The 55,242-nt window shown below is 67.7% G+C and carries 51 protein-coding genes and 1 riboswitch (2 of these 52 running past the window's edge); of the genes, 18 read left to right on the forward strand and 33 right to left on the reverse strand.

What is annotated here, in order from left to right:
* From GRX31_RS01225 to GRX31_RS01270, 10 genes are all read right to left on the reverse strand, one after another.
* Positions 1 to 199, reverse strand: the 5' end (the start) of a protein-coding gene (locus GRX31_RS01225) for an amidase (protein WP_016450257.1). Its footprint begins 1,193 nt before the window's first position; 199 of the gene's 1,392 nt are visible here — the first part of the coding sequence; it begins with the start codon at positions 197 to 199; its stop codon lies off the left edge, out of view.
* Complete coding sequence (locus tag GRX31_RS01230) at positions 183 to 443, reverse strand: hypothetical protein (RefSeq protein WP_016450256.1); 261 nt, start codon at positions 441 to 443, stop codon at positions 183 to 185. Before GRX31_RS01230 ends, GRX31_RS01225 begins: the two co-directional genes overlap by 17 nt.
* Entirely contained in the window at positions 421 to 1,392 is a 972-nt protein-coding gene (locus tag GRX31_RS01235; protein WP_160851143.1) for a tripartite tricarboxylate transporter substrate binding protein, read from the reverse strand. Before GRX31_RS01235 ends, GRX31_RS01230 begins: the two co-directional genes overlap by 23 nt.
* Positions 1,393 to 1,730: 338 nt before the next feature.
* A complete protein-coding gene (locus tag GRX31_RS01240; protein WP_160851145.1) occupies positions 1,731 to 3,239 on the reverse strand; it encodes a class I adenylate-forming enzyme family protein in 1,509 nt (502 codons plus the stop codon).
* Positions 3,240 to 3,253: 14 nt separating this feature from the next.
* Positions 3,254 to 4,261, reverse strand: coding sequence for a Bug family tripartite tricarboxylate transporter substrate binding protein (locus GRX31_RS01245; protein WP_074921258.1), 1,008 nt, complete (start codon positions 4,259 to 4,261; stop codon positions 3,254 to 3,256).
* Positions 4,262 to 4,454: 193 nt separating this feature from the next.
* Positions 4,455 to 5,663, reverse strand: a complete 1,209-nt coding sequence (locus tag GRX31_RS01250) for an acetyl-CoA C-acetyltransferase (RefSeq protein ID WP_160851147.1) — start codon at positions 5,661 to 5,663, stop codon at positions 4,455 to 4,457.
* A 35-nt stretch (positions 5,664 to 5,698) separates the two neighbouring features.
* Positions 5,699 to 7,000: an acetyl-CoA hydrolase/transferase family protein gene (locus GRX31_RS01255; RefSeq protein ID WP_016450247.1), complete on the reverse strand. Its 1,302-nt coding sequence runs from the start codon at positions 6,998 to 7,000 to the stop codon at positions 5,699 to 5,701.
* On the reverse strand, positions 6,997 to 7,794 hold the full coding sequence (locus GRX31_RS01260; protein ID WP_016450246.1) for an enoyl-CoA hydratase/isomerase family protein: 798 nt from the start codon (positions 7,792 to 7,794) through the stop codon (positions 6,997 to 6,999). The genes GRX31_RS01255 and GRX31_RS01260 overlap by 4 nt, the downstream gene beginning before the upstream one ends.
* Before the next feature lie 51 nt (positions 7,795 to 7,845).
* Positions 7,846 to 8,739: a MaoC family dehydratase gene (locus tag GRX31_RS01265; protein ID WP_160851149.1), complete on the reverse strand. Its 894-nt coding sequence runs from the start codon at positions 8,737 to 8,739 to the stop codon at positions 7,846 to 7,848.
* A 169-nt stretch (positions 8,740 to 8,908) separates the two neighbouring features.
* Positions 8,909 to 9,826 (reverse strand): SDR family NAD(P)-dependent oxidoreductase, encoded by a 918-nt coding sequence (locus tag GRX31_RS01270; RefSeq protein ID WP_160851151.1) that lies wholly within the window; start codon positions 9,824 to 9,826, stop codon positions 8,909 to 8,911.
* Between the two features lie 207 nt (positions 9,827 to 10,033).
* On the opposite strand from GRX31_RS01270, the gene GRX31_RS01275 reads away from it, so the two are divergent.
* The 8 genes from GRX31_RS01275 to GRX31_RS01310 all read left to right on the forward strand — a co-directional run bounded on the left by GRX31_RS01275 (position 10,034) and on the right by GRX31_RS01310 (position 18,990).
* Positions 10,034 to 10,942 (forward strand): FAS1-like dehydratase domain-containing protein, encoded by a 909-nt coding sequence (locus GRX31_RS01275; protein ID WP_160851153.1) that lies wholly within the window; start codon positions 10,034 to 10,036, stop codon positions 10,940 to 10,942.
* Between the two features lie 190 nt (positions 10,943 to 11,132).
* Positions 11,133 to 12,299, forward strand: a complete 1,167-nt coding sequence (locus GRX31_RS01280) for an acyl-CoA dehydrogenase family protein (protein WP_160851155.1) — start codon at positions 11,133 to 11,135, stop codon at positions 12,297 to 12,299.
* A 150-nt stretch (positions 12,300 to 12,449) separates the two neighbouring features.
* Positions 12,450 to 13,652: a CaiB/BaiF CoA transferase family protein gene (locus GRX31_RS01285; RefSeq protein WP_160851157.1), complete on the forward strand. Its 1,203-nt coding sequence runs from the start codon at positions 12,450 to 12,452 to the stop codon at positions 13,650 to 13,652.
* A gap of 39 nt (positions 13,653 to 13,691) precedes the next feature.
* Positions 13,692 to 15,056 (forward strand): MmgE/PrpD family protein, encoded by a 1,365-nt coding sequence (locus GRX31_RS01290; protein WP_160851160.1) that lies wholly within the window; start codon positions 13,692 to 13,694, stop codon positions 15,054 to 15,056.
* 103 nt (positions 15,057 to 15,159) lie between these two features.
* Positions 15,160 to 16,167 carry a tripartite tricarboxylate transporter substrate binding protein BugD gene (locus GRX31_RS01295; RefSeq protein ID WP_154833075.1) on the forward strand — a complete coding sequence of 336 codons (1,008 nt, stop codon included), beginning with the start codon at positions 15,160 to 15,162 and terminating at the stop codon, positions 16,165 to 16,167.
* A 23-nt stretch (positions 16,168 to 16,190) separates the two neighbouring features.
* The gene (locus GRX31_RS01300) at positions 16,191 to 17,063 is read left to right on the forward strand and encodes an HpcH/HpaI aldolase/citrate lyase family protein (protein ID WP_160851162.1); all 873 of its coding nucleotides are present in this window, start codon (positions 16,191 to 16,193) and stop codon (positions 17,061 to 17,063) included.
* A gap of 187 nt (positions 17,064 to 17,250) precedes the next feature.
* A complete protein-coding gene (locus GRX31_RS01305) occupies positions 17,251 to 18,306 on the forward strand; it encodes a Bug family tripartite tricarboxylate transporter substrate binding protein (protein WP_160851165.1) in 1,056 nt (351 codons plus the stop codon).
* Positions 18,307 to 18,444: 138 nt separating this feature from the next.
* The gene (locus GRX31_RS01310; protein WP_012202143.1) at positions 18,445 to 18,990 is read left to right on the forward strand and encodes a hypothetical protein; all 546 of its coding nucleotides are present in this window, start codon (positions 18,445 to 18,447) and stop codon (positions 18,988 to 18,990) included.
* 77 nt (positions 18,991 to 19,067) lie between these two features.
* Here the strand turns inward: GRX31_RS01310 and GRX31_RS31010 are convergent, their stop codons facing one another.
* The 8 genes from GRX31_RS31010 to GRX31_RS01345 form a co-directional block, all read right to left on the reverse strand.
* Positions 19,068 to 19,193 (reverse strand): hypothetical protein, encoded by a 126-nt coding sequence (locus GRX31_RS31010; protein WP_265334601.1) that lies wholly within the window; start codon positions 19,191 to 19,193, stop codon positions 19,068 to 19,070.
* Positions 19,194 to 19,263: 70 nt separating this feature from the next.
* The gene (locus GRX31_RS01315; RefSeq protein ID WP_160851167.1) at positions 19,264 to 19,752 is read right to left on the reverse strand and encodes a T6SS effector amidase Tae4 family protein; all 489 of its coding nucleotides are present in this window, start codon (positions 19,750 to 19,752) and stop codon (positions 19,264 to 19,266) included.
* Positions 19,749 to 20,225, reverse strand: a complete 477-nt coding sequence (locus GRX31_RS01320; RefSeq protein ID WP_160851169.1) for a Rap1a/Tai family immunity protein — start codon at positions 20,223 to 20,225, stop codon at positions 19,749 to 19,751. Before GRX31_RS01320 ends, GRX31_RS01315 begins: the two co-directional genes overlap by 4 nt.
* 348 nt (positions 20,226 to 20,573) lie before the next feature.
* Complete coding sequence (locus GRX31_RS01325; protein ID WP_043783107.1) at positions 20,574 to 21,026, reverse strand: PaaI family thioesterase; 453 nt, start codon at positions 21,024 to 21,026, stop codon at positions 20,574 to 20,576.
* 26 nt (positions 21,027 to 21,052) lie between these two features.
* Entirely contained in the window at positions 21,053 to 22,051 is a 999-nt protein-coding gene (locus GRX31_RS01330; RefSeq protein WP_155524846.1) for a tripartite tricarboxylate transporter substrate binding protein, read from the reverse strand.
* A 20-nt stretch (positions 22,052 to 22,071) separates the two neighbouring features.
* Complete coding sequence (locus GRX31_RS01335) at positions 22,072 to 23,652, reverse strand: class I adenylate-forming enzyme family protein (RefSeq protein ID WP_160851171.1); 1,581 nt, start codon at positions 23,650 to 23,652, stop codon at positions 22,072 to 22,074.
* A gap of 24 nt (positions 23,653 to 23,676) precedes the next feature.
* Entirely contained in the window at positions 23,677 to 24,645 is a 969-nt protein-coding gene (locus GRX31_RS01340) for a Bug family tripartite tricarboxylate transporter substrate binding protein (protein ID WP_141832882.1), read from the reverse strand.
* 324 nt (positions 24,646 to 24,969) lie between these two features.
* Positions 24,970 to 26,274, reverse strand: a complete 1,305-nt coding sequence (locus GRX31_RS01345; protein WP_016450234.1) for a Glu/Leu/Phe/Val family dehydrogenase — start codon at positions 26,272 to 26,274, stop codon at positions 24,970 to 24,972.
* 176 nt (positions 26,275 to 26,450) lie between these two features.
* Here GRX31_RS01345 and GRX31_RS01350 point away from each other — a divergent pair, with 176 nt between their 5' ends.
* Entirely contained in the window at positions 26,451 to 27,269 is an 819-nt protein-coding gene (locus GRX31_RS01350) for a fumarylacetoacetate hydrolase family protein (protein ID WP_160851173.1), read from the forward strand.
* A 24-nt stretch (positions 27,270 to 27,293) separates the two neighbouring features.
* On the opposite strand, the gene GRX31_RS01355 is transcribed toward GRX31_RS01350, so the two are convergent.
* The 4 genes from GRX31_RS01355 to GRX31_RS01370 form a co-directional block, all read right to left on the reverse strand.
* Positions 27,294 to 28,172, reverse strand: coding sequence for a PPK2 family polyphosphate kinase (locus GRX31_RS01355; RefSeq protein WP_017404944.1), 879 nt, complete (start codon positions 28,170 to 28,172; stop codon positions 27,294 to 27,296).
* A gap of 27 nt (positions 28,173 to 28,199) precedes the next feature.
* Entirely contained in the window at positions 28,200 to 28,601 is a 402-nt protein-coding gene (locus GRX31_RS01360; RefSeq protein ID WP_160851176.1) for a hypothetical protein, read from the reverse strand.
* 5 nt (positions 28,602 to 28,606) lie between these two features.
* The gene (locus tag GRX31_RS01365; protein ID WP_074921225.1) at positions 28,607 to 30,253 is read right to left on the reverse strand and encodes a M30 family zinc metallopeptidase; all 1,647 of its coding nucleotides are present in this window, start codon (positions 30,251 to 30,253) and stop codon (positions 28,607 to 28,609) included.
* 68 nt (positions 30,254 to 30,321) lie between these two features.
* Complete coding sequence (locus GRX31_RS01370; RefSeq protein WP_160851178.1) at positions 30,322 to 31,254, reverse strand: LysR family transcriptional regulator; 933 nt, start codon at positions 31,252 to 31,254, stop codon at positions 30,322 to 30,324.
* Between the two features lie 74 nt (positions 31,255 to 31,328).
* On the opposite strand from GRX31_RS01370, the gene GRX31_RS01375 reads away from it, so the two are divergent.
* Positions 31,329 to 31,823 (forward strand): PACE efflux transporter, encoded by a 495-nt coding sequence (locus tag GRX31_RS01375; RefSeq protein ID WP_016452173.1) that lies wholly within the window; start codon positions 31,329 to 31,331, stop codon positions 31,821 to 31,823.
* Here GRX31_RS01375 and GRX31_RS01380 read toward each other — a convergent pair.
* Together GRX31_RS01380 and GRX31_RS01385 are read right to left on the reverse strand one after the other, a co-directional pair.
* On the reverse strand, positions 31,796 to 32,743 hold the full coding sequence (locus GRX31_RS01380) for a response regulator transcription factor (RefSeq protein ID WP_017404948.1): 948 nt from the start codon (positions 32,741 to 32,743) through the stop codon (positions 31,796 to 31,798). The genes GRX31_RS01375 and GRX31_RS01380 overlap by 28 nt on opposite strands.
* A gap of 19 nt (positions 32,744 to 32,762) precedes the next feature.
* Positions 32,763 to 36,266, reverse strand: coding sequence for a hybrid sensor histidine kinase/response regulator (locus GRX31_RS01385; protein WP_160851180.1), 3,504 nt, complete (start codon positions 36,264 to 36,266; stop codon positions 32,763 to 32,765).
* 214 nt (positions 36,267 to 36,480) lie between these two features.
* On the opposite strand from GRX31_RS01385, the gene urtA reads away from it, so the two are divergent.
* The 7 genes from urtA to GRX31_RS01420 all read left to right on the forward strand — a co-directional run bounded on the left by urtA (position 36,481) and on the right by GRX31_RS01420 (position 43,191).
* Entirely contained in the window at positions 36,481 to 37,746 is a 1,266-nt protein-coding gene (gene urtA, locus GRX31_RS01390) for an urea ABC transporter substrate-binding protein (protein WP_016450225.1), read from the forward strand.
* Positions 37,747 to 37,856: 110 nt separating this feature from the next.
* Complete coding sequence (gene urtB, locus GRX31_RS01395; RefSeq protein WP_043789397.1) at positions 37,857 to 38,771, forward strand: urea ABC transporter permease subunit UrtB; 915 nt, start codon at positions 37,857 to 37,859, stop codon at positions 38,769 to 38,771.
* A 72-nt stretch (positions 38,772 to 38,843) separates the two neighbouring features.
* Positions 38,844 to 40,046 carry an urea ABC transporter permease subunit UrtC gene (urtC, locus tag GRX31_RS01400; protein WP_160851183.1) on the forward strand — a complete coding sequence of 401 codons (1,203 nt, stop codon included), beginning with the start codon at positions 38,844 to 38,846 and terminating at the stop codon, positions 40,044 to 40,046.
* A gap of 19 nt (positions 40,047 to 40,065) precedes the next feature.
* Positions 40,066 to 40,809, forward strand: a complete 744-nt coding sequence (gene urtD / locus GRX31_RS01405; RefSeq protein ID WP_016450222.1) for an urea ABC transporter ATP-binding protein UrtD — start codon at positions 40,066 to 40,068, stop codon at positions 40,807 to 40,809.
* 20 nt (positions 40,810 to 40,829) lie between these two features.
* Positions 40,830 to 41,519, forward strand: coding sequence for an urea ABC transporter ATP-binding subunit UrtE (urtE, locus tag GRX31_RS01410; RefSeq protein ID WP_012202163.1), 690 nt, complete (start codon positions 40,830 to 40,832; stop codon positions 41,517 to 41,519).
* Positions 41,520 to 41,555: 36 nt separating this feature from the next.
* Positions 41,556 to 42,785: a formamidase gene (gene fmdA / locus GRX31_RS01415; RefSeq protein ID WP_012202164.1), complete on the forward strand. Its 1,230-nt coding sequence runs from the start codon at positions 41,556 to 41,558 to the stop codon at positions 42,783 to 42,785.
* A gap of 46 nt (positions 42,786 to 42,831) precedes the next feature.
* Positions 42,832 to 43,191: an FmdB family zinc ribbon protein gene (locus GRX31_RS01420; protein WP_016452169.1), complete on the forward strand. Its 360-nt coding sequence runs from the start codon at positions 42,832 to 42,834 to the stop codon at positions 43,189 to 43,191.
* Positions 43,192 to 43,263: 72 nt separating this feature from the next.
* Here GRX31_RS01420 and GRX31_RS01425 read toward each other — a convergent pair whose 3' ends face one another.
* The 5 genes from GRX31_RS01425 to GRX31_RS01445 are packed head-to-tail and all read right to left on the reverse strand — an operon-like array spanning position 43,264 to position 47,031.
* Entirely contained in the window at positions 43,264 to 44,010 is a 747-nt protein-coding gene (locus tag GRX31_RS01425) for an amino acid ABC transporter ATP-binding protein (protein WP_016448706.1), read from the reverse strand.
* A complete protein-coding gene (locus tag GRX31_RS01430) occupies positions 43,997 to 44,650 on the reverse strand; it encodes an amino acid ABC transporter permease (RefSeq protein WP_016448705.1) in 654 nt (217 codons plus the stop codon). The genes GRX31_RS01425 and GRX31_RS01430 overlap by 14 nt, the downstream gene beginning before the upstream one ends.
* Complete coding sequence (locus GRX31_RS01435) at positions 44,647 to 45,375, reverse strand: amino acid ABC transporter permease (protein ID WP_016448704.1); 729 nt, start codon at positions 45,373 to 45,375, stop codon at positions 44,647 to 44,649. Before GRX31_RS01435 ends, GRX31_RS01430 begins: the two co-directional genes overlap by 4 nt.
* 31 nt (positions 45,376 to 45,406) lie before the next feature.
* Positions 45,407 to 46,213 (reverse strand): transporter substrate-binding domain-containing protein, encoded by an 807-nt coding sequence (locus tag GRX31_RS01440; protein ID WP_016452167.1) that lies wholly within the window; start codon positions 46,211 to 46,213, stop codon positions 45,407 to 45,409.
* Positions 46,210 to 47,031: a FadR/GntR family transcriptional regulator gene (locus GRX31_RS01445; protein ID WP_160851185.1), complete on the reverse strand. Its 822-nt coding sequence runs from the start codon at positions 47,029 to 47,031 to the stop codon at positions 46,210 to 46,212. The genes GRX31_RS01440 and GRX31_RS01445 overlap by 4 nt, the downstream gene beginning before the upstream one ends.
* A gap of 277 nt (positions 47,032 to 47,308) precedes the next feature.
* Positions 47,309 to 47,435, forward strand: a riboswitch (S-adenosyl-L-homocysteine riboswitch).
* Between the two features lie 27 nt (positions 47,436 to 47,462).
* On the opposite strand from GRX31_RS01445, the gene metH reads away from it, so the two are divergent.
* Entirely contained in the window at positions 47,463 to 50,219 is a 2,757-nt protein-coding gene (gene metH / locus GRX31_RS01450) for a methionine synthase (protein ID WP_237426597.1), read from the forward strand.
* Between the two features lie 102 nt (positions 50,220 to 50,321).
* Here metH and GRX31_RS01455 read toward each other — a convergent pair whose 3' ends face one another.
* The 4 genes from GRX31_RS01455 to GRX31_RS01470 all read right to left on the reverse strand — a co-directional run.
* Entirely contained in the window at positions 50,322 to 51,665 is a 1,344-nt protein-coding gene (locus tag GRX31_RS01455; protein WP_160851187.1) for a glycerophosphodiester phosphodiesterase family protein, read from the reverse strand.
* A 171-nt stretch (positions 51,666 to 51,836) separates the two neighbouring features.
* Positions 51,837 to 52,523: a GntR family transcriptional regulator gene (locus tag GRX31_RS01460; protein ID WP_016448699.1), complete on the reverse strand. Its 687-nt coding sequence runs from the start codon at positions 52,521 to 52,523 to the stop codon at positions 51,837 to 51,839.
* Positions 52,520 to 53,863, reverse strand: a complete 1,344-nt coding sequence (locus tag GRX31_RS01465) for a C4-dicarboxylate transporter DctA (RefSeq protein ID WP_160851270.1) — start codon at positions 53,861 to 53,863, stop codon at positions 52,520 to 52,522. The genes GRX31_RS01460 and GRX31_RS01465 overlap by 4 nt, the downstream gene beginning before the upstream one ends.
* A 300-nt stretch (positions 53,864 to 54,163) precedes the next feature.
* On the reverse strand, positions 54,164 to 55,242 hold the 3' portion of the coding sequence (locus GRX31_RS01470; RefSeq protein ID WP_016448697.1) for an MFS transporter. 235 nt of this gene lie beyond the right edge of the window; the window shows 1,079 of its 1,314 coding nt (coding positions 236–1,314); its start codon lies off the right edge, out of view; it ends in the stop codon at positions 54,164 to 54,166.

Raw genomic sequence — 55,242 nt, forward strand, 5'->3', positions numbered from 1 at the left:
CGCTTTCTCCGCGCGCCATGTCTGCGTTGCGCGCAGCCTCCATGGCACCGCTGGCATCGAGATTGGTGAAGGCATGGATGTCGATGTCCATGGCGCGGATGCGTCCCAGCGCCGCCCGGGTCAGCATCTCCGAAGTGGTCTTGCCGGCGCGCAGCGCGCTGGCCATCTGTCGTATCGAAAGTTCAGGACTGCCGCTCATGCTTGCTCTGACGGGAGATGGTGGTGTGGATCTGCGAGGGTCCCGCCTCATGCGCCAGTTCGTTGACGAGGCCGCGGTGCTCCATCAGCAACTGGTGCTCCGCCAGGATGGGTCCCAGCCGCTCGAAGGGGATGTCGATGCCGTGCTTTTTCAGCGCATTGAGCAATTCGTGCAGCGCATTGACATCGGGCCCTGCCAGTTTCTGCGGCGAAGGGGGTATTTCAGATTTTCGCGATGCCGGCATCACTGACCACCTTTCTCCATTTTATGGCGTCGTCGGATACGAATGCCTTGGTGCTGTCCACGGATTTCCAAAGGGGAATGCTGCCAAGCTCCATGAATTTCTTCTGCACCTTTTCGTCGGTCAGGATATTTTTCATCTGTGCATTGATGGCGTTCACTATCGCGGCCGGCGTGCCCTTGGGTGCCATGAGCACATTCCATGAGGTCTCGTTGAAATTGCCGAGCCGGGCCGGGCTTTGCTCGCTGAGCGTCTGCCAGTCGGGCATGAGGGGTGAGCGCTCGCGCGTGGCCACGCCCACGCGATTGACCTTGCCCTGGTGCACATACTGCTTGGCCGTGATCAGCAGGTCGAAGGCGATATCGACCTGGCCGCTCACCAGGTCGCTCATCATGGGCGCGGCGCCCTGGTAGGGGATGTGCAGCATGCGTATGTCGGCGGCCAGGCTCAGGGCCTCGGCCGCCATGTGGCCCGCGCTGCCGTAGCCCGGCGTGGCATAGGTCAGCTTGCCGGGGCTGCGCCGCGCCAGCTCGATCAGGTCCTGCACCGACGCCAGCTTCAGGCCCGGGCGTGTGATGAGCACCAGAGGACCGTCGTTGATGGTGGAGATGGCTTCGAGGTCGTTGACCACGTCATAGCCGGCCTGCGTGTACAGCGCGCCCGAGATGGTCTGGGCCGTGGAGCAGATCAGCAGCGTATATCCATCGGGACGGGCCTTGGAGACCTGGCGCGCACCGATGTTGCCCGAGGCGCCAGGGCGGTTTTCCACCACCACGTTGACGCGCAGGCGTTGTGCAAGCTCCTTGGCGATGATGCGCCCCACGATATCGGTGCCACCGCCTGCCGGGAAAGGTACAACCAGCGTGATCTGCCGGTCTGGCCAGGCCGCATGAACCAAGCTGGCAGCGATCAGGAAAATACCTCCGAAAATCAGATTGAGGATTTTTTTCATTCGCTTGATTCAAATGGTTGCGGAAATGGGGCTTGTCTTTTTGCAGACGTGAGCAGGCACATGGGATGTGCACCACTGCGGCTGCCTGCAGCCCGGGCCTGGCAAGCGTTCAGTTAATGAATCTTTTTAAACTATCGAGATATTAAGTTCCATAGTTTTACATCATGAAAGAAGGGGTGCAAGGCCTGCGCCACGCTTGGCGTAGGGGTGTTGCATCGATGCCGCAGATAAGGGTTTCCGACGGCGATGGCCTTGGCGCGCGTCGGGATTCAGGGCAGGGAGGGTGAAAGGTTGCACCGGCAGTGGCACCGGCGCAACGATTCAGCGGGCGTGTTGGCTCAAACGCGCAGCGCCTGTTCCTGCAGCAGGCGCTTGAGCACCTTGCCGTTGGGGCTGGTGGGCAGCTCGGACAGGGGCACGATGCGGGCGGGCAGCTTGTAGGGCGCCAGCCGTTCTCGCAGGTGGGCACGCGCGGCAGCGTTGTCCAGCGTGGCGCCGGGCTGCAGTTCGACGAAGGCGATGACCTCCTCGTTGCCATCGTTTTCGGGGCGGCCGACCACGGCGCTGCGCTGCACGCCGGGCAGCTCGTTGAGCGCCAGTTCCACCTCGGCCGGATACACGTTGAAGCCCGAGCGGATGATCATTTCCTTGAGCCGCCCCACCACGAAGAGCGCGCCGTCGGCATGCAGCTCGCCCAGGTCGCCGCTGGCGTACCAGCCGCCCTCGCGCATCACGGCGGCCGTGGCCTGGTCATCGCGGAAGTAGCCGTGCATCAGGCCGCGCCCGCGTATCCACAGCTCGCCGCGCTCGCCCACCGGCAGGGGCCGGCCCGTGGCCGGGTCCACGGCGCGCACCTCGGCGCCTTCCACCACGTAGCCGGCGCTGGTGTCGGGCCGCTGCTCGCCCTGTCGCGTGAGGTGGACCGACCCTGCGTATTCCGACAGGCCGTAGCCATGGTGCAGCGCCTGGCCGAAGGCGGCCTCCACGCGTTTCTTGAGCGTCAGGTCCAGCGGGCCTGCGCCTGTGTAGACATAGCGCAGCGCCGGCGCCTGAGGGTGTGCAATGCCCTGCTCCTGCAGATGGGCCAGCAGGCGCGCGTACAGCGCAGGCGGCCCCTGCAGTTGCGAGATGCCGTGGCGCGCCAGCGCATCCAGCAGGTCGGCCGGGTCGAACTGCGGGCGCATCACCATCTGCGCGCCCGCATGCAGCGAGGCCAGCAGCACCGTGCCCAGCCCGAAGATATGGGTCATGGGCACGAAGGCGTAGCTGCGGTCCTGCGGACCCAGGCCGCGGGATGTGGCCGAGACGCGCGCGAACAGCGTCAGCGCGTCATGTCCCACCATCACGCCCTTGGGCGTGCCCGTGGTGCCCGAGGTGAAGATCAGCGCCGCCACCTCGTCCTGCAGCGCGCCGGATTCGGCCACCGCCTCAGCGCGCACGGGGCTGTGATGCATGCCGGCCAGGGCCGAGTCGCCTGCGCCAAAGCGCCGCGCGTGGCCGCTGGCGCTGTCCGATGCGGCCGAGGTGAAATACACCACGCGCGCATCGGCCTTGGCCGCAAAGGCATCGATCTCGCCGGGCGCCATGCGTGCGTTCACGCCGCAGGACCAGGCGCCCACGCGGCTGCAGGCCAGGATCAGCGCCGCATGCTCGGGGCAGTTCTCGGCCACGACCAGCACGCGGTCGCCGGGCCGCACCTGCAGCGCGCGCAGCTCGGTCTCGGCCGTGTCCGCCAGCGCGCCCAGATCGGCAAAGCTCAGACTGCTGCCGTCGGGCAGGTGGATGAAGGGACGCTGCGGCGCTTCGGCCAGCCAGCGGTCCAGCAGATGGTGTATTCGTTGATTCATGCTCCGCGTATCCCTCAGTCCACCACAATGCCTTGCGTGACGGTGGCCCACATCGCGCGTTCTTTTGCACCGCGCTCGGCCAGTTTCTGGGGTGCGCCGGTCCACTCTTCGTAGCCCAGTTCCTTGAGGCGCTTGCGCAGCTCCGGCTGGGCCAGGGCGGCGTTGATGGACTTGTTCAGGCGGGCCACGAGTTCGGGCGACATGCCCTTGGGCCCATAGACGCCATACCAGCCGCCCACGTCAAAGCTCTTGAGGCCTTCGATGCCGGACTCGGCAAAGGTGGGCACATCGGGCAGGGACGCATTGCGCTGCGGCGAGGTGACGGCGATGGCCCGCACCTTGCCGCCCTGGATGTAGCTGCTGGCGGTGCTGATGATGTCCAGCATCATGCTCAGCTGGCCGCCGATCACGTCGGTCATGGCCGGTGCGTTGCCCTTGTAGGGGATGTGGTTCATCTCGATGCCGCTGCGCCGCGCGAACAGCAGCGCGCCCAGGTGGTTGGAGCCGCCCACGCCGGCCGAGCCGTAGTTGAGCTTTTGCGGATGGGCCTTGGCATAGGCCACAAGCTCGGCCGTGGTCCTGTAGGGCTCGTTGTTGTTGACCACCAGCACGTTGTAGTAACTGAGCACGGGCGCCACGGGCGTGAGGTCACGGGCCGGGTCGAAGGACATCTTGCTCATCACGTTGGGGCTGATGGTGATGGTGGGGCTGGCCGCGAACCACAGCGTCAGCCCATCGGGCCTGGCGCGCACCACCTCGCTGCCGGCCATGGTGGCGTTGGCGCCGGGCTTGTTCTCCACCACCACCGAGGCGCCCAGCTCCTTGGTCAGCGCCACGCTGAGCAGGCGAGCGCCCTGGTCCACGGGGCCACCGGCCGAGTAGCCCACGATGAGGCGCACGGGCTGCGCGTCCTGCGCGGCGGCGGGGAGGGCGGTCAGGGTGGCTAGGGCGGTCACCAGGGACGCCAGAAGCGGGGCATGGGCCAGGGTGGCCAGGGCCTTGCGGCGATGTTGGGCGGGCATGTGCATGTCTCCTGCAAAAGATGAATGAAGCGCTGCCGTGGCCTGCACGGCGGCGCGCCCGGTCTGCGCCGGACATGCAGGCAATGGTGCGCAGGCAGGCGCGTCTTGGGAATCTGCTTTTGCCAAAGCCAGGGTTTGCCGGCTGTTAGGGCAATCCTGGCGTCGGGCGCGCGGGCGGATTGAGGCAGGAAGCTCACACCCGCTCGAACACCGCCGCAATCCCCTGGCCGCCGCCGATGCACATGGTCTCCAGCCCATAGCGGCCCTTGCGGCGCTCCAGCTCGTGCAGCAGGGTGGCCAGGATGCGCACGCCGGTGGCGCCTATGGGGTGGCCCAGGGAGATGCCGGAGCCGTTGACGTTGAGCTTGTGGTCTATGGCGCCCTGGTCGTTCCACTCCCAGCCCTTGAGCACGGACAGCACCTGGCAGGCAAAGGCTTCGTTGAGTTCGACCAGGTCCATCTGGTCCAGCGTGAGGTTCAGGCGCGCCAGCAGTTTCTTGACGGCGGGCACGGGGCCTATGCCCATGTGCGAGGGCTCGCAGCCTGCGGCGGCCCAGCCCACCAGGGTGGCCATGGGGGTGAGGCCCAGTTCGGCCAGCCTGTCCTCGGCCACGATCAGGCAGGCGGCGCTGGCGTCGTTCTGCTGGCTGGCGTTGCCGGCCGTGACCGTTCCATTGGGCATGAGCACGCGCAGCTTGCCCATGCTGTCGGTGGTGGCGTCGGCGCGAAAGCCTTCGTCGCGCGTGAACAGCACGGAGTCGCCCTTGCGCTGGGGCACCTTGACGGGGACGATCTCGTCGGCGAAGCGGCCCGCCTCCCAGGCGGCGGCGGCGCGCTGGTGGCTGCGCACGGCATAGGCGTCGGCTGCCTCGCGGCTGATGCCGTAGTCGCGCGCCAGGTTCTCGGCGGTCTCGATCATTCCCGAGATCTTGCCGAAGCGCTCCACGGGCTGGGAGCGCTCGCGGCCGCGGTCCAGCCGGTCGTAGAAGCGCACATTGCCCGAGCGCGCACCCCAGCGCATGTCGGTGCTGTAGTACTCGATGTTGCTCATGCTCTCCACGCCGCCTGCGATCACCACGTCGGCGGCGCCGCTTTGCACCATCATGGCCGCCGTGGCCACGGCCTGCAGGCCGCCGCCGCAGCGCCGGTCCAGCTGCATGCCCGGCACCGTCACCGGCAGGCCGGCCTGCAGCGCGGCCCAGCGGCCCACGCAGGGCGTTTCGCTGCTGGCGTAGGACTGGGCGAAGACCACGTCGTCGATGCGTGCGGGGTCGATGCCGCTTTTCTCGACCACGGCGCGCACCGTGGTGGCGGCCAGCTCCTCGACCGATACCGGCCGCAGGCTGCCGCCGAAGGTGCCCACGGGCGTGCGAAGGGGGGTGACGATGGCGGCTCTGCGCATGGTGTTGTCTCCTTGGGAATCAGTGGATCAGTGGATCAGGAAAAGGCTGCGCCGCATTGGCGCAGCAGGGTATGTGCCTGTTGTTCCAGGTCGGCGCGGTGCTCCGGCGCCGCGATGTCGATCAGCCGTTTCACGCGGCGCGACAGCGTCTGGCCGCGCAGGTCGGCCACGCCGTGTTCGGTGACGATGAGGCCGGCGTCGCTGCGCGGCGTGCTGACGGGGCCGGACAGCCGCGCAACGATGCGCGTGGCCCCCCTGGCCGTGGCGGGCAGGGCGATGATGGGCAGGCCGCCGCGGCTGCGTGCCGCGCCGCGCAGAAAGTCCACGGCGCCGCCCACGGCGCCCACGTAGACGCCGCCTGCCACTTCGGAATTGATCTGGCCCGTGAGGTCCACTTCCACCGCCGAATTGATGGCGGCCAGCCTGTGGCTGGCGGCCAGCACCTCGGGGTCGTGCGTGTAGCGCGTCTCGCGCAGCTGCAGGGCGGGGTTGCGGTGGGCCCAGCGCCTGAGCGATTCGCCGCCCATGAGGATGCCGCCGATGCCCACGCCGCAGTCCTGGCTCTTGCGCGCGTGGGTCAGCACGCCGGCTTCGGCCAGGGCTGCAATGCCGTCGCCCACGGCGCCGCTGTGCAGGCCCAGGTCGCGGTGGCCGTGCAGGGCGGCGAGCACGGCCTCGGGCAGGTTGCCCACGCCCACCTGCAGCGTGGCACCGTCTTCGATGAGGGCGGCCACATGGCCGGCAATGGCCTGCTCGGCAGGGCCGGGCGCGCTGCGCGCCTGGTCCAGCGGAGGGTGTTCGGCATCGACCAGCAGGGCGAAGTCGCCGGCCTGCAGGTGCAGGCTGCCGTGCGTCCACGGAATGGCGGGGTTGACTTCGCCGATCAGCACGCGCGCCTTGCGTATGGCGGCCGGCAGGTATTCATGGACCAGGCCCAGGCTGTAGCGGCCTTGTGCATCGGGTGGCGAGACCTGGAGCAGCACCACGTCGGCAGGCAGCAGGCCCTCGTCGATCAGGCCGGGCAGGTGGGAGTAGTGGCTGGGCAGGATGTCCAGCACGCCGGCCTGCGCCAGCGCGCGGTGGGGGCCGCCGGCCGCGTAGCCGAAGAAGTCGATGGCGTCGGCATGCGCCGGCTGCAGCGTGTCTGATGCGCCCATGCCCACGAAGACGCGCAGCCGGCCCTGGCCACCGTGCCGGGCCAGTGCATGGCGCTGCGCGACCACGGCACGCGTGAGCGTCAGCGGCTCGGCCGTGGCCTGGCCCCACCACAGGGTGTCGCCGGGGCGGATCAGGGCCTGCAGCCTTTCTTGCAGGGCGTCCGGCGACAGCACGCTCATGGCGCGCGGTCCCAGTCGAAGCGCGTGGGCTGCTTGTCCTTGAAGCGCTGCACCGCCTCCTGGTGGTAGTCCGAGCCACGGCACATCGTCTGGGCATAGGCTTCCAGCTCGGCCATGGCGCGTGCGTCCAGCTCGAAGGCCTGGTTCATGGCCGTCTTGGCCATGCCGATGGCGGCCGTGGATGCCTCGCCGAAGCGCCGCGCCAGTGCCAAGGCGGCGGCCTGCAGGGCCTCGCCGTCTTCCACGATCTCGTAGACCATGCCCAGCGACCTGGCTTCCTCGGCCTGCACGGTGCGCGCGGTGAAGACCAGCTCCTTGGCCTTTTGCAGGCCCACGATGCGCGGCAGCATGTGCATGGCGCCCAGGTCGGGCACCAGGCCGATGCGGCCGAACACGGCGCAGAACTTCGCGCGCCGCGTGCACAGCACGAAGTCGGCGGCCAGCGCCAGGCTCAGGCCCGCGCCGAAGGCCGGGCCGTCCACGGCGGCGATCACGGGTTTTTCGAGGTTGACCAGCTCGGGAAACCACTGGTGCAGGCTGCGCATGCGCTGGCGCCAGGGCAGGCCGGCCTGGCTGGCATCCATCATCTGGCTGATGTCGCCGCCCGAGCAGAATGCGCCGCCCGCGCCCGTGAGGATGACGGTGTGCACCTGCGCGTCATCGCGCATCTGCGCCACGGCGGCGGCCAGGGCCGGGCGCATGGCCTGGTTGAGCGCGTTGCGGGCCTCGGGCCGGTTCAGCGTGATCGTGCCTATGCCGTCCTGGACGGAGGTCAATACGGGGGAGGTGTTCATGGGAACTCCAGGGCAGGGGGAAGGAGCGGCCTCTTGCGAGGCCGCCGTGCATCAGGCGAGTTCGGCGTAGCCGTGGCTGAGCACGATCTTGTCGCGTTCCAGCACGCGGGCGCGCAGTTGCAGCTGGCAGGGCTGGTCGGGCGTGCGCCAGATCTCGGTGACCAGGGTTTCGCCGGGATAGACGGGCGAGGTGAAGCGCACATCCAGCGCCTTCAGGCGCGCGGGATTGCGGTCGCCGCATTGGCGCAGCACGGCATGGGCCACCAGGCCGTAGCTGGCCAGGCCATGCAGGATGGGCCGCTCGAAGCCGGCCTTGCGCGCCACGGCCGGGTCGGCATGCAGCGGGTTGTAGTCGCCCATCAGGCGGTACAGCAGCGCGGCCTCGGGGCGTATGGCCTGGGTGTCGGTGAAGTCGGGCGCGCGGTCCTCCGGCGTGGGGCGCAGCGGCGCCAGGGGCGCGTCGCTGGGCTGGCCGCCGTCCAGCAGGCTGTAGCCGCCATCGCCGCGCAGAAAGCTGACCTGCTGCACGGTGGCCAGCAGCTCGCCGCCAGTGGTCTCCAGGCGCCGCTCGGTGACCATGATGGCGCCCTTGCCCTCACCCTTGTCCGTCAGGTGCGTGATGCGGTTGTGGCCCACCACGTCGGCGCTGGCCGGCAGCGGGCGGTGCAGCCGCATGCGCTGCTCGCCATGCAGCAGCTTCACCCAGTCGATGCCCGTATCGGCCTCGCGCGCCCAGAAGCCCGGGTAGCCCAGCACCACGGCCTGCGAGGGCAGGGCGCGCAGCCCGCCCGGCGCCCCTTCGTAGAAAAAGGGCAGGGCGTCGGCGCACAGCGGATCGCTGCCCAGGCCCAGGCTCAATGCATAGAGCATGGTGTCGCGCTCGCCATAGTGCTGGCGCACGGGCTCGAAGGGGCGCTGTTTCAGGTGCTGATAGCTGATGGCCATCACGGTTCCTCTCAGTGTTTGATTGCGCTGGCGCGCTTCAACCCTCGCAACTGGCGCGGCCCGACTCAGGGACACCGAGGAAGGACCGCCCCGCACCGAGGGTGTCGTCCCCCTCCCTCGCGAAGCGAGTAGAGAGGGGGAAGGCGCGTAGCGCCTCAGGGGGTGTCGTTCAAACAGGATCCCAGCTGAAGACATCTGCCGAGCGGTCCAGGGGGACGAACGATGCCTTGAGCGCAGGCATGCCGTGCTCGGCAATGAACTGGGGCGACCAGCCCTCGCTGCGGTGCACCGAGCGCAGCGGGCGCGGCTGGCTCATGACGAAGATCTCGTTGTTGCGCACGGCGAAGACCTGGGCGTTCACGTCGCGGGCCGCGTCGGACAGCAGGTAGACGGCCAGCGGGGCGATCTTGTTGGGCGTCATCTGCTGGATCTTGGCCACGCGCGCCTGCTGCTCGGGCGTGTCGGTGGGGATGGAGCCGATCATGCGGCTCCAGGCGAACGGCGCGATGCAGTTGGAGCGCACGTTGAACTTCTGCATGTCCAGCGCAATGGACTTGGACAGGGCCGTCAGCCCCAGCTTGGCGGCGCTGTAGTTGGCCTGGCCCAGGTTGCCGATCAGGCCCGAGGTCGAGGTCATGTGCACGAAGGCGCCGCTTTCCTGCTCCTTGAAATGGTTGGCGGCCGTGCGGCTCATGTAGTAGCTGCCGTACAGGTGGACCTTGATGACGGCGTCCCACTCGTCCAGGCTCATCTTGTGGAAGAACCGGTCGCGCAGGATGCCGGCGTTGTTGACCACGCCGTCGATGCGGCCGAAGCTGTCCACGGCGCACTGCACGATGCGGCCCGCGCTGGCGGCCTCGGCCACGCTGTCGGTGTTGGCCACGGCCTGGCCGCCTGCGGCCTTGATCTCATCGACCACCTTCTGCGCCGGGCCGGCGTCCGTGCCCTCGCCCGTGGTGGAGGTGCCTATGTCGTTGACCACCACCTTGGCGCCCTCGGCCGCCATGGCCAGCGCCATGTCGCGCCCGATGCCGCCGCCGGCACCCGTCACCACCACTACCTTGTCCTGCATCATTTTCTGCGCCATGGCCTGTCGTCCCCGTTCAGTGTTCGTTGGAAAGAAGTCGGGACCAAGGATGCCGGCAAACGCCGGGCCGCGCCATTCGCCAATCACAAGGGCGGACTTCGCGGGAATGAAAGCAGCGGCGGACAGGCCGCGCCGGCCCAGCCTTCAGCGCGGCCAAAGGCTTGCTTAAGAAAACGCGGATTGCGGGCCGCCGCGCTTGCACCGACCATGGCGGCCATGACAGACAAGCAAGCTACCGACACCCTCGACGCCGCCGCGCTGGCGCATCTTCAGTCCTGGCAGGGCCGCAGCGAAACCCTGGCAGACAGCATCACGGCCGCGCCCGTGGCCGCGCTGTCGGCCACGCTGGACCGGGAAGACCCTGAGCCCGCCGACGGCACGGCGCTGCCGCCGCTGTGGCACTGGATGTACTTCCTGCCCCATGCACGCCAAAGCGAGCTGGGCCCCGACGGCCACCCGCGCCGTGGCGGCTTTCTGCCGCCCGTGCCGCTGCCGCGCCGCATGTGGGCCGGCGGGCGCCTGCGCTGGGAGGCAGGCAACGCGCTGAAGGTGGGCCAGAAGGTGCAGCGCCGCTCCACCATCGGCTCGGTCAGCCACAAGAGCGGCCGCTCGGGCGAGCTGCTGTTCGTGCTGGTCGAGCATGCCTACAGCAACGACCAGGGCCTGGCGCTGACCGAGGAGCACGACATCGTCTACCGCGCCGCTGCCCAGCCCGGCGATCCCGCGCCCACGCCCCAGAAGCCGCCGCTGGACGGCCAGCAAACCTGGTCGCGCACCATCGTTCCCGACGACGTGCTGCTGTTCCGCTACTCGGCCCTGACCTTCAACGGCCACCGCATCCACTACGACCGCCGCTACGTCACGGGCGTGGAGGGCTATCCGGGCCTGATCGTGCACGGCCCGCTGATCGCCACCCTGCTGCTGGACCTGCTGCGCCGCGAGCTGCCCCAGGCGCGCGTGCTGTCCTTCGAGTTCAAGGCCGTGCGCCCCACCTTCGACCTGCATGCCTTCAGCGTGCACGGCAAGCCTTCTGCGGACGGCAAGACCGTGCAGCTGTGGGCACAGGACCACGAGGGCTGGCTGACCATGACCGGCACGGCAAGTGTCTCCCCCTGAGTCGCTTCGCGCCTTCCCCCTCTCTACCCGCTTCGCGGGGGAGGGGGACGACACCCTCGGTGCGGGGCGGCCCTTCCTCGGTGTCCCTTGCTTTGGGCGGCGCCGGCTTTGGCTCCCGCTGCGATAACTGAATTGGTATTCAACACATTCCGCGCTGTGAAGGCGCTGACCATAAAGCCTTGAGACCACCATGATCGAACACACGCTTTCCAACAATTTCCCCGAGATCCGCGACGCCATCCGTGCGCTGTGCGCCGAGTTCCCCGACGAGTATTTCCGCAAGATCGACGAGCAGCGCGCCTATCCCGAGACCTTCGTGGACGCGCTGACCAAGGCCGGCTGGCTGGCCGCGCTGATCCCGCAGGAGTACGGCGGCTCGGGCCTGGGCCTGACCGAGGCCAGCGTGATCATGGAGGAGATCAACCGCTGCGGCGGCAACTCCGGCGCCTGCCATGGCCAGATGTACAACATGGGCACGCTGCTGCGCCACGGCTCGCTGGCGCAAAAGGAGAAGTACCTGCCGCGCATCGCCTCGGGCGAATGGCGCCTGCAGTCCATGGGCGTGACCGAGCCCACCACGGGCACGGACACCACCAAGATCAAGACCAGCGCCGTCAAGAAGGATGGCCGCTACGTGGTCAACGGCCAGAAGGTCTGGATCAGCCGCGTGCAGCACAGCGACTGGATGATCCTGCTGGCGCGCACCACGCCGCTGGCCGAGGTGAAGAAAAAGAGCGAGGGCATGTCCATCTTCATGGTGGACCTGGCCGAGGCGCAAAAGAGCGGCCTGACCGTGCGCCCCATCCCCAACATGGTCAACCACGAGACCAACGAGCTGTTCTTCGAGAACCTGGAAATCCCCGAGGAGAACCTGATCGGCGAGGAAGGCAAGGGCTTCAAGTACATCCTCGACGGCCTCAATGCCGAGCGCACGCTGATTGCGGCCGAATGCATTGGCGACGGCTACTGGTTCCTGGACCGCGTGACCAACTACGTGCGCGACCGCAACGTGTTCGGCCGCCCCATCGGGCAGAACCAGGGCGTGCAGTTCCCCATTGCCGATGCCTTCATCGAGGTCGAGGCCGCCAACCTCATGCGCTGGAAGGCCTGCGAGATGTTCGACGCCAACCAGGCCATGGGCGCCCAGGCCAACATGGCCAAGTACCTGGCGGCCAAGGCCAGCTGGGAGGCGGCCAATGCCTGCATCCAGTTCCACGGCGGCTTCGGCTTTGCCTGCGAATACGACGTGGAGCGCAAGTTCCGCGAGACGCGCCTGTACCAGGTGGCGCCGATCTCGACGAACCTGATCTATTCCTACGTGGCCGAGCACATCCTCGGTCTCCCGCGTTCTTTCTGAAATGGAAAACCCCCTGAGTCGCTTCGCGCCTTCCCCCTGGAAGGGGGACGACAGCCTCGCTGCGGGGGCGGCCCTTGCTTGCTGTCCCTGGCTTGGAGCGCGCCAGTTGGTCGGGTCGTGGGTTTCGCCAATGTGCAATGGATTTCCAAGATGAAAAAGCAAAGTCTTCGGCCGCTTGACGGCACCACCGTCGTCTCGCTGGAACATGCGGTGGCCGCACCGTTTTGCACGCGCCAGCTGGCCGACCTGGGCGCGCGCGTGATCAAGGTCGAGCGGCCCGGCAGCGGCGACTTTGCGCGCGGCTATGACCAGCGCGTGCAGGGCCAGTCCTCGCACTTCACCTGGATCAACCGCAGCAAGCAGAGCCTGGCGCTGGACCTCAAGCAGGACGAGGCCATGCAGGCGCTGCTGCAGCTGCTGGAGGGTGCCGACGTGCTGGTGCAGAACCTGGCGCCCGGCGCGGCCGCGCGCATGGGCCTGTCCTATGCGGCGCTGCGAGAGCGCTTTCCGCGCCTCATCGTCTGCGACATCAGCGGCTACGGCGCTGACGGCCCCTACCGCGACAAGAAGGCCTACGACCTGCTGATCCAGAGCGAGGCGGGCTTTCTCTCGGTCACGGGCACACCCGAGGTGCCGTCCAAGGCCGGCATCTCGGTGGCCGACATCGCGGCCGGCATGTATGCGTACACCAACATCCTGTCGGCCCTGCTGCTGCGCGGGCGCACGGGCGAGGGCAGCCACATCGACGTGTCCATGCTGGAGGCGCTGGGCGAGTGGATGGGTTACCCCATGTACTACGCCTTCGACGGCGCGCCGCCACCGCCGCGCACCGGCGCCTCGCACGCCAGCATCTATCCCTACGGGCCGTTCGAGGCCGGTGACGGCGGGACGGTGATGCTGGGCCTGCAAAACGAACGCGAGTGGAAGCTCTTTTGCGAACAGGTGCTGCTGCAGCCCGCGCTGGCTGCAGACGCGCGCTTCGACAGCAATGCGCGCCGCAACGCCAACCGCGAGGAGCTGCGTGCGCTGATCCTGGGCGTGTTCAACGCGCTGGATGCCGCCCAGGTGGTGCAGCGGCTGGATGCGGCCGGCATTGCCAATGCGCGCGTCAACGACATGGCCGGCCTGTGGGCCCATCCGCAGCTGGCCGCACGCCAGCGCTGGTGCAGCGTGGACACGCCGGCCGGTCCGGTGCAGGCGCTGCTGCCGCCCGGCGCCAACAGCGCCTTCGACTACCGCATGGAGGCCGTGCCCGCCGTGGGCGAGCACAGCGCCGCCATCCTGGCCGAGCTGGGCTGGAGCGCAGAGCGCATCCAGGCTTTGTGCACGCAGTCTGGAAAACCCACTCCCTGAAACCTGGGCGCATGCGCAGAATGCGCCGGAGACCCCCTCATGAAACATGATCCGCAAGTGAGCATCCATCCGCTGGCCCAGTTCGCCGCCACGCTGCGCTGGGACGACGTTCCCGCCGCCGTGCAGCAGCGCGCCGAAGACCTCTGGGTGGACTGGTTCGGCTCCGTGCTCGCAGGCCAGGGCGCGCGCCCCGTGCAGAGCATCACGCGCTTCGCGCTGTCCCAGGGACTGGCCGGCGGCCCCAGCGAGGTGCTGGGCCAGGACGCCGCCACTTCGCCCATGATGGCTGCCCTGGCCAATGCCGCCGCCTCGCATGTGGCCGAGCAGGACGATGTGCACAACGGCTCGGTCTTCCACCCCGCGGCCGTGGTCTTCCCGCCCGCGCTGGCGGTGGCGCAGAGCATCGGCGCCAGCGGCGCCGAACTCATGGCCGCCTGCGTGGCCGGCTACGAGGTCGGCATCCGCGTGGGCGAGTTCCTGGGCCGCAGCCACTACCGCATCTTCCACACCACGGCCACGGCCGGCACCCTGGCTGCAGCCGCTGCCGTGGGCCGGCTGCTGGGGCTCACGCCCGCGCAGATGCAGCATGCCTTCGGCTCGGCCGGCACGCAGTCGGCGGGGCTGTGGGAGTTCCTGCGCACGGGCGCCGACAGCAAGCAGCTGCACACGGCGCATGCGGCCGCTGCGGGCCTGATGTCGGCCTATCTGGCCCGGGACGGATTCACCGGTGCGCAGGACATCTTCACCGGGCCGCAGGGCCTGGCGGCAGGCATGTCCACGGACGCCGATCCCACGCGCCTCACGGACGGCCTGGGCACGCGCTGGGCCACGGCCGAGACCTCGTTCAAATGGCATGCCTCCTGCCGCCACACGCACCCGGCCGCCGACGCGCTGCTGCAGGTCATGCAGGACCACGGTCTGGCCCCCGCCGACCTGGCGCAGGTTACCTGCCACGTGCACCAGGGCGCCATCGACGTGCTGGGCCCCGTGGTCGATCCGGCCAGCGTGCACCAGAGCAAGTTCTCCATGGGCACGGTGCTGGCGCTGGCCGCACGCCACGGCCATGCGGGCCTGGACGAGTTCGACAACGACTACCTGGCAGCCACCACGGTGGCCCTGCGCGAGAAGGTGGGCATGGTGCTGGACCCCGAGGTCGATGCCGCCTACCCGCAGCGCTGGATCGGCAAGGTCACCGTGCTCACCACCGATGGCCGCACGCTGCATGGCCGTGTCGAGGAGCCCAAGGGCGATCCGGGCAACACGCTGTCGCGCGAGGAGATCACGGCCAAGGCGCTGCGACTGATCGCCTATGGCGGTGCCCTGCAGGACGACCCCGCCCAGGCCGCCGTAGCGCGGCTGTGGCAGGTCGCGCACTGGCCGCGCGTGCAGCGCCTGCTTGACTGAGTTCTTGACTGAGTTTTCGCGCCGGCCCCGGCCGGCGAATCCATGGGAAAGGCGCCACCACAGAGCGCCTCCCGCTTCCACCCAAGTGCACAGGAGACAAACCATGCAACGCACCACTTCTTTCCGCCGCCGCCTCGTTTACGCAGCGGCCGCCGCCTGCGCCCTTGCCGCCGGCGGGACGACCACCGGCGCCCTGGCCGCGGCCTGGCCCGACAAGCCCGTCGTCCTCGTCGTGCCCTACAGCGCTGGCGGCCCCACCGACGTGGTGGCGCGCCTGCTGGCCGTGCCCATGGGCCAGGTGCTGGGCCAGAGCGTGCTGGTCGAGAACACCGTGGGAGCGGGCGGCACCATTGCGCCCAACCGCGTGGCCAAGGCCAAGGCCGACGGCTACACCATCCTCATCCACCACATGGGCATGGCCACGGCGCCTGCGCTGTACAAGAAGCTGCCCTATGACCCGCTCAAGGACTTCGAGTACATCGGCCAGGTGCTGGACGTGCCCATGACCCTGCTGTCGCGCAAGGACTTCCCGGCCAACAACTTCGCCGAGCTGCTGGACTACGTGAAGAAGAACCAGGACAAGGTCTCGCTGGCCAATGCCGGCATCGGCGCCGTCTCCCAGCTGTGCGGCATGCTGTTCATGCACCAGGCGGGCGTCAAGCTCACCACCGTGCCCTACAAGGGCGCAGGCCCGGCCATGAACGACCTCATGGGCGGCCAGGTGGACCTGCTGTGCGACCAGACCACGCAGACCGTGCCCGTGATCAAGGACGGCCAGCGCGCCAAGGTCTTCGGCGTGACCACGCCCAAGCGCCTGTCCTCGCTGCCCGACATCCCCACGCTGGACGAGCAGGGCCTCAAGGGCTTCGACGTCAAGGTCTGGCACGGCATGTACGCGCCCAAGGGCACGCCCAAGGAGGTGGTCATGGCCATCAACAAGGCGCTGAACGTGGCCATCAAGGACGAGAACGTCAAAAAGCGCATCGCCGAACTCAGCTCCGACCTGGTCACGCCCGACAAGGCGACGCCGGAAGGCCTGCGCACCCACCTGCAGGCCGAGGTGGCGCGCTGGGACAAGGTCATCAAGGCCGCAGGCGTCTCGGCCGAATAAACCGCTCTCCCAAGGACATCCGCATGCACGATCTGGCGCGACAGGCCACTTCCTTTCTCTTCGTCCCCGCCACGCGGCCCGAGCGCCTGGGCAAGGCCCTGGACAGCGGCGCCGACATGGTCATCGCCGACTGGGAGGACGCCGTGGCCCCGGCCGACAAGGACGGCGCCCGCCAGGCGCTGGCCCAGGCCGTGGGTGCGCTGGAAGGCCCGGCCCGTGCCCGCCTGCTGGTGCGCATCAACGCCGAAGGCACGCCCTGGCATGCGGATGACCTGCGCGCGCTGGCGCAGCTGGTGGAGCAGGGCGTGGCCGGCGCCATGGTCTCCAAGGCCGAGCGCGCCCAGACCCTGCATGCGGTGGCCCAGGCTGCCGGCGCACGGGCGGCCGTGCTGCCCCTCATCGAAAGCGTGGCCGGCCTGGATGCGGCCGACGCCCTGGCTGCCGCGCCCCAGGTGGTGCGCCTGGCCTTCGGCCACCTGGACTTCCAGGTCGATGCGGGCATGGCCTGCGAGCAGGGCGAGGAAGAGCTGCTGCCCATGCGCATGGCCCTGGTCCTGGCCTCGCGCCGCGCCGGCATTGGCGCGGCCGTGGACGGCGTGACGGTGGACACGCGCAACCCCGAGCGGCTGGCCCAGGACGCGGCACGCGCGCGGCGCATGGGCTTTGGCGGCAAGCTGTGCATCCACCCGGCCCAGGTTCAGCCCCTGCACGCCGTCTTCGACCCCGATGCAGCGGCCGTGGCCCAAGCGCAGCGCCTGCGCCAGGCCCTGGCCGAGGCCGGAGGCGGCGTCTGCGTGCTGGACGGCCGCATGGTCGATGCGCCCGTGCTCAAGCAGGCCGAACAGGTGCTGCTGCGCCATGCCTGGGCGCAACAGAGATCTGCAGCACGATCTTGATGAAAATGAGACTGAAAGGCCGTTTTGCACTCAGAGTTTTCTGATTCTGGTGCAAGCAGTCCAATGATTTCCCTGATGGTGAATCCACCTGCCTCGAATACGCTTGGCCAACTCGATTGATTTCGAGACGGCGGTTTCTTGATCCGGTGTCTCCGCCCATGGGGGCACCCAGGCAAAGGAGCGTGTGATGGCAGTGATCTCGGGGACGGAATCGAACAGCGGATTCAACGGCCAATTGAATGACCGACTGAACAACCGATTGAATCGGCGCCAGGCGCTGGCCCTGGCGGCCGGCGCCGTGGCGGCAGGGCCCGCCAGCGTGCTGGCGCAGGCCGGCTTTGCCACACGGCCCGTGCGCATCGTCGTGCCCTTTGCGGCGGGCGGCGCCACCGACGTGATTGCGCGCATCCTGGGCGAGCGCATGGCCCAGCAGCTGGGCCAGACCGTGGTGGTGGACAACAAGCCCGGCGCGGCCGGACTGATCGGCGGCGAAATGGTGGTCCGCTCCGCGCCTGACGGGCTCACCCTGCTGCTGGGCACCACCTCCACCATGCTCACCAACAAATACCTCTACAAGAAGACCGCCTACGACCCGCTGACCGACCTTACGCCCCTGTCGCGCGTGTGCATGGCGCCCATCGCCCTGGTGGTCACGGCCGACGTGCCCGCCTCCAACCTGCGCGAATTCATGGCCTGGGCCCAGGCCAACGCGGGCAAGCTCTCGTATGGCTCCTACGGCATAGGCTCGCACGGCCACCTGGCCTGCGCCGTGCTCAGCGACATGGCCGGTGCCGGCATGGCGCATGCCGCCTACCGGGGCGAGGCGCTGATGGTGCAGGACATGCTGGGCGGGCGCATCCCCATCGGCATGGGCAGCCTGCTCACGCTCAAGCCCCACATCGATGCAGGCAAGCTGCGCGCCCTGGCCGTCACCGGCACGCGCCGCGTGCCCCTGCTGCCCGAGGTGCCTACCTTTGCCGAGGCCGGCTACCGCCACGAGGCCATGGAACTGTCCGGCTGGCTGGCCATCGCCGGCCCCAGGGGCCTGCCGGCCGACCTCACGCGGCAATGGGGCGAGATCTCCAACCGCGCCGTGGCCAGCCGCGAAGGCACGGCCCGCATCATCGCGGCCGGTTTCGTCCCTGTCGATGACGACAGCCCTCAGCGCTTCGGCAAGGCCTGGGCGCAGGAGGCTCCGGTCTGGGGGCGGCTGCTGCAGTCGGCGGGGGTGCAACCCGGTTGATGGCGCACAGCGGCCCTGGTTGCCCAAGGCTGCACTCATGCCCTGTGCTGTAATCGCCCCTCCTCAGGCGGCCCCGGTGGTGCAATGCCATGACGGGACAGCCCGTGGTTTCTCAAACATTCAAGAGAGGGTATTACCGTGAGTGCATTGGTCATCAAGGCCTGGAAAGCCAGCGAGCAACCCATAGACGACAAGGGCAACCACATTGCCATCACAGGCCGCGAAGGCGGCCTGGTCGCCTGGATCCTGTCCAAGGTCAACATCGATCCCACCACCACCATCCGCGTGGGCAGCGAGCGCCTGGAGTTCAGCAGCGCCTCGCTGTCGGGCACCCAGTCGCGCCTGATCCCGCTGCAGGGCATCTGCTCCACCTACTACGGCTATCACAAGCCCTGGAAGACGGCGCTGGGCATCGGTGCCCTGTCGCTGTTCATGGGCGGGTCCATGATGGCCCAGAGCTTCTTTGCAGGTCTGGTGGTTATGCTGATCGGCTGGGGCATCGCCGCCGTCATCTACTTCCTGAACCGCACCCTGACGCTGGGCTTCATCGAGAACAGCGGCGCAGTCAACGGCATCCAGTTCAAGCGCTCGGTGATCGAGAACATCGACATCACCCAGGAGCAGGCCAGGCAGGTCTGCGAACTGATGCAAAAGCTGATCGAGGCCAAGGAAAAGCGGCTCTGACCGCTTGAGTGAAAAGGAAAGCGCGGCATGCGCTTTCCTTGTGCGCGCCGCGATCTGGGGGCAAGACCCGGCGCGCGCTATTGGGCAGATGGGGAGCAGTCGGGCTCCACGTCCATGCCCAGCGGCAGGTAGTGGTGCTGCGCGGGTGTCTGGCTGGCTTCAGGCGCCAGACGAAAGTAGTGCTGCTGGCCTGTGGCTGCCATGGAGTCGCCCGATGCCGAGATGGCGGCTAGCGGTTTGCGGGCGTCGAGAAGGGTGATGGTGTGCTCCGGATCAGTCCAAAGGCCAGAACCATATTTCTTTTGAATCGAAATAGCATGCGGAGTTACACACCTGAGTGCTATTTTGGGATTCAATCACATCAATATGGCCTCCGTTGTAGCCTGCAATCTTCCAGAAGAAGATTACCCCTTTCTTGCCGGACAATTTGGTATGTGCATCGGTAGCGCTGAATATCTGAGGCTTGCCAAGTATATGGGGCTTGGCAAGCTGATCAGCGAGTAGTTTTGCGCCGGGCTCGAACGTCCGGCCTTTGTATTTCCCGGTTTTTATCTTCAATCGCCCGTTGATGATGACGCCTGACTTGATCAGGGCCAGGCTCAATCTGGTTGCGCAGGTGTTCTGATAACCGGCGTTTTGTCGGATCAATGCTGCATCGTCGTATCCAAGCTCCTCATAGAGTGCTGTGCGAGACACATGGCTGGAGTTCAGCTCGTTGGCCGAATAGTGATGAGATTTGAGCGTTGCGTAGGACGGTTTCATTTTTTCCCGCCTTTGCAAGGAAACTCTTTTCCAAGAATGTCGCTGATGACATGGGCAGCCCGTGACTCACGCTGTTTGAGATCCAATTTGCTCAATCCGCTGTGAAGTACTTCTGCCAGAGTGATGGTCTTGAAATGCTGGTAATCGCACCAGACCCGTCCTTCCGTGGCATCCAGAACACCGAGCAGATACATCTCCGCATATCTTCTTTCCATGAGGTTTTTGCTCATATATGCAGTAAAGAACGTATCCGCCGATAAATTGTTGTTCTCGATGATCAGCCGCTGGGAATCTGGAACTGGTCGGGCAAGCCGAGTCTCAGCGTTGGCATGGGGAAAGACATCCAGTATCAAAGTAAAAATAATGAGGATAGGGCTGGAAAGATACTTCCAAAAACAGAACGGCATCGAATTGCCAAAGACTGGTGATTTTCTGCTGTCTGTGTGAACCCTCAAGAATCCGTACATTGCCATCTCTGCCTTTCATGGTGAATCGATGATTTGAGTGCGAGAGTTCTTGGCTCAATCAACATGCACTGGCAGTTGTATTCTGGCTGGAAGCTCCGGGTCGAAGGGCAATTATTGACTGGCCAGGCATGTCTGGGCAATAGCCATCATTCCTGTTTGAGTGAATTGCCAGTCATTTGGGCATGTACGAGCCTGCCGGAATGCAGTCATACGGCAAGATTGCTCTTGGGAGAATGGTGGAATCTTTCGCGTCCTTGTTAGGGAGGTAACAATAAGTGTCTTCAAAAAAATACCGCTTCAGATGAGGCGGTATTTCCTGGGGGCGTGCCGTGCGCCAGCGAAAGAGGTGATCACTCAGGCCTGAGCCCCGCCACGCGCCATCAGCTTGAAGGTGCCGGTGGCCAGGGCCACCAGGGTGCCATCCTCGGAACGCACTTCCCCGCGCGCGAAGCTGATGGAGCGGCCGCGCCGCTCGCAGTGGGCGGTGGCGATGAGATCGCCGCTGCCGGCGGAGACGTAGTGCAGCGTGAGATCGATGGTGGCCACGCCGAAGGCCGTGGGGTCATGCGAGCGGCAGGCCGAGGCCAGGGCGCAGTCCAGCAGCGAGGCGATGGCGCCGCCGTGCACGTCGCCGCGGCTGTTGGCCTGGTCCGGTTGAAAGCCCATGCGGATCTGGGCGCGGTCCTCGCCGATGCGTTCACCGCTGAGCTTCATGGCGCGGGCCATGGGCATGGGCAGGCCGAAGAGGATGCCGGGCGCCTCGCCTTCGAAGGGGTTGGCCGGGTGGTCTTTGATGGGTGTGTTCATGCGGGCAATCATCGCATCGGCATGACTCAATCCACCCGTGCACCTGTCGATTTGACGACAGTGGCCCAGCGCGTGATTTCCTTGTCGATATGCGCCTGCAGCGCCTCGGGCGTGGAGCCCACGGGCTCGTAGCCGCCGGCGGCCAGCTGGGCCTGCAGCGCGGGCTGGCGCAGGGCGGAGGCGATCTCGCGGCTCAGGCGCTGGGTGGCTTCGGCGGGCGTGCCGGCCGGCGCGATGACGGCGTACCAGCCGGTCACGTCGAAGCCTGCGATGCCCTGCTCCTGGATGGTGGCCACCTCGGGCGCCAGCGCCGAGCGCTGCGGGCTGGTGACGGCCAGCGCGTGCATGCGCCCGCTGCGGATGTGGGGCATGGAGGTGGAGATGCTGTCGAAGGTCAGGTCGATGTCGCCGGCCAGCATGGCGTTGACCACGCCCGCGCTGCCCTTGTAGGGCACATGGGTCATGCGCACGCCTGCCATGGAACCGAAGTACTCGGCCGCAAGATGCCCCGTGTTGCCGTTGCCCGCCGAGCCGAAGGTGAGCTTGCCGGGGTTGGCCTTGGCGGCCTGGATGAGTTCCTGGATGTTCCTGGCCGGCAGCTTGCTGCTGGCCGCAACCACCATGGGCAGGTTGGCCACCAAAGACACGGGCGCGAAGTCGCGGCGGGTGTCGTAGGGCAGCTTGGGATAGAGGCTGTCGTTGATGGCATGGGCGGCCAGCACCATGAGCACGGTGTAGCCATCGGGCCTGGCGCGCGCCACGTATTGCGAGGCCAGCGTGCCGCCTGCGCCGGGCTTGTACTCCAGCACCACGGGCTGGCCCAGCTGCTGCTGCAGCTGCACGGCCAGCGGGCGGCCCAGGAGGTCGGCACTGCCGCCGGGCGGATAGGGAATGACCAGCTGGATGGGCTTGGCAGGCCAGGCCTCGGCAGCATGGGCGAGATGGGTGGCCGGGGCCAGCAGGGCGCAGGTCGCCAGGGCCAGGCAGGACAGCAGGCGGCGGCGCGGGAGTGGGTGCATGGGCATGGGCATGGGGGGACTCCGTTTCATGAAGAGGACAGGGCGCCGGCCTGGTACTGCTCGCGCAGCGCGCGCTTGAGCACTTTGCCGATCTCGCTGCGCGGCAGGCTGGCGGCCAGCCGCAGCTCGGCCACGCGCTGGGTCTTGCCCACGCGGGCGTTGAGCCATTCGCGCAGCTCGGCGGCCGAGGGCGTGGCATCGGGGCGCGCCACGGCGTAGGCCACGGGGGTCTCGCCCCAAGCATCGGAGGGCACGCCGATCACTGCGCATTCGGCCACCTGCGGGTGCTGCAGCAGCACGGACTCGATGTCGCTCGGGTAGACGTTGAAGCCGCCCGTGATGATCATGTCCTTCTTGCGGTCGCCCAGCACGATGAAGCCGTCCTCGTCCAGGCGGCCCACGTCGCCGCTGCGGATGAAGCGCAGGCCCTGGGCATCGAACCATTCGGCCTCCTGCGTCTTGTCGGGCAGGCGGTGGTAGCCGCTCATCATCCCGGCCGAGCGGCCCACGATCTCGCCCTGCTCGCCGTGCGGCAGTTCGCGGCCCTGCTCATCGATGAAGCGGATGTCGGCGCCCGGCCCTGGCCTGCCCACGGTGTGCAGCTTGTCGGGGAAGTCATGGCAGTGCAGCTCGCAGCGCACGCCGCCTTCGGTCATGCCGTAGTACTCGATGAGCCGTCCGGGCCAGCGGCGCAGCACCTCGGCCTTGAGCGCGGGATGGAACGGCGCGCTGGTGCAGAACTTGTGCCGCAGGCGGCTCAGGTCGGCGCCGTCGAACCCCGGGCACTGCATCAGCCGCTGGTACTGCACGGGCACGAGCATGGTGTGGGTGGCATGGTGGCGCTCGGCCAGTTCCAGGTAGTGCGCCGCGTCGAACTTGCGCACCAGCACCAGGGTGCCGCCCAGCCCCAGGGTGGGCAGGGCCGCGACCAGGGTGGTGTTGGAGTACAGCGGCGTGGCGCACAGCGAGACGGCATCGGGCCCGTAGCCGTTGTGGATGGCGCGCTGCACATGGGCCCAGCGCATGGCCCAGGACTGGACGATGCCCTTGGGCACGCCCGTGGTGCCCGAGGAGTAGATGACGTTGAAGGGCCAGTCGGGCTGGGGGTGGATGGGCGTGGGTGCGGTGCCATGGTCCGCTTCGTCCGCAGCCAGCCATTGCGACCACGGCATGCCGGCTTCGACAGCGCCGTCCAGGGCCACGCATTGCAGATCCTGTCCGGCCTGCAGCGGCCATTGCGCGGCGGTGTCCGCGTCGCGCAGTACCAGCCGGGCGCCGCAGTTGTCCAGCATGGCGCTCAGGTGGCCGGCCGTGGCCGACGGGGCCAGCGGCGCCACGGCCACGCCCGCGCGCAACGCACCCAGGAAGGCCAGCACGTACTCGGGCGAGCTGCCCGCGCAGATGGCCACCACGTCGCCGGGGCCCATGCCCTGGCGTTGCAGGCGCAGGGCCACGCGGTCCATGCCCAGGCGCAGCGCGGCGTAGTCGAGGCTGCGGCCGTCCATGGCCAGGGCGGTGTGGCGGGGGCGCTGGCTGGCCTGCAGCGCGACGAGTTCGGGCAGCGAGCCAAAGGGCTGGCGCAGCAGGGCGGCGATGTCTTCTTGCATGGGGGGGCGGACGGGAGGGGAGAACTATTCCAGCGACAGGCCTGCGGCCTTGACGATCTGGGCCCAGCTCTTGCGTTCCTGGGCGATGAAGGCGTCGTACTCGGCCGGTGTCTCGCCACCGGGCACGCCGCCCAGGTCGGCAAAGCGCTGGCGCACTTCGGCCGTCTGCATGGCACGCCGGGCAGATTCCTGGATGCGGCCGACCACGGCATCGGGCGTGCCGGCCGGTGCCAGCAGCCCGAACCAGGCCGTGACCTGCATGGGCACGCCGGCCTCGGTCATGGTGGGCACCTCGGGCAACTGGGCCGAGCGCGTGGCGCTGGTGATGGCCAGCGCGCGGAACTTGCCGCTCCTGATGTGCGGCATGGAGCTGGGCAGGTTGTCGATCATGTAGTCCACCTGCTGGCCCAGCAGCGCCGTGACCGCTGGCGCGGCCCCGGGAAAGGGCACGAGCGTGACCTCGATGCCGGCCTTCTGGCGGAACATCTCCGAGGACATGTGCGGCGACTGGCCCACGCCCGACGTGGACACGTTCAGGCGCCGGGTCCTGGCCAGCTCCACCAGCTCGCGCACGCTGCGCACGGGCGAATCGGCATGGACCACGAGGATGTTGGGCACGGAGATCACATTGGTGATGCCGCGCAGATCGCTTTCCTTGTAGCTGAGCTGCTTGTACAGGCTGAAATTGATGGCCACCGGGCCGATGTTGCCCATGAGCAGCGTGTAGCCATCGGGCCTGGCGCGCGCCACCTGGGCCGTGCCGATGCTGCCGCCGCCCCCGCCCTTGTTCTCCACCACCACCGACGTGCCCAGGTCCTTGCCCATCTTCTCGGCCAGCACGCGCGCGGCAATGTCCGTGGTGCCGCCAGCGGCGGCCGGCACCACGATGGTGATGGGGCGTTCAGGCCAGGCCGCCGCCAGCGCGGCGGCAGGAGCCAGGGAGAAAAAAGGCAAAGCGGCCAGCAGGGCCAGCAGGCTGCGGCGGACGGTCATGGGCAGTCTCCAGTTCACTGCCCGCAACGATAGAAAACCCTGGGCCCCAGGGCACCAGGGTTTGACTGGAGATCCGCTTCGCCATTCGGAAACCCGCGCTTAGGCCCACTGGAACGGGTGCTAACCCCTTGCCAGCACCAGAAAAGAGCCCAAGAAAAAAGGCGCCGAAGCGCCTTTCATTGACCGTGTGGTGCACAGCGCCAAAAACTGGCGCGGCCCAAGTCAGGGACACCGAGCAAGGGCCGCCCCGCCGCGAGGGTGTCGTCCCCCTCCCTTGCGAAGCAAGCAGAGAGGGGGAAGGCGCGTCAGCGCCTCAGGGGGTGATCAGGGATACAGTCCCCGCATTTCGCGCGCATGCAGGATGCGCTGGCAGGCCACGATGAATGTGGCGGTGCGCAGCGTCACGCCGTGCTGCTGGGCCACCTGCCAGATGGCCGCGAAGGCGTCCTGCATGATGCGCACCAGGCGGGCGTTGATCTCGTCCTCGCTCCAGAAGAAGCTGGAGAAGTCCTGCACCCATTCGAAGTAGCTCACCGTCACGCCGCCGGCATTGGCCAGCACGTCGGGCAGCACCAGCACGCCCTTTTCGGTCAGGATGTCGTCGGCCTCGGTGGTGGTGGGGCCGTTGGCACCCTCGATCACCATCTTGGCCTTGATCTTGCCGGCGTTGTCCTTGGTGATCTGGCCTTCCAGTGCGGCGGGGATCAGGATGTCGCAGTCCACGCCCCAGAAATCGGCAGCGTCCATGGCCTCGGCGCCGTCAAAGCCGCCCACGCCGCCCTTGGCGGCCACGTGGGCCAGCAGGGCCGTCACATCCAGGCCGTTGGCGTTGCGGATGGTGCCGGTGTGGTCCTGCACGGCCACGACCTTGGCGCCCGCGTCGGCGAACAGCTTGCCGGCCGTGCCGCCCACGTTGCCGAAGCCCTGCACGGCAATGCGCGCGCCCTGGACCGACAGGCCGGTCAGCTTGGCCGCTTCCACGCCCACGGTGAACACGCCGCGGCCGGTGGCCTCGACGCGGCCCAGCGAGCCGCCCAGGTCCACGGGCTTGCCCGTGACCACGCCGGTGGCGGTGGCGCCGGTGTTCATGGAGTAGGTGTCCATCATCCAGGACATGATCTGGCCGTTCGTGTTGACGTCAGGCGCTGGAATGTCCTTGGAGGGGCCGATCAGCAGGCCGATCTCGCTGGTGTAGCGGCGCGTCAGGCGCTCCAGCTCACCGCGCGACAGCGTCTTGGGATCGACACGGATGCCGCCCTTGGCGCCGCCGTAGGGCACGTTGACGGCCGCGTTCTTGACCGACATCCAGGCCGACAGGGCCATGACTTCGGACAGGGTCACGTCCTGGTGGAAGCGCACGCCGCCCTTGCCGGGGCCGCGGCTCAGGTTGTGCTGCACGCGGTAGCCTTCGTAGTGGGCGATGGTGCCGTTGTCCAGCTCGATCGGCACATCGACGATCAGGATGCGCTTGGGGCGCTTGAGGGTTTCGACCCAGCGGGCGAGATGGCCCAGGTAGGGGGTGACGCGATCGACCTGCTGCAGGTAATTGCCCCAGGGGCCGAGGTGATCGGCCTGCAGGTAGGAAGGGATGGCGTGGTTGGTAACGCCGGCCGAAGCGGGTTGCTGCATGGTGGTTCCACACAAGAGTTGTCTGAGGGTTTTGAGCTTATTCCCGGGGCTATGCGCTGTCCAACGCCTTATGCGCGAGAGCTTTATGCATTTAATGCATAACCATGGGATCGCCTTGTCCAGCGGACAATCGGGGCCGCTTGCGACCCTCCGATGCACTCCAAGAAAGCCGCTCCATGACGAACACGCCCCGCACTCCCACATCCTTGGCCCATGCGCTGCTCCAGGCGCGCCACAGCGGCGAATTGCTGGATGCCGACGACTGGGCCGACGTGGTGCGCGCGCCCGCAGATGCGCAGGCCGTGCAGGCCGCCATGGCGCCCGCCCTGGGCTGGCGCGTGCCCGGCAGCCAGCAGGGGCCGGGCCGCGTTCCGGGCTACTGGAAGTCTGGCGCGCCGCGCCGCGATGCCCCGCTGACCCATGCGCCGCTGCCCGAAGAAGGCGTCTGGGCCAGTCCTTCGGTGGCCGGTGGCGCGCCGCTGCACCTGCGCGGCATCGAAGCCGAGATCGCCCTGCGCCTGGGCCGCGAGGTGACGGCCGAGATGGCTGCCGCGCTGCAGCCCGGCGATGGGCTGGAGCTGATCGACGGCATCACCGCCGCCATCGAGGTGGTGGATACGCGCTGGCGCCAGCACCTGAAGGCGCCGCCGCTGCTGCTGGCCGCCGACGGCCTGTGCCATGGCGCCCTGGTGCTGGGGCCGTGGCAGGACGCTTCGCGGCTGCTGCCGCGCGAGTCGCCGCGGGACTGGTCTGCCCAGGTCTGCCGCCTGCGCGTGGGTGCGGCGCCGCTGCAGGCGTTCACCGGAACGCATCCGCTGGACGATCCGCTGTGGCTGCTGGCCGGCTGGTTGCAGGAGCTGGTGCGCCGCTATGGCAGCGTGCCCGCAGGCACGGTGGTGACCACGGGCACGTGGAATGGACTGGCCTTTGCCCAGGCCGGCGACCTGGTGGTGGCCGAGCTGGACGGCATCGCCGAAGCCCGCCTGCAGCTGTGAGGCTTCAGGCAGGCCATCGAGTGATCAGGTGATCTTGTAGTCCTTGAGGGCCGGATCGCCGGGCGGAAAGCGCAGTTCCAGGTTGCGCAGCACCTCGCGCAGCAAGGTGGCGATCATGAGGTTGCGGTGCGTCTTGGAGTCGGCCGGCACGATGGTCCAGGGCGCCCAGGGCGTATGCGTGGCGCCCAGCAGCTGGCCGTAGGCCTGCTGGTAGTCCTTCCACTGCGTGCGCACCTTCATGTCGTTCTCGTCGAACTTCCAGTGCTTGGCCGGGTCGTCCAGGCGCTCCTGCAGGCGCATGCGCTGTTCGTCGGCGCTGATGTGCAGCAGGAACTTGACGACCACGGTGCCCGTCTCGCTGAGCATGCGCTCGAAGTCGTTGATGTGGGCAAAGCGCTGGCGCTGCTGCTCGGGTGTGATCCAGCCGTTGACCACGGGCACCAGCACGTCCTCGTAATGGCTGCGGTTGAAGACCGTGATTTCGCCAGCGGCAGGCACCTGCTGGTGGATGCGCCACAGGTAGTCATGGGCGCGCTCGGCCTCGGTGGGGGCCTTCCAGCCCACGGCGTGCACGCCCAGCGCACTCATGCGGCCGAAGACGCCACGGATGGTGCCGTCCTTGCCCGCCGTGTCCGTGCCCTGCAGCACGACCAGCAGCTTGTAGCGGCGGTCGGCGTACAGCAGGTTCTGCAGCGCATCCAGCTCCTCGGCCAGGGCCTCGACGGCGACCTTGTCCTCGGCCTTGCCGTTGCCATTGGAAAAGGGCTTGGCGCCCGGGTCGAAGTCGGCCAGGGCAATGGGCTTGTCCTTGTCCTTGTCGGACCTGGCGGAGCGCGGCTGCCACTGTTCCCAGAGCTTTTGCACGGCCGCATCGCGGCTGGAGAAAGGGTTGGAGGCGTCCATGGATAGAGCGGTGGGTGAGGTGGAATGTCAGGGCCGGGCGCGAATGGATTGCACCTGCAGTTGCGGCTGCGCCATCGAAGGCGCGGCGCCAGCGGCGGGCCTGGTGCCGGGCTGGCCCCGGACCTCCACGTTCTGCCGCTGCCACTGCGTGATCTGCTCGGCGCTCAGGCCCTGGAGCTGCCAGGTCTCGCCGGAGGTGGTCTGCAGAACGGGCTGCTCATGGGGCGCATTGCCGCGCAGCACCAGACGGCCTTGCAGGGTCAGGGGCTGGCTTGGTTCAGCCGCCGCACCCGAGGCCGGCGCAGCCGCGCTGGCGGCAGGCGAAGCCGGGGCCGAGCAGGCGCTCAGCAGGGCCAGGCCGCTGGCCAGCAGCAGCGGCAGACTGCGGCGCAGGCCGCGGGTGGAAGCAGTCGGGTGTGCGTGGTTCATGGCGTTCAGCGTACGACGGCTGTCAGCGTGCTGCCTGCCGGAACACGCAGCTGTTCCTGGTAGGTGCCTTGCGCATCAGGCTGACGCAGGAAGGGGAAATGGCCGCGCGCATTGAGGTTCACCGGTACCGTGGTGGGCAGGACCCGGGAAGACGCCAGGCTGCTGCCGTTGATCGCGGCCAGGGTGAAGCCCTGCTCCGTGCGCGCGGGCCAGCCATAGCCGCTGGGCACATCGCCGGGCAGCAGTGCGATGTTGGCGCCCCAGCGCTGGATGGCGACCGGCAGCGTGGGGCCGCCCGCTTGCTGTATGGCATTGCCCAGGACCTGCAGCGAATCGGTGGACGTGGTGTTGCTCAGCAGCTGCTTGTAGAAGCCCACGCCGTACTGGCGCACCAGATAGGCGCCCAGGCTGCCGTTGACGTCGTAGCCGAAGCAGGGCGCGGCGGTGTCGGCGCTCCAGGCGGCGGGGTCGCAGTTGAAGCCCGAGTGGGACAGCCAGGAAGGGACGCGTCCATTGGCGATGGAGTTGAAGCCGGGCGTGACGCGCTGGGCCACGATGTCTTCGCCCATCATGGCGCTCATTTCCTCCAGGAAGGTGTCGAACGCGTAGTCGGTTCCCGGCTTGGACAGCTGGACGCTGCGGCGGTAGAAGTTCGTCATGTGGACGAACTCATGGGACAGCGTGCTGATCTGGTTGGTCATGCCTTCGGCAGGATCCAGGTACAGCGTTTCCGTATCCATGTAGAACGACAGCGATTGATTGCTGTACTTGAGGTCGGGGTTCGCCGGGTCCTGCTTGAAGTTGTTCAGAGACCAGAAATAGCCCAGCAGCCCGTACGGAGTGCGGTCCGGAACGAAATTCACGAACACGATGTCCAGGGGCTGTTCGGGGTCGATGAGGTCGCTGTAGGAGTGAGCGCCCCAGGGCTCGCCCGACAGCCCCGTGATCAGGGGATAGACCGCGTCGGAGCCGCTGGTGAATCGCTGGAGCAGCGTGTCGAGCATGGCATCGCTGACCTTGGCAGCGTCGTACTCGCTGTCTTCCAGCCAGACGTTGATGGTGCGGGTGCCGGTGGGCGTGGGCACGCTGGCCTGGCGTCTGAGCGTGGCCTGGCGGGCTTCGATGCGGGAGTCGCCGGGTTGGACGAACCAGCTGCGCTGGCTGCCCACGGGCAGGATCGCCGCTGCCTGCGGCTTGATGGATTGCCGCGCCTGCATGTCCGCTGCCGTCAGGCGGGGCTTGAAGTTGCGGATGCGCTCGGGAATCCGGTTGACCGTTGCGGGTGCGGCGCTGAGGCTTTTCTGGGCCGTGGCGGTGGTCGCCGCAGGCGGAGTCAGCGTCAGGGCGGGCATGGGCACGCTGGCGTCGCCATTGTTGGTGTAGATCAGCGTGACCTGCTTGCTGCCCAGGTTGGTCAGACCCACAGGGATCTGCTGCTCGGCCTGCGTGGTGTTGGTGTAGCTCCAGACGCCCACGCCCTGGCCCGAATAGGTGGTGGCATTGGCCGCGCCGCAGGCCGTGCCCGAGCAGGCGGCGGTCAACTGCGAAGACGGGCCGGACGGGCCGCCGCCTCCACCTCCGCCGCAACCGGCCAGAACGGCGCCCAGGGCCAGTGCGATGGCGGTCTTGCTGTGATGATGATCAAAGAACATGTTTTCCCTTCCTCTTGTGTGACCTGCTGCTGGAGATGTGGATTTTTGGTCCGATATGGCGAGAGATGCTACCCGATGCGATCCGCATCGCTGTCCGGCTCCAGCCGCACCGGCACCTGCAACTGCTCCACGAACCGCCGCGCCGCCAGCCCCAGCGGGCGCTCCTTGGACCACACCCAATCGACGAACAGCTGGGTGCCGTTGCTGATGTTGCACAGCGGGATGCGCAGCAGCGCGCCCGTTTGCAGCAGGGGCTCGGCGACGCTGAAGGGCAGCCACCCCCAGCCCAGGCCGGCCGAGATCAGCGACAGGGCCGCCAGGTGGCTGTCCGTGCGCCACAGCTGGTGCGAGAACACGAAGCGCGGATCGGTATGGGCCAGGTCGCGGCTGGCCAGCAGGATCTGGCGCGCGCCGGCCAGCTGGCCCACGTCCAGGCGCTGCTGCCCGTCCACGCCCAGTTGCCGGGCCAGCGGATGCCTGGCCGCCATCACGGCGACCATGGTTTCCTGGCCCATCTCCTGGAAATCCTCGCGCCCGTCGATGGCCGGGCGCTCGAAGACCAGGGCCAGATGTGCGCGGCCCGAGTGCAGTTCCTTGAGCGCATCGACCTGGGCGGCCACCAGCACTTCCACCTCCAGACCCGGGAATTCCTCGACCAGCGGCTGCAGCGGCGCGGCCCAGGCCGTGGACAGCAGTTCGGGCGCGATCACCAGGGTCAGCCGCTCCTCCAGTCCCTGGTGCAGGGCCAGCGCCTGGTGGTTGAGCTGCTGCAGCTGGGCGGCCAGCAGCCGGGCCTGGGGTTCGAGTGCGCGTGCCGCCGCCGTGGGCCGGGGCTCGCGGCCGCTGCGGTCGAACAACTGCAGGTCCAGCTCGGCCTCCAGCTGGGCGATGGCCATGCTCACGGCCGAGGGCACGCGGCCCAGCTGGCGCGCGGCGGCGGAAAACGAGCCGTGGTCCAGCACGGCAATGAACAGCGGCACCTGGTCGGCTGGAAAGGACATGGTGGGGACCTGTCAGATTTATTGAAAGAATCTGACTTTAACGTTCAATTGTCGGCATATAGACTGCGCTCCCTATGACCTTGCAGACACACAAAAAGGGCCTCCAGGGGCCCAAGCGCAAAGTGGTCTTCGTGACCCTGTATGAATTGATCGCCATCCTCGCCTCCAGCCTGCTGTTCATGGCCATCGGCCAGAGCGCCGGGCATTCTGGCGGCATGGCGATTGCCGCCTCCACGCTGGCCATCGTCTGGAACCTGACCTTCAACCACCTGTTCGAGCAGTGGGAGTCGCGCCAGAGCGTCAAGGGCCGCTCGGTGCTGCGCCGCGTGGTGCACGCCCTGGGCTTCGAGGGCGGGCTGGCCATGGTGCTGATCCCGCTGATGGCCTGGTGGTTCGGCGTCACGCTGTGGGAGGCCACGGTGATGGAGGCCGGCCTGCTGGTCTTCTTCCTGGTCTACACCTATGTCTTCAACTGGTGCTTCGACCATGTGTTCGGCCTGCCGGCCTCGGCCTCGGCATCCGCTGCGGTGGCACCCCGCGCTCAGGGCGAGCCGGCCTGCAGCAGCTGACCGGCCACGGCGGCGGCGGCCGTGCGGGTCTCCACGCCGAGTTTCTCGAAGATGTGCTCCAGGTGCTTGTTGACCGTGCGCGGGCTCATGCCCAGGATGTCGGCGATGTCGCGGTTGGTCTTGCCCTTGCTCAGCCATGACAGCACCTCGGTCTCGCGCGGGGTGAGCGCCACCTGCTGCAGCCGGCGCGCGGCGGGCGCCTGCGGCGCCTCGTGGCTGAGCAGCACCATCGACTCCCCCAGGCCGCTGGCACCCATGTGGCGCGCCAGCAACTGGCGGCCATCGGCCAGGGCCAGCGCCAGATCCTGGTGACCGGCCTGGTCCGGCTGGTGGGCACCGGCCAGCCAGTCCCCGGCCGCCTCCATGGGGAAGGGCTGGTCCGCAAAGGCCTCCTCCAGCCAGCGCGCTGCCTGGGGAGAGCGCCAGGCCACGCGGCCCTGGCCATCGAGCACCACCACCCCCAGCCCCGCCACGTCCACGGCCTCCTGCGCCTGGCGCGTGGCGCGGGCGTTGCGCACATGGGTGGCCAGGCGCACCAGCACCTCGGGGATGCGCAGCGGCTTGACCACGTAGTCCACGCCGCCGCTGGCAAAGCCGCGGATGATCTGGTCCGTGTCCGACAGGCCGGTCATGAAGACCACGGGCACGTGGGCCCAGGCCGGCGTGTCCTTGAGCCGGCGGCACAGCGTGAAGCCGTCCATGCCGGGCATGACGGCGTCCAGCAGCACGCCGTCGGGCACGGTGAGGGCGAAGCGCTGCAGGGCCTCGTCGGCGTCGCGGGCGGCGAGCACCACGTAGCCTTCGGCGGCCAGCGCGTCGCACAGCATGCGCAGGCTGTCCAGCGCGTCGTCCACCACGAGGATCACATGGGCGCTGTTGCCATGGCTGCTGCGGCTGTTGGCGGTGGTGGTGGCGGTCATTTCCTGCCCTCCTGGATGTTCATTCATCTGTCTCCTCCTGTTCCTGTTCGTCTTCTTCCCGGGGCTGCGGCAGCAGGCGCGCCAGCGCATCGAAGTCGAAGCGGTCGGCGCAGGCCTGCAACGCATCGAGCAGCGCGGCGTGGCCCGATGCGCCGCCCGCCTGCTGGCGCGCCTGGCGCAGGCGCTCGCGCAGGGCCGTGGCCTGGCCCGAGCGCGCCAGCCGGGCCAGGTCTTCGCGCAGGTCGGGCGGGAAGGGGGCGGCTGCCGGCGCCTGCGCTGCCTTTGCCTCTGCCTGCTCCGCGCGCGGCGCCGGCAGCAGCAACGGGCGGTTGTCATGCACCCATTCGATCCGCAGCACGCGCTCGAGCACCTGCAGCAGCTCGGACTCGATCACCGGCTTGGCGACAAAGCCCTGGCAATGCGCATCGGCCAGGCGCGGCGGGTCGTTGTCGAACAGGTTGGCCGAGACGAAGACCACGGGAAGCTGCTGCGCATCCCGGCGCGCGCGCAGCAGGGCGGCGGTCTGCCAGCCGTCCAGGTCGTCCATGCTGATGTCCAGCAGCACCAGGTCGGGCGGGATTTGCTCCACGATCTCCAGGCACTCGCGGCCGCTGGCGGCCTCGCGGATCTCGAAGCCCAGCGGCAGCAGCAGGCCGGCCAGCAGCTGGCGCTGCAGCGGCTGGTCGTCCACCACCAGCAGGGTGCGCCGGGGCGGCAGATAGCCGATGACGGTGTGCAGCGTGGCGGCGGCGCCGGGGGGCACCCAGGACGCGTCGGGCGCCATCTCGGGCAGGTACAGGCGCACGGTGAAGCAGCTGCCCTCGCCGGGCGTGCTGCTCAGGGTGAGCTGCCCGCCCATCAGCTCGGTCAGCAGGTGGGTGATGGTCAGCCCCAGGCCCGTGCCCGCCTCGCTGATGCGCCGGCCCGCGCTGCCGCGCTCGAAGGGCACGAAGATGCGCTCCATGTCCTGCGGTTCGATCCCGATGCCGGTATCGATGACCTCGATGCGCGAGACATGGGGCCGGAAATCCATGCGCAGCCGCACCTCGCCGCGCTGGGTGAAGCGCACGGCGTTGGACAGCAGGTTGATCAGGATCTGGCGCAGCCGCTTGGCGTCGGCACGCACCCAGCGCGGCATGGTGCCCAGCGTCTCGACCGAGAACTGCAGCCCCCTGGCCTGGGCCTGGGGCCGCATCATGGCCTCGATGCCGTCGATCAGCGCGGGCAGGGGCAGGGGGGCGAGGTCCAGGCGCAGGCGGCCGGCCTCGATGCTGGCCAGCTCCAGCGATTCGTCGATCAGCGCGCGCAGGTGCTGGCCGCTGTGCTGCATGGTGGACAGGGTCTCGCGCACCCAGCCATCGACCTGCGGGCTCTTGAGCAGGATCTGCGTATAGCCCAGCAGGCTGTTGAGCGGCGAGCGCAGCTCGTGCGTCATGCCGGCCACATAGCGGGTCTTGGCCTGGCTGGCCTGCTCGGCATGGTCCTTGGCGGCCTGCAGCTCGGCATCGGTGCGCTTGTGGGCGGCGATCTCCTGCAGCAGCAGCTGGTTCTGGCGCTCGGACTCGTCCTGGGCCATGCGCCGGCTGTCCGTGCTCAGCACCACCCACCAGGCGGCCACGGCGCACAGCAGGGCCAGCAGCGCGAAGACCTTGAGGAAGGGGATGCGCAGCGCGCCGCCATCGACGCTGCCTGCCTGCAGGCTTTCCTGCATGTAGACCACGCCCACCATGAAGGCCGTCACCGCGCACAGCGACAGCATCACCACCAGGTACTGGCCCGCGCGGAAGTTCACCTTGGTGGCCCAGCGCGGCGGCAGCATGGCCGAGGCCAGCGCGCGCAGCTGCTCGCCCGCGCGCGAGCCGGTCTTGCAGCGGTCATGGCAGCGCGACTCCAGCGAGCAGCACAGCGAGCAGATGGGCGCGCCGTAGGCCGGGCAGCGCGCCATGTCCTCGGACTCGAACTGGTTCTGGCAGACGGCGCAGCGCACCGTCTCGCCGGGCTTCCACAGATTGCCTGCGGGCCGTGCCAGGTAGTAGCGCCCGCCCGTCAGCCAGGCCAGCAGCGGCGACAGCACCATGGACAGCGCCAGCGCGATGAAGGGCGAGAACGCGGCCGCCGTCTCGCCCAGCAGGCCCGCATAGGCGCAGCAGGCCACGGCGGCGGCCAGCAGCATGGCGACGGGTCCCACGGGATTGAAGTCGTACAGATGGGCGCGGCGGAATTCGATGCCCGGCGGGCTCAGCCCCAGCGGCTTGTTGATGACCAGGTCGGCCACCAGCGCGCCCACCCAGGCGATGGCCACGTTGCTGTAGATGGTCAGCACCTTCTCCAGCGCGCCGAACACGCCCAGCGTCATCAGCAAGGTGGCGATGACCACGTTGAACACCATCCAGACCACGCGCCCCGGATGGCTGCGCGTGATGCGCGCGAAGAAGTTGGACCAGGCAAGCGACCCCGCGTAGGCATTGGTCACGTTGATCTTGACCTGCGAGATGACCACGAAGACCACGGTCACCGCCACGGCCAGCCCCGGCAGGCCCAGGGCCTGCAGCACCTGCTGGAAGCCTGCCAGGAACATCTGCGTGGGCTCGGCCGCGCGCGTGGCGTCCACCCCCTGCAGCTGCATGGCCGCGAACGCGAGAAAGGCGCCGCCCGCCATCTTGAGCATGCCCATCACGGCCCAGCCCGGGCCGGCCACCAGCACCGCGCCCCACCAGCGCAGTCGGTTGGCCTGGGTGCGCGGCGGCAGAAAGCGCAGGAAGTCCACCTGCTCGCCGATCTGCACCACCAGCGCGAAGATCACGGCTGCCGCCGCGCCGAACATCAGCGGATCGAACTGGCTGCTGCCCGAGCGCAGGCCGGTGAGGCTGGCGAAGTCGCGGTACAGCTGGGGCTGGGCCAGCGCCATCCACACGAAGGGCAGCACCAGCAGGAACAGCCACAGCGGCTGCGTCCAGGCCTGCAGGCGCGAGATCAGCGTGATGCCGCGCATGGCCAGCGGCAGCACCACCAGGGCCGACAGCGCATAGCACCACTGCAGCGGCCAGTCCACCACCAGCTGCAGGGCCAGCGCCATGATGGCCGCCTCCAGCGCGAAGAAGATGAAGGTGAAGACGGCGTAGATCAGCGAGGTGATGGTCGAGCCCAGGTAGCCGAAGCCCGCGCCGCGCGTCAGCAGGTCCATGTCCAGCCCGTAGCGTGCGGCGCAGACGGCGATGGGCAGCCCCGTCAGGAAGATCACCAGCCCCACGGTGACGATGGCCCACATGGCGTTGGCGAAGCCGTAGTTCAGCGCAATGGCGCCGCCGATGGCCTCCAGCGCCAGGAAGGACAGCGAGCCGAAGGCCGTGTTGGCCACACGGAACTCGCTCCAGCGCCGGAAGCTGCGCGGCGTGTAGCGCAGCGCGTAGTCCTCCATGGTCTCGTCGGCCACCCAGGCGTTGTACTCGCGCCGGAACCGGAAGATGGTCTGCGGCGCGGCTGCGGTGCCGGTAGGGCTGTCGGGCGGGGGGGCGGAGTGCATTCCCAGGTCTAGCAAGAAACGTGCGGGGCCAATGCTGGCGCGGCTTGCAAGAGGGGTAGCCGGGGTGCGTACGCAGGTGGCTACGTCAATTGACGTATGGGCGGCGGCAAGGGTTCTTCCTAATCTTGGACCCAGCGCGGAAACAAGCCGTAACCGCAACGCCAGTTTTCAGCCACTTGCAGATCACCCAACCGATCCTTACAGGAGAGTCACCATGAGCCACCCCTCCGACCCCCGCACACCTGGTTCCCCCGGCACGGAAATGGGCCGCCGCCGCGTCCTGCAGGCGCTTGGCGCCGCCTCGGTGGCCGGGCTGCCGGCCTGGTCCTTCGCCCAGGCCACCGCCCAGGTCAACACCACCAAGCTGGCCGTCACCGACACCGAAGTCGTCGTGGGCCAGCTGCACTCGGCCACGGGCACCATGGCGATCTCCGAGACCGGCTCCATCCAGGCCGAGCAACTGGCCATCGACCAGATCAACGCCATGGGCGGCATCCTGGGCCGCAAGATCCGCGTGATCAAGGAAGACGGCGCCTCCGACTGGCCCACCTTCGCCGAGAAGTCCAAGAAACTGCTCATCAACGACCGCTGCGCCGCCGTCTTCGGCTGCTGGACCAGCGCCTCGCGCAAGGCCGTGCTGCCCGTGTTCGAGAAGGAAAACGGCCTGCTGTACTACCCCACCTTCTACGAAGGCCTGGAGCAGTCCAAGAACGTGATCTACACGGGCCAGGAAGCCACGCAGCAGATCCTGTACAGCCTGGACTGGGCCAAGGCCGAGAAAAAGGCCAAGACCTTCTTCCTGATCGGCTCGGACTACATCTGGCCGCGCACCTCGATGAAGATCGCGCGCAAGCACATCGAGAACTTCCAGAAGGGCAAGGTTGTCGGCGAGGAGTACTACCCGCTGGGCAGCACCAACTTCGGCTCGCTGGTCAACAAGATCAAGCTGCAAAAGCCGGACTGCATCTTCGTGGCCGTGGTGGGCGGCTCCAACGTGGCCTTCTACAAGGCGCTCAAGGCAGCGGGCATCACGGGTGACAAGCAACTGCTGGTCACGCTGTCGGTGACCGAGGACGAGATGACCGGCGTGGGCGGCGAGAACTTCACGGGCTTCTACTCCTCGATGAAGTACTTCCAGACGCTGGACAACGAGAACAACAAGAAGTTCGTGGCCGCCTTCAAGGCCAAGTACGGCCCCAACGCCGTCATCGGCGACGTCACCCAGGCCGGCTACCTGGGCCCCTGGCTGTGGAAGGCCGCCGTGGAAAAGGCCAAGAGCTTCGACGTGGACAAGGTGGTGGCCGCATCGCCGGGGCTGGAACTCAAGACCGCGCCCGAAGGCTACGTGAAGGTGGACGCCAACCACCACCTGTGGAGCAAGTCGCGCATTGCCGTGGGGCAGCCGGACGGCACGTTCAAGGTGGTCTCGGAGTCGCCTGAACTCATCAAACCCGATCCCTTCCCCAAGGGTTACCAGTAAGCCCTGATCCGTTCAGGCAGGTGATGCGCGGCGGCCTGCGGCCTGGTGGGCGGGCTGCCGCGTGAATCGTTTCCCCCTCTCCCGATTGGCTTGCGCGCAGGAGCAGCACCATGAGTTTTTCCGACATGATGAACATCGGCCTGATGCAGGGCTTCGCGGGGCTGAGCCTGTTCGCCGTGCTGCTGCTGATGGGCCTGGGCCTGGCCATCATCTTTGGCCAGATGGGCGTGATCAACATGGCGCATGGCGAGTTCATGACCATCGGCGCCTACACCATCTACCTGGGCTCCACGCTCACGGCGCAGCACGCGCCCGAGTTCATGCCCTACTACTTCCCGCTGGCCATCGTGGCCGCCTTCCTGTTCGCCTTCGCGGCCGGCTGGCTGGTGGAGTGGGGGCTGATCCGCCACCTCTACAAGCGCCCGCTGGACACGCTGCTGGCCACCTGGGGCGTGAGCCTGGCGCTGCAGCAGTGCTTTCGCACCTTCATCGGACCCAAGGAAGTCAGCCCCACCCTGCCTGACTGGCTGATGGGCTCGTGGGCGCCGGCCGAGGGGCTGGACATTCCCATCAACGGCCTGTTCGTGCTGGCGCTGACCATGGCCGTCACGGCCGGCGTGCTGATCGCGCTGCACAAAAGCCGCTGGGGCCTGCGCGTGCGCGCCACGGTCAGCAACCGCGTGATGGCCAACGCCATCGGCATCGACACCAAGAAGACCGACCGCCTGACCTTTGCCATCGGCTGCGGCATCGCGGGCGTGGCGGGCGCGGCCTTCACCACCATCGGCTCCACCGGCCCCACCTCGGGCTCGCTGTACATCGTGGACGCCTTCCTGGTGGTCACCTTCGGCGGCGCGGCCAGCCTGCTGGGCACCGTGGTCTCGGCCTTCGGCATTGCACAGACGCAGTCCATCACCGAGTTCTTCCTCGCGGGCTCCATGGCCAAGGTGATCACGCTGTCGCTGATCGTCTTCATCCTGATGCTGCGTCCCCAGGGCCTGTTCGCGTCCAAGGTGCGGCGCTGATCCCGGCGCCGGCCCTGTCCACGAATTTCCCCGCGTTCCCCCGATTTCCCCTGAGTTCACCGGAGTCATTCCATGCAAGCCCTCAAAGCCTGGATACAGCGCTACCAGCTCGCCAGCCTGGTGCTGCTCACCGTCCTGCTGGCGGTGGTGCTGCCCCTGGCGCTGGACATCTTCCGCCTCAACCTGGTCGGCAAGTACCTGACCTATGCCTTCGTCGCCATCGGCCTGGTCATGGTCTGGGGCTATGGCGGCGTGCTCAGCCTGGGCCAGGGCGTGTTCTTCGGCCTGGGCGGCTACGCCATGGCCATGTTCCTGAAGCTGGAGGCGTCCGACCCCATCAGCACCAAGATCCAGTCCACGCCCGGCATCCCCGACTTCATGGACTGGAACCAGCTGACCGAGCTGCCCTCGTTCTGGCTGCCCTTCAAGAGCCTGCCGTTCTCGCTGGCCGCCGTCATCGCCGTGCCCACGCTGCTGGCCTGGCTCATCAGCTTCGCCATGTTCAAGCGCCGCGTGGGCGGGGTGTACTTCGCCATCATCACGCAGGCCGTGGCGCTGATCGTCACCGTGCTCATCATCGGCCAGCAGGGCTACACGGGCGGCGTCAACGGCATGACCGACCTCAAGACCCTGTGGGGCTGGGACACGCGCACGGACAGCGCCAAGTACATCCTCTACTACGTCTGCGTGGCCCTGCTGATCGGCGCCATCGTGCTGTGCCGCTGGATTCAGACGGGCAAGGTGGGCACCCTGCTGCTGGCCATGCGCGACAAGGAAGACCGCGTGCGCTTTTCCGGCTACGACGTGGCCAACTTCAAGGTCTTCGTGTTCTGCCTGGCCGCTGCGCTGTCGGGCGTGGGCGGCGCGCTGTTCACGCTGCAGGTGGGCTTCATGTCGCCCAGCTTCGTGGGCATCGTGCCCTCCATCGAGATGGTCATCTACGCCGCCGTGGGCGGGCGCATGAGCCTGGTGGGCGCCGTGTACGGCACGCTGCTGGTCAACGCGGGCAAGACCTATTTCTCGGAGAGCTTCCCGGACCTGTGGCTGTTCCTCATGGCGGGCCTGTTCATCGGCGTGACCATGGCCTTCCCGATGGGGCTGGCCGGGCTGTGGGAAAGCCGCATCGTTCCCTGGTGGAACAGCCGCCGCAAGGGCGCGGCACCGGCCGCAGCGCCTGCCGCAGCGCAGGGAGCCCAGGCAGCACCTGCCCAGGCCCCGGCCGCCACCAAGTCCACGTCCGCCCTGTCCGAAGGCATGGGCCGCCAGGGCGCCTGAACCACAGCGGGAGCACACCATGAGCAATACCGACTTCACGCTGGCCGTGGAAGACCTGACGGTCTCCTTCGACGGCTTCAAGGCCATCGACGCGCTGAACCTGTACATCGACAGGAACGAGCTGCGCGTCATCATCGGCCCCAACGGCGCGGGCAAGACCACGCTGCTGGACCTGATCTGCGGCAAGACCCGCGCCACGGCCGGCAGCATCAAGTTCAAGAACGAGGAACTCACGCGCATGGCCGAGCACAAGCGCGTGCGCCTGGGGATCGGGCGCAAGTTCCAGACGCCGTCCATCTACGAGAACCTGTCGGTCTTCCAGAACCTGGAGGTCTCCTACCCCGAAGGCCGCTCGGTCTTCGGCGCGCTGGCCTTCAAGTGCACGGAGGCGGTGCGCGATCGCGTGCAGGCCGTGGCCGCCGACATCGGCCTGGACGAGCGCCTGGACACCGAGGCCGGCCTGCTCAGCCACGGCCAGAAGCAGTGGCTGGAGATCGGCATGCTGCTCATGCAGGAGCCCGAGCTGCTGATGCTGGACGAGCCCATCGCCGGCATGAGCGCCCGCGAGCGCGAGCTGACGGCCGAGCTGCTGCAGCGCATCTGCAAGAACCGCTCCGTCATCGTCATCGAGCACGACATGGAGTTCGTGGCGCGCATCGCGCACAAGGTCACCGTCATGCACCAGGGAAAGATCCTCGCCGAGGGCCCCATGGACAAGGTGCAGGCCGACCCCAAGGTCATCGACGTCTACCTCGGCCACTGAGGCACGCACAAGGAATTCACATGCTGCAAGTCAAGGATCTGTACGTGGCCTATGGCCAGAGCGAGGCGCTGCACGGCATCAGCTTCGAGGGCCGCGAGAACGAAACCGTGGCCATCATGGGCCGCAACGGCATGGGCAAGACCACGCTGTTCAAAAGCCTGATGGGCGTCATGCCCGCCAAGAGCGGCCAGATCACCGTGGCCGGCCAGGACGTCACGAAGGACGAGAGCTTCCGGCGCGTGGCCAAGGGCATTGCCTACGTGCCCCAGGGCCGCATGATCTTCCCCACGCTGACCGTGGAAGAGAATATACAGACGGGCCTGGAGAACGCGAAGACGCGCCAGGTGCCCGACGACATCTACGCCCTGTTCCCCGTGCTCTGGGACATGCGCCGGCGCAAGGGCGGCAACCTCTCGGGCGGGCAGCAGCAGCAGCTGGCCATTGCGCGCGCGCTGGTCACCGACCCCAAGGTGCTGCTGCTGGACGAGCCCACCGAGGGCATACAGCCTTCCATCATCAAGGACATCGCCAAGGCGCTCAACGAGATCCGCAAGCTGCGCCGCATCACCATCGTGGTCAGCGAGCAGGTGCTTTCCTTCGCCATGGATGTGGCCGACCGGCTGTTCGTCATCGAGGGCGGGCGCCTGGTCCATGAGACGGCCAGAGCAGATACCGACGAGCAGCGCATCAAGTCCTACCTCTCCGTCTGATCCGTTTTTTCCCACTGCCATCGCAAGGAGCACACCATGGCCGAAACCCTGATCAAGGTCGATCTCAACCAGTCCCCCTACGACAACCCGCAGGTGCACAACCGCTGGCATCCCGACATCCCCATGGCGGTCTGGGTGGAGCCGGGCGCGGAGTTCAAGCTGGAGACCTATGACTGGACCGGCGGCGCCATCAAGAACGACGACAGCGCCGAAGACGTGCGCGACGTGGACCTGTCCACCGTCCACTTCCTGTCCGGCCCCGTGGGCGTCAAGGGCGCCGAGCCCGGCGACCTGCTGGTGGTGGACCTGCTGGACATCGGCGCGCGCGACGACAGCCTCTGGGGCTTCAACGGCTTTTTCTCCAAGCAAAATGGCGGCGGCTTCCTGGACGAGCATTTCCCGCTGGCCCAGAAGTCCATCTGGGACTTCCACGGCATGTTCACCAAGAGCCGCCACATCCCCGGCGTCAACTTCGCAGGCCTCATCCACCCGGGCCTGATCGGCTGCCTGCCCGACCCCAAGATGCTGGCCAGCTGGAACGAGCGCGAGACCGGCCTCATCGCCACCGACCCCGACCGCATCCCCGGCCTGGCCAACCCGCCCAACGCCACCACCGCCCACATGGGCCAGATGCAGGGCGAGGCGCGCGACAAGGCCGCCGCCGAAGGCGCGCGCACCGTGCCGCCGCGCGAGCATGGCGGCAACTGCGACATCAAGGACCTCTCGCGCGGCTCGCGCGTGTTCTTCCCCGTCTACGTGGACGGCGCGGGCCTGAGCGTGGGCGACCTGCACTTCAGCCAGGGCGATGGCGAAATCACCTTCTGCGGCGCCATCGAGATGGCGGGCTGGGTGCACATGAAGGTTTCGCTGATCAAGGGCGGCATGGCCAAGTACGGCATCAAGAACCCCATCTTCAAGCCCAGCCCCATGACGCCCAACTACAAGGACTACCTGATCTTCGAAGGCATCTCGGTGGACGAAAAGGGCAAGCAGCACTACCTGGACGTGACCGTGGCCTACCGCCAGGCCTGCCTGAACGCCATCGAGTACCTGAAGAAATTCGGCTACAGCGGTGCCCAGGCCTACTCGCTGCTGGGCACGGCGCCCGTGCAGGGCCACATCAGCGGCGTGGTGGACGTGCCCAATGCCTGCGCCACGCTGTGGCTGCCCACGGAGATCTTCGACTTCGACATCAATCCCACGGCCGAGGGACCACAGAAGATCATCACGGGCGGGGTGGACCTGCCCATCGCCCAGGACAAGTAAGCCCGGCATACGACACCCGCCATCCACCATCCGCCAGAGGCCGCCCATGCCCACCTATGACTACCACTGCGCCGCATGCGGCGGCTTCGACGCGCTGCGCAGCCTCTCGCAGCGCAACGAGCCCGCGCCCTGCCCCATCTGCGAGGCGGCCTCGCCCCGCGTCTTCGTCAGCGCGCCGCGCCTGGCCTGCACCAGCCCCGAGCAGCGCCGCGCCCACGACACCAACGAGCGCGCCCGGCACGAGCCCAGGCGCTCACGCGATGTGGCCGAGGGCAGCTACGCGCGCATGCGCCACCCCTCGGGCTGCGGCTGCTGCAGCGGCGCCAGCAAGCGCGGCTCCACGGTCACGGCGCCCAACGGCGCCAAGACCTTCCCGACCAAGCGGCCCTGGATGATCAGCCACTGACCGCGGCCCCTGCGCCGCACCGATGCAAAAAAGGCCCGCGACGCGGGCCTTTGTCCTGCCTGGCCGTACCGCTCAGTGCACGGCGCCGATGAAGCCGGCCAGCTCCGGCGTCTGCGGGCTGGCGAACAGCTGCTTGGCCGGGCCGCTTTCGTGTATCAGGCCCTGGTGCATGAACACCAGCTGGTCGCCCACGTCGCGGGCAAAGCGCATCTCGTGCGTGACCATGATCAGCGTCATGCCCTCGGCGGCGAGCTGCTTGACCACGGCCAGCACCTCGTTGACCAGCTCCGGGTCCAGGGCCGAGGTGATCTCGTCGCACAGCAGCACCTTGGGCTGCATGGCCAGCGCGCGTGCAATGGCCACGCGCTGCTGCTGGCCGCCGCTGAGCTGGTCGGGGTAGCTGTCGTACTTGTCGCCCAGGCCGACCTTGGCCAGCATCTGGCGCGCCAGCGCCGCCGCCTCGGGCTTTTTCACGCCCTTGACCACGGTGGGCGACAGGGCCACGTTCTCGCCCGCCGTCAGGTGGGGGAACAGGTTGAACTGCTGGAAGACCATGCCCACGTTCAGGCGCAGCGCGCGCAACTGGGCGGGCGAGGGCGCGCTGCCCTCCGAGCCCTTGAGCACGGCGTCGTCCACCACGATCTGGCCGGACTGGATGGCCTCCAGCCCGTTGATGGAGCGCAGCAGCGTGCTCTTGCCCGAGCCGCTGCGGCCGATGATGGCGACCACCTGGCCGCTGTCCACGCTCAGGTCCACGCCCTTGAGCACATGGTTGTTGCCGTAATGCTTGTGAACGGCGCGCACATCAACGAGCGGCATAGAGTTTCTTCTCCAGATGGGATGCGTAGAGGGACAGGGGCCAGCACAGCAGGAAGTAGCCTGCGGCGACCAGGCCGTAGATGAGGAAGGGCTGGAAGGTGGCGTTGGCCAGCATGGAGCCGAGCTTGGTCAGCTCGCTGAAGCCGATGATCGAGGCCACGGCCGTGCCCTTGATGATCTGCACCGAGAAGCCGACCGTGGGCGCTATCGACAGGCGCAGCGCCTGCGGCAGCACCACATGGCGCATCTGCTGCAGGTAGCCCATGGCCAGGCTGGACGAGGCTTCCCACTGGCCGCGGGGGATAGCCTCCACGCAGCCGCGCCAGACCTCGGCCAGGTAGGCGCTGGTGTACAGCGTCAGGCCGATGGCGGCCGCCGTCCAGGGCGAGATGTCCAGGCCGGCCATGGACGAGCCGAAGAAAACGATGAACATCTGCATCAGCAGCGGCGTGTTCTGGAAGGCCTGGATATAGGCCTTGGCCAGGCGGCGCAGGTTCAGGCTGCGGCCCACGCGGGCGAACAGCACCAGCAATCCGGTGGCGCCGCCCAGCACGAAGGCCAGCAGCGACAGCGCCAGCGTGGCCAGCAGGCCCTCGGCCAGCTTGGCCAGGATGGGCAGCAGGGGAATGTCGGCAATCATGCGGCGTCTCCGGCAGTGGTTGCAGGTGCAGCGGGTGCAGCGGGCCTGGCTGCACGCGGCGTGCGGCGGCCCACCACGAAGCGCTGGCCTATCCAGGCCAGCAACTGGCGCAGTGCCAGGGCCAGCACGAAGTACGCCGCCGTCACCACCAGGTAGGTCTCGAACGCACGGAAGTTGCGCGACTGGATGAAGTTGGCCGCAAACGTCAGGTCCTGGGCCGCGATCTGCGAGACCACCGAGGTGCCCAGCATCACGATCACGATCTGGCTGCTCAGCGAGGGCCAGACCCGCTGCAGCGCAGGGCGCAGCACCACATGGCGGAAGACCGCCCAGCGGCCCATGCCCAGCGCGCCAGCGGCTTCCAGCTGGCCGCGCGGCGTCTCCTGGATGCCGGCGCGCACGATCTCGGTGATGTAGGCGCCCAGGTTGATCACCGTGGTCAGCAGGCAGGCCTGCCATTCGTTGATCTGCACGCCCAGCGAAGGCAGGCCGAAGAACACGAACATCAGCTGCACCAGGAAGGGCGTGTTGCGTATGCCCTCCACGTACACCTTGAACAGCCAGTGCAGCGGCGCAATGCGCCAGGCGCGGCTGACCCCGCCGGCCACGCCGATGGCGCCGCCCAGCACGGCGCCCGCCGCCGTCAGCGCCAGCGTGAAGCCTGCGCCCTGTGCCAGCAGGCCGCTGTAGTCGAACACGGCGCCGAAGTCGAATTGATAGGCCATGGAAGGATTTCCGGGAACAGGGGCGCAGCGGTTACAGGGTGGCGGGCAGCGGCATCTTCATCCAGCGCTGGGACAGGCTGGTCAGGCGGCCGTCGGCCTTGAGCTTGGTGATGATGGCGTCCACCTTCTGCAGCAGCGCCGGCTCGCCCTTGGCCACGCCGATGTAGCAGGGCGTGTCCTCGACCGCGAACTTCACGTCCAGCTGGCGCAGCCTGGTGCGCTCGTTGACGGCGTTGGCCACGATGTTGCCCAGCGTCACCAGCTGCACCTGGCCCGTCAGATAGCTTTGCGCGGTGGCGTTGTTGTCCTCGTAGCGCTTGATGGTGGCCGAGGCCGGCGCCACCTGCGTGAGGGCCAGGTCCTCGGTGGAGCCGCGCGTCACGCCCACGGTCTTGCCGGCCAGGTCGGCAGGGGCCTTGATGCTCATGTCCTTGGGGCCGTAGACGCTCTTGGGGAAGGGCGCATAGGCCTGGGTGAAGTCGATCACCTTGGCGCGCTCGGCGTTCTTGCCCAGGCTGGAGATGACGATGTCGGCCTTGCCCGTGGTCAGGAAGGGGATGCGGTTGGTGCTGGTCACGGGCACCAGCTCCACCTTCACGCCCAGCTCCTGGGCCACCAGGGCCGCCATGTCGATGTCATAGCCCTGCAGCTTCAGGTCGGTGCCCAGCGAGCCGAAGGGCGGGAAGTCCTGCGGAATCGCCACGCGCAGCACGCCGGCCTTCTGGATATTGGCCAGCATGTCGGCATGGGCGGCGCCGCCCAGGCCGGCAGCGGCCAGGGTGGCGGCCGCCAGGGCGGTGCGGATGAATGCGCGGCGGGGTGTCAGGGGGGAAGTCATGCGAAAGCTCCTTCGGAAGGTGGGATGAGGCGAAAGGAAAGCGGGTCAGGGTCGGGCGCAGATGTATCGGGCGCAGATGCGTCGGGCGCCGTTGCATCGAGTGCCGTCGCGTCGGGCGCCGCCGCGTCGTCCGGCGTGTCGAGATCGATGCCGCTGCGCCTGGCGGCCGACAGCAGGTGGGCGCGCATGGCGCCCGCGGCACCCGGCGCATCGCCTGCGCAGACGGCCTGCACGATGGCGTCGTGCTCGCGCACCGGCTGGTCGTCGGCACCGCTCCAGGCAAAGGGCAGGCGCAGGCTGTGGCTGATGGCCAGCTCCAGCTGGCGCGCCATGGCCACCAGGCCCGGGTTGCCCGACAGCTGGGCCAGCAGCAGGTGGAACTGCAGATCGGCGTCGGCGGCGGCCAGCAGGTCGCTGCGGTCCAGGGCGTGGGCCAGCTGGGACTGGGTCCATTGCAGCTGGCGCAGGCCGCTGTCGTCGGCGCGCACGGCCGCCAGCGCGGCCCAGCCCGGCTCCAGCACCAGGCGCAGCTCGATCAGCTGGCGCGGCGACAGCGTGCCCAGCGCCGGGGTGGCATAGGCGCGGTGCATGCGTGCACGGCCGCTGTGCGGGCCGTTGATGCGCACGCCCTTGCCCGGCTGGATCTCGACCAGGCCCAGGGCCTCCAGCATGGACAGCGCCTCGCGCAGCGAAGCGCGGCTGATGCCCAGCTGCCGGGCCAGCTCGCGCTGCGGCGGCAGCTGGCTGCCGCCGGGATAGTGGCCGCTCAGGATGTGCTGCTGCAGCGTCTGGGCCATCGAGATCGGAATGCTTTGCATGGGCTGGCGCGGGTGGAGGGTTTTGGCCTGACTGGTCAGACCACGTGCCCAGCAGATAGCGAATTGCGTGCCAGATGCAACAAAAGGAGCGTTGTCCTCAGGCGCTGCAAAGAAACCGGGGCGATGGGGTATCCACAATCCGCCCCGAAGGCGGCGCCAGGGGCTCGCGCTGCCGCGCTTTGGTGCAGTGCCGCATGGCTTTGTGCAGGCCTGCCCCGAATGCGGGCGTAAAACCCGCACTGCAGGCCGCCGCCAGCCGCCGTAGAATCCCGGGCTTTGGCCCGAGGAGCGTTGCAGCGCGGCACCCGCCCATCCGTACACCGGATCGCGTGCCGCGTCAGGCTTGGGCCAGGTGCAGGTTCCCGGCCGGACCGCGCCCACGGTGCCAACGACGCTCACCTGTTGCCATGCCGTTTTTGCAGGTGAGCTTGATGTCGTCCTCTTTCACTCCCCCTCCCATGAAGCTGTCCGGACTGGAGCCGGTGACCATCGGCGAGGGCACGCTGTTCGTCAACGTGGGCGAGCGCACCAACGTCACGGGTTCCAAGGCCTTTGCGCGCATGATCCTCAACGAGCAGTACGAGGAAGCGCTGTCCGTGGCGCGCCAGCAGGTGGAAAACGGCGCCCAGGTCATCGACGTGAACATGGACGAGGCCATGCTCGACAGCAAGGCCGCCATGGTGCGCTTCCTGAACCTCATCGCCTCCGAGCCCGACATCGCCAAGGTGCCGGTCATGGTGGACAGCTCCAAGTGGGAGGTCATCGAGGCCGGCCTGCGCTGCCTGCAGGGCAAGGGCATCGTCAACTCCATCTCCATGAAGGAAGGCCTGGATGAATTCAAGCGCCAGGCCCGGCTGATCAAGCGCTACGGCGCGGCCGCCGTGGTCATGGCCTTCGACGAGAAGGGCCAGGCCGACACCTACCAGCGCAAGATCGAGATCTGCGAGCGCGCCTACCGCATCCTGGTGGACGAGGTGGGCTTCCCGCCCGAGGACATCGTCTTCGACCCCAACATCTTCGCCGTGGCCACCGGCATCGAGGAACACGACAACTACGCCGTGGACTTCATCGAGGCCGTGCGCTGGATCAAGCAGAACCTGCCCGGCGCCAAGGTCTCGGGCGGCGTCTCCAACGTGAGCTTCAGCTTCCGCGGCAACGACCCCGTGCGCGAGGCCATCCACACCGTGTTCCTTTACCACGCCATCTCGGCGGGCATGGACATGGGCATCGTCAACGCCGGCATGGTCGGCGTCTATGACGACCTGGAGCCCGAGCTGCGCGAGCGCGTGGAAGACGTGGTGCTCAACCGCCGCCCTGACGCTGCGGAACGCCTGCTGGAGATTGCCGACGCCGCCAAGGGCGCCGCCAAGGACGACAGCAAGAAGCTCGAATGGCGCGGCACGCCCGAGAACCCGAAGACCGTGGGCGAGCGCCTGTCGCACGCCCTGGTGCACGGCATCACCGACTTCATCGTCGTCGACACCGAAGAGGCCTACCAGCAGATCGTGGTGCAGGGCGGCGGCCGCCCGCTGCACGTGATCGAAGGTCCGCTCATGGACGGCATGAACATCGTGGGCGACCTGTTCGGCGCCGGCAAGATGTTCCTGCCCCAGGTGGTCAAGTCGGCGCGCGTGATGAAGCAGGCCGTGGCCCACCTCGTGCCCTACATCGAAGAGGAAAAGCGCCAGCAGGAAGCGGCGGGCCTGGACGTGTCCAGCAAGGGCAAGATCGTCATCGCCACCGTCAAGGGCGACGTGCACGACATCGGCAAGAACATTGTCACCGTGGTCCTGCAGTGCAACAACTTCGAGGTCATCAACATGGGCGTGATGGTGCCCTGCCACGAGATCCTGGCCAAGGCCAAGGCCGAGGGCGCGGACATCATCGGCCTGTCGGGCCTGATCACGCCCAGCCTCGAAGAGATGCAATACGTCGCCGGCGAGATGCACAAGGACGACTACTTCCGCATCAAGAAGATTCCGCTGCTGATCGGCGGCGCCACCTGCTCGCGCGTGCACACCGCCGTCAAGATCGCGCCCAAGTACGAAGGCCCCGTGGTCTACGTGCCCGATGCCTCGCGCAGCGTCAGCGTGGCCCAGAGCCTGCTGGGCGAGAACAAGGGCAACTACCTGGCCGAGATCCAGGCCGACTACGACAAGGTCCGCACCCAGCACGCCAACAAGAAGAAGACGCCGCTGTGGCCGCTGGACAAGGCCCGCGCCAACGCCACGCCCGTGGACTTTTCCCAGGCCCCCGTGGCGCCGCGCGCCCTGGGCCGGCGCGTGTTCCGCAACTTCGACCTGGCCGAGATCGCCGAATACATCGACTGGGGCCCGTTCTTCCAGACCTGGGACCTGGCCGGCCCCTACCCGGCCATCCTCGACGACGAGATCGTGGGCGTGCAGGCCCGCCAGGTGCTGGCCGACGGCCAGGCCATGCTCAAGAAAATCATCGAAGGCCGCTGGCTGCAGGCCAACGGCGCCATCGGCCTGTTCCCTGCCAACCGCGTGGGCGATGACATCGAGTTCTACGCCGACGAGTCCCGCAGCCAGGTGCTGATGACCTGGTACGGCATGCGCCAGCAAACCGAAAAGCAGATGGTGGAAGGCCCGGATGGCCAGCCCGTGATGCGCCCCAGCCGCTGCCTGTCCGACTTCGTGGCCACCAAGGAATCGGGCATCCAGGACTACGCGGGCCTGTTCGCCGTCACGGCCGGCATCGGCGCCGAGAAGAAGGACAAGGAGTTCCAGGACGCGCTGGACGACTACTCCGGCATCATGTTCAAGGCCCTGGCCGACCGCCTGGCCGAGGCCTTCGCCGAATGCCTGCACCAGCGTGTGCGCAAGGACCTGTGGGGCTATGCGCCCGACGAGAACCTCAGCAACGAAGCGCTGATCAAGGAACAGTACAAGGGCGTGCGCCCCGCGCCCGGCTACCCGGCCTGCCCCGACCACAGCGCCAAGACCGACCTGTTCGCCGTGCTCAAGGCCGACGAGATCGGCATGACGCTGACCGAAAGCCTGGCCATGAACCCGGCCTCCAGCGTCAGCGGCTTCTACATCGGCCACCCCGACTCCGTCTACTTCAACGTCGGCGAGATCGGCGAGGACCAACTGGCCGACATGGCCGCGCGCCGGGGCATGGACATCGAGGAACTGCGCCGGTTGCTGGCGCCGAATCTGGGGTGAGAACGTTTGTCCGCGCGGACTGGTGCCGCGCGTTGCAAGAAAAAAGCCAGGGCGTGCCCTGGCTTTTTTATGGACGCCGCCGCAGCGGCATTCAGCGCTCGATCAGAGCCCGATTTCCTTATTGTACGCCTTGCGCGCCGCAACGGCCGTGTCCGTGAAGTCGGTGAACACGCCGTCGATGCCCAGGCGGTAGTAGGCCAGGTATTCCTGCACGGGGTCGCCCTTGTACAGGCCGGCGAGGCGGCCCGGCTCGTTGCGGAAGGTGAAGCTGTGCACGATCAGGCCGGCCTTGTGGGCGTCGCGGATCAGGCCCGTGTCCTTGACGGTGTTCACGTCCTTGAGGCCGACGCCGTCCTTGTAGGGCACGACGGAGTGGGCCAGGACCTGGGGCTTCCAGGGGCCGATGCCGTCGGCATAGGTCTTGATCTCGGCCAGGCCTGCGGGCGTGAGCATGGTGGCGAAGGTGCGCGCGTCGCCGGCCAGGGTCCAGCTGTAGGGGCGGCCGCTGATGAAGGTCCATTCATCGTTGGTGATGTAGACCATGGAGCCGTCGCGCAGATTGAAGTCGTTGCCGTCGATCAGCTGCACGCCCTTGGCCTTCATGCCGGCCTGGCGCAGGTACTTGAGGCTGGCCGGGTCGAAGCTCTGGATGTAGATGGGCGAATCCTTGGCGTTGAGCTTGTTCTGGTCCAGCAGCTTGATCACCGCGTCTTCAAACGGGCGCGAGCCGGGCGCGCCGCAGCCGTTGGCGATCGCCTGCTGGTTGTTCCAGTACGGGTTCTTGGTCTCGGCGTAGACGGGGATGGTGCGGCCCAGGGCCTTGCCCTTGGCGGCGGCGATGTCCAGCACGTCCTGGGCGCTGATCAGGGGCAGCTTGCCGTTCCACTCGGTGGGGCGCTCGCTGCGGTTGTCCAGGATCGTGCCGCCCAGCCAGGTGCGCAGCTCCTGCATCGTGAAGTCGCTGATGGACCAGTCGTTGCGGTGGTCCTCGCCATCGACCACCAGGGCCTTGAGCACGGACTTGGGATCGTTGGCATCGAGCTGGTCGCTCAGGTATTGCGAGGGGCCGTTGGCAGGCACGGCGGGGTACTTCACGTTGACCAGCACGCCGGCCGCAGTGCGCTGGCGGCGCGCCACTTCGGCATTGGTCTTGGCCACGTCGGCCACGTTGGTGCTGTCGCTGAGCCAGGCGTTGTGGCGGGCGACCAGCTGGCAGTCCTTCGTCATGTGCATGTCGAGTTCGAGCATGTCCGCGCCCGCGTCGGCGGCGGCCTCGTAGGCCATGCGTGTCTGCTCCGGGAACTTGCCCGAGAAGCCGCGGTGGGCGATCACCTGGGGCTGCTTTCCGTCGAGCGTGAGGTAGAACGAGCCGCCGTCGCCGCCGCAGGCCGTGAGGACTGCAGCCGCGCACAGGGACGCGAGCAGGGGAGTGCGGGAAAAGGACATAGGACGTTGGGTCATATCCGAAGCAGTGGTGGGTTGATGAACGGCGCGCAATGCGCCAGCTCAGCAGCGTATGCAGTCAGCCGTGTCGGCACCATGACAGTGCGCCCCGTAGGGCCCGGATTGGCGTTTTAGCGACGGTCGGTGGAAATTTGCCGACCCACCGACACAGGGTTATCCCCCGAACAGGGGCGCCAGCGTGGCACGCAGGCGGTCGCCGGCGTCGGGCGCCTCGCTCGGGCGGATCTCCAGCGAACGCTCCACCGTGCCGATGTGCTCCAGCAGCAGGGCCTTGGCGCCCTCGGTGTCGCCGCGCTCCAGGGCCTCGACGATGCGCTCGTGCTCGGCGCAGGACTGGCTGGCGCTGTGGGTGGACTGGAACAATGTGGCCGCCAGCGTGGTGCGCGCCGTGAGGTCGCGCAGGGTGAGCGCCAGCAGCCGGTGCCCCATCTGCTCGGCCAGGCAGACGTGGAAGTCGGCCAGCAGGAAGGCGCGCGTGGCGGCGTCGGCGCCCGCAATGGCCTCCTGCTCCTGGGCGATGTGGCGGCGCAGCTGGCCGATCACGCTTTGCAGGGGGCGCCCGGCCTCGCCCAGGATGCCGGTCTCGATGATGCGGCGCGCCGCGAAGGCGTCCTGCGCCTCCTCGGCCGAGGGCTGGACCACGTACCAGCCGCGCCGGGGCTGCACCTGCACGAAGCCGCGCGCCTGCAGCTGCATCAGCGCCTCGCGCACCATGGTGCGGCTGACCTCGAAGTTGTCGGCCAGTTCCTGCTCCCCCAGCCGTTCGCCGGGCGCCAGTTTCTGGGCCAGGATGGCTTCGACGACGCGCTCGGCGATGTGCTGGGGGCTTACAGGTGTCATTGCGTTGCAGGGTGGGCAGGAGTCACGGTTGCGGGGACGGCGGCGGCGCCGGAGGGCTCGGCGTCGGGCCCCTGATTGTCGGTCAGGCCGTCGAGCACCGCATGGGCGCGCTCGCGGTCGATGTCACCTTCCCAGGCCGCGATGGCCACCGTGGCCACGCAGTTGCCGATCAGGTTGCCCAGCGCGCGGGCAATGCCCATGAACCAGTCCACCGACAGCACCAGCACCAGGCCGATGGCGGGGATGGCCGGAATCGCATGCAGCGTGGCCGCCAGCACCACGATGGCCGAGCCCGGCACGCCGTGGGCGCCCTTGGAGGTCACCAGCGCAATCGCCAGGATGGTCAGCAGGTCGGCCATGCCGATGGGCGTGTTCGTGGCCTGGGCGATGAACACGGCCGCCAGCGTGATGTAGATGGAGAAGGCGTCCAGGTTGAACGAGTAGCCCGTGGGAATCACCAGGCCCACGGTGGAGTCGCGCACGCCCAGGTTGCGCAGCTTGGCCATGATCTGGGGCAGCACGCTGTCCGAGGAGGTGGTGGCGAAGACCACCATCAGCTCCTCGCGCAGGTAGCGCAGCAGCTTGATCAGGCTGAAGCCCGAAAAGCGCATCACCAGGCCCAGCACCACGAAGACGAAGAAGATCACCGCCACGTAGAACAGCAGCACCAGCATGCCCAGCTGCTTGAGCGAGCCTATGCCGTACTGGCCCACGGTGAAGGCGATGGCGCCCAGCACGCCCAGCGGCGCCAGCTTGATGAGGATGCCCATGATCTTGAACAGCACGTTCGACAGCGTGTCGATCAGCGCATGCACGGGCGCGCCGCGCTCGCCCAGCATGGTCAGCGCGCAGCCGAACAGCACGGCGAACAGCAGCACCTGCAGCACGTCGCCCGTGGCAAAGGCCTGCACCACGGTGGTGGGGATGAGCTTCATCAGGAAGTCCACCGTGCCGCCACTGGTCAGCTTGTCGGCGTTGCTGGCATAGGCGCTCATGGCCGAGGCGTCGAGCTTGCTCGGGTCCACGTTCATGCCCGCGCCGGGCTGGAACACGAAGGCCAGCACCAGGCCCAGCACCAGGGCGATGGTGGTCAGCACCTCGAAGTAGATCAGCGACTTGACGCCGACCCGGCCCACGCGCTTGAGGTCGCCCGCGCCCGCGATGCCGTGCACCACCACGCAGAACACCAGCACGGGAATGATCATCTTGATGAGCTTGATGAAGCCATCGCCCAGGGGCTTGAGTTTCACGGCCCATTCAGGGGCCAATATTCCGGCGAGCACACCCAGGATGAGTGCGATCACCACCTGTCCGAACAGTGATCTGGCAAAGCGGCGCATAGTCGTCTTTCGCAAGTTGTGGAATCTTGTATGCAAGTGGCTCTGCAACTTGCATGCAAGAATGTAGACAAGCGAAACGCGTGCCAGCAGAGGGTATTCCCTGCGGATTTGCGGCACTCCAGAGAAGTTCAGCCCTGACTTTTTCTGCATGAAATCGGCAGATGCGGGCGGGCCTCCCCGCCGTGGTGCAGGGCGGGGGCCGGCATGCCCGCGCATGGTGCGCGCGGCGTGCGGCAAGGCTGCGCAGGCCCCGTGCCGGGGCATGCGCGAGGGCGGCGCAGGGCGCGCCGCCCGGGGGGATCAGCGCAGGTTGCGCTCCATCGCGCGGTCCTTGATGAAGAAGGCCGCCAGCAGGCCCAGCGTCACGCCGAACATCACATAGAAGGCCGGCGCCATGGGCGAGCCCGTGGAGCGGATCAGCCAGGTCACGATGAACTGCGCGAAGCCGCCGAAGATCATCACCGCCACGTTGTAGGCCATGGACATGCCGGCCGAACGCACCTGGGGCGGGAACAGCTCGGCCATCACCGTGCTGAACACGCCGAAGAACACGGCCACGAACACGCAGACCACCAACTGGGTGATCAGCAGCTTCTGCACCGTGGGGCCGTCGGTCAGCCAGGCATACAGCGGGTAGAGCACCACCAGGTAGCCGATCAGCGAGCCGATGGTCAGCATGCGGCGGCCCACGCGGTCCGACAGGGCGCCGAAGAACGGCATGATCACCACCATCAGCGCGGCGCCGGCCATCTGCACCATGAAGGCATCGCGCATGGGCAGCTTCAGCGTCACCGTGGCATAGGTCACCAGATAGGTGAAGGTGATGTAGATGGACACCGTGGCCGTGACCACCAGGCCCATGCCCACCAGCGTCTCGCGCGCATGCGTGCGCAGCATCTCCATGATGCCGATCTGGCGCGCCTTGCCGCTGGCCTGCGCGGCCTGCATTTCCTTGAAGACCTCGGGCTCCTCCACATGGCGGCGGATGTACAGCGCCACGGGAACGATCAGCAGGCCCACGGCGAAGGGCACGCGCCAGGCCCAGGCCATCAGCTCTTCCTCGGTGAAGATCTCGGTGATCAGCGTGCCCGTGGCCGCGCCGATCAGCAGGGCCAGCATCTGGCCGGCCATCTGCCAGGAACCATAGAAGCCGCGCTTGCCGGGCGGTGCCAGCTCGATCAGCAGTGCCGTGGACGTGCCGAACTCGCCGCCGGCCGCAAAGCCCTGCAGCAGCCGTGCCAGCACGATGAACAGCGGCGCCAGGATGCCCACCGCCGCATACGTGGGCGCCAGCGTGATCAGCGCGATGGCCACGGCCATCAGGCCGGTCACCATCACCATGGCCGCCTTGCGGCCCTTGCGGTCCCCGTACAGGCCCA

Origin of the sequence: Delftia sp. CH05 (genome assembly GCF_009827015.1) — a bacterium.
In the GTDB taxonomy this organism is placed as follows: domain Bacteria; phylum Pseudomonadota; class Gammaproteobacteria; order Burkholderiales; family Burkholderiaceae_C; genus Comamonas; species Comamonas tsuruhatensis.

What these genes read in the sequence shown, in the direction of transcription:
- GRX31_RS01230 (WP_016450256.1), bottom strand. Translation starts at nt 443, where the DNA reads ATGCCGGCATCGCGAAAATCTGAAATACCCCCTTCGCCGCAGAAACTG.
- GRX31_RS01235 (WP_160851143.1), bottom strand. Translation starts at nt 1,392, where the DNA reads ATGAAAAAAATCCTCAATCTGATTTTCGGAGGTATTTTCCTGATCGCT.
- GRX31_RS01240 (WP_160851145.1), bottom strand. Translation starts at nt 3,239, where the DNA reads ATGAATCAACGAATACACCATCTGCTGGACCGCTGGCTGGCCGAAGCG.
- GRX31_RS01245 (WP_074921258.1), bottom strand. Translation starts at nt 4,261, where the DNA reads ATGCCCGCCCAACATCGCCGCAAGGCCCTGGCCACCCTGGCCCATGCC.
- GRX31_RS01250 (WP_160851147.1), bottom strand. Translation starts at nt 5,663, where the DNA reads ATGCGCAGAGCCGCCATCGTCACCCCCCTTCGCACGCCCGTGGGCACC.
- GRX31_RS01255 (WP_016450247.1), bottom strand. Translation starts at nt 7,000, where the DNA reads ATGAGCGTGCTGTCGCCGGACGCCCTGCAAGAAAGGCTGCAGGCCCTG.
- GRX31_RS01260 (WP_016450246.1), bottom strand. Translation starts at nt 7,794, where the DNA reads ATGAACACCTCCCCCGTATTGACCTCCGTCCAGGACGGCATAGGCACG.
- GRX31_RS01265 (WP_160851149.1), bottom strand. Translation starts at nt 8,739, where the DNA reads ATGGCCATCAGCTATCAGCACCTGAAACAGCGCCCCTTCGAGCCCGTG.
- GRX31_RS01270 (WP_160851151.1), bottom strand. Translation starts at nt 9,826, where the DNA reads ATGGCGCAGAAAATGATGCAGGACAAGGTAGTGGTGGTGACGGGTGCC.
- GRX31_RS01275 (WP_160851153.1), top strand. Translation starts at nt 10,034, where the DNA reads ATGGCGGCCATGACAGACAAGCAAGCTACCGACACCCTCGACGCCGCC.
- GRX31_RS01280 (WP_160851155.1), top strand. Translation starts at nt 11,133, where the DNA reads ATGATCGAACACACGCTTTCCAACAATTTCCCCGAGATCCGCGACGCC.
- GRX31_RS01285 (WP_160851157.1), top strand. Translation starts at nt 12,450, where the DNA reads ATGAAAAAGCAAAGTCTTCGGCCGCTTGACGGCACCACCGTCGTCTCG.
- GRX31_RS01290 (WP_160851160.1), top strand. Translation starts at nt 13,692, where the DNA reads ATGAAACATGATCCGCAAGTGAGCATCCATCCGCTGGCCCAGTTCGCC.
- GRX31_RS01295 (WP_154833075.1), top strand. Translation starts at nt 15,160, where the DNA reads ATGCAACGCACCACTTCTTTCCGCCGCCGCCTCGTTTACGCAGCGGCC.
- GRX31_RS01300 (WP_160851162.1), top strand. Translation starts at nt 16,191, where the DNA reads ATGCACGATCTGGCGCGACAGGCCACTTCCTTTCTCTTCGTCCCCGCC.
- GRX31_RS01305 (WP_160851165.1), top strand. Translation starts at nt 17,251, where the DNA reads ATGGCAGTGATCTCGGGGACGGAATCGAACAGCGGATTCAACGGCCAA.
- GRX31_RS31010 (WP_265334601.1), bottom strand. Translation starts at nt 19,193, where the DNA reads ATGGCAGCCACAGGCCAGCAGCACTACTTTCGTCTGGCGCCTGAAGCC.
- GRX31_RS01315 (WP_160851167.1), bottom strand. Translation starts at nt 19,752, where the DNA reads ATGAAACCGTCCTACGCAACGCTCAAATCTCATCACTATTCGGCCAAC.
- GRX31_RS01320 (WP_160851169.1), bottom strand. Translation starts at nt 20,225, where the DNA reads ATGGCAATGTACGGATTCTTGAGGGTTCACACAGACAGCAGAAAATCA.
- GRX31_RS01325 (WP_043783107.1), bottom strand. Translation starts at nt 21,026, where the DNA reads ATGAACACACCCATCAAAGACCACCCGGCCAACCCCTTCGAAGGCGAG.
- GRX31_RS01330 (WP_155524846.1), bottom strand. Translation starts at nt 22,051, where the DNA reads ATGCCCATGCACCCACTCCCGCGCCGCCGCCTGCTGTCCTGCCTGGCC.
- GRX31_RS01335 (WP_160851171.1), bottom strand. Translation starts at nt 23,652, where the DNA reads ATGCAAGAAGACATCGCCGCCCTGCTGCGCCAGCCCTTTGGCTCGCTG.
- GRX31_RS01340 (WP_141832882.1), bottom strand. Translation starts at nt 24,645, where the DNA reads ATGACCGTCCGCCGCAGCCTGCTGGCCCTGCTGGCCGCTTTGCCTTTT.
- GRX31_RS01345 (WP_016450234.1), bottom strand. Translation starts at nt 26,274, where the DNA reads ATGCAGCAACCCGCTTCGGCCGGCGTTACCAACCACGCCATCCCTTCC.
- GRX31_RS01350 (WP_160851173.1), top strand. Translation starts at nt 26,451, where the DNA reads ATGACGAACACGCCCCGCACTCCCACATCCTTGGCCCATGCGCTGCTC.
- GRX31_RS01355 (WP_017404944.1), bottom strand. Translation starts at nt 28,172, where the DNA reads ATGGACGCCTCCAACCCTTTCTCCAGCCGCGATGCGGCCGTGCAAAAG.
- GRX31_RS01360 (WP_160851176.1), bottom strand. Translation starts at nt 28,601, where the DNA reads ATGAACCACGCACACCCGACTGCTTCCACCCGCGGCCTGCGCCGCAGT.
- GRX31_RS01365 (WP_074921225.1), bottom strand. Translation starts at nt 30,253, where the DNA reads ATGTTCTTTGATCATCATCACAGCAAGACCGCCATCGCACTGGCCCTG.
- GRX31_RS01370 (WP_160851178.1), bottom strand. Translation starts at nt 31,254, where the DNA reads ATGTCCTTTCCAGCCGACCAGGTGCCGCTGTTCATTGCCGTGCTGGAC.
- GRX31_RS01375 (WP_016452173.1), top strand. Translation starts at nt 31,329, where the DNA reads ATGACCTTGCAGACACACAAAAAGGGCCTCCAGGGGCCCAAGCGCAAA.
- GRX31_RS01380 (WP_017404948.1), bottom strand. Translation starts at nt 32,743, where the DNA reads ATGACCGCCACCACCACCGCCAACAGCCGCAGCAGCCATGGCAACAGC.
- GRX31_RS01385 (WP_160851180.1), bottom strand. Translation starts at nt 36,266, where the DNA reads ATGCACTCCGCCCCCCCGCCCGACAGCCCTACCGGCACCGCAGCCGCG.
- urtA (WP_016450225.1), top strand. Translation starts at nt 36,481, where the DNA reads ATGAGCCACCCCTCCGACCCCCGCACACCTGGTTCCCCCGGCACGGAA.
- urtB (WP_043789397.1), top strand. Translation starts at nt 37,857, where the DNA reads ATGAGTTTTTCCGACATGATGAACATCGGCCTGATGCAGGGCTTCGCG.
- urtC (WP_160851183.1), top strand. Translation starts at nt 38,844, where the DNA reads ATGCAAGCCCTCAAAGCCTGGATACAGCGCTACCAGCTCGCCAGCCTG.
- urtD (WP_016450222.1), top strand. Translation starts at nt 40,066, where the DNA reads ATGAGCAATACCGACTTCACGCTGGCCGTGGAAGACCTGACGGTCTCC.
- urtE (WP_012202163.1), top strand. Translation starts at nt 40,830, where the DNA reads ATGCTGCAAGTCAAGGATCTGTACGTGGCCTATGGCCAGAGCGAGGCG.
- fmdA (WP_012202164.1), top strand. Translation starts at nt 41,556, where the DNA reads ATGGCCGAAACCCTGATCAAGGTCGATCTCAACCAGTCCCCCTACGAC.
- GRX31_RS01420 (WP_016452169.1), top strand. Translation starts at nt 42,832, where the DNA reads ATGCCCACCTATGACTACCACTGCGCCGCATGCGGCGGCTTCGACGCG.
- GRX31_RS01425 (WP_016448706.1), bottom strand. Translation starts at nt 44,010, where the DNA reads ATGCCGCTCGTTGATGTGCGCGCCGTTCACAAGCATTACGGCAACAAC.
- GRX31_RS01430 (WP_016448705.1), bottom strand. Translation starts at nt 44,650, where the DNA reads ATGATTGCCGACATTCCCCTGCTGCCCATCCTGGCCAAGCTGGCCGAG.
- GRX31_RS01435 (WP_016448704.1), bottom strand. Translation starts at nt 45,375, where the DNA reads ATGGCCTATCAATTCGACTTCGGCGCCGTGTTCGACTACAGCGGCCTG.
- GRX31_RS01440 (WP_016452167.1), bottom strand. Translation starts at nt 46,213, where the DNA reads ATGACTTCCCCCCTGACACCCCGCCGCGCATTCATCCGCACCGCCCTG.
- GRX31_RS01445 (WP_160851185.1), bottom strand. Translation starts at nt 47,031, where the DNA reads ATGCAAAGCATTCCGATCTCGATGGCCCAGACGCTGCAGCAGCACATC.
- metH (WP_237426597.1), top strand. Translation starts at nt 47,463, where the DNA reads ATGTCGTCCTCTTTCACTCCCCCTCCCATGAAGCTGTCCGGACTGGAG.
- GRX31_RS01455 (WP_160851187.1), bottom strand. Translation starts at nt 51,665, where the DNA reads ATGTCCTTTTCCCGCACTCCCCTGCTCGCGTCCCTGTGCGCGGCTGCA.
- GRX31_RS01460 (WP_016448699.1), bottom strand. Translation starts at nt 52,523, where the DNA reads ATGACACCTGTAAGCCCCCAGCACATCGCCGAGCGCGTCGTCGAAGCC.
- GRX31_RS01465 (WP_160851270.1), bottom strand. Translation starts at nt 53,863, where the DNA reads ATGCGCCGCTTTGCCAGATCACTGTTCGGACAGGTGGTGATCGCACTC.